Origin of the sequence: Aliihoeflea sp. 40Bstr573, from assembly GCF_024105655.1 — a bacterium.
GTDB lineage: Bacteria > Pseudomonadota > Alphaproteobacteria > Rhizobiales > Rhizobiaceae > Aliihoeflea.
Genome location: NZ_JAAAMH010000007.1, coordinates 115,343 through 173,013 on the forward strand (window position 1 = coordinate 115,343; position 57,671 = coordinate 173,013).

Sequence of the window (57,671 nt, forward strand, 5' to 3'; positions counted from 1 at the left end):
GGGCATGTCCTCGTCGATCAGCGCGATCGGCCCGTGCTTCAGTTCGCCCGCAGCATAGCCTTCGGCGTGGATGTAGGAGATTTCCTTCAGCTTCAGCGCGCCTTCCAGCGCGAGCGGATAGCTCGTGTCGCGGCCGAGGTAGAGAACGTGCCGCACATGGGACAGTTCGCGCGCAACCTTCTCCACCTGATCGACGACCTTGAGCGCCGCATTGATATAGCGGGGGGCTTCGGCAAGCTGACGCACCAGCCGCATCTCTTCGCCGGCATCGATCGTGCCGCGCTGGACGCCGGCGCGAAGGGCGAGCGAGGCGAGGACCGCGAGCTGGCAGGTGAACGCCTTGGTCGAGGCGACGCCGATCTCGGGACCGGCGAGCGTCGGGAAGGTGCCGTCGGATTCGCGCGCGATCGTCGATTCGCGCACATTGACGACCGCGCCGATCTTCATGCCGACCTGCCGGCAATAGCGCAGCGAGGCGAGCGTGTCGGCGGTTTCGCCGGATTGCGAGATGAACAGCGCCGCGTCCTTCGCCGCGAGCGGCATTTCGCGGTAGCGGAACTCGGAGGCGATATCGATGTCGACCGGCAGGTGCGCATGGCGCTCGAACCAGTACTTGCCCACGACGCCGGCGAGATATGCCGTTCCGCAGGCCGAAATGGCGAGGCGGTCGATCGACGAAAAGTCGAACGGCGCGGCCATGTCGCGGATGCGGCCGGTCGAAAAGTCGAGATAGTGGGCGAGCGTGTGGGAGACGACCTCCGGCTGCTCGAAAATCTCCTTCTCCATGAAGTGGCGGTAGTTGCCCTTGTCGACGACATAGGCGGCGTTTGCGGCCTGCCGCTGCTCGCGACTGACGGCGTTGCCCTCGGCATCGAAGACCGCGAAGCTGTCGCGGCGCACCACCGCCCAGTCGCCGTCTTCCAGATAGGTCACGGCACTGGTGAAGGGCGAGAGCGCGATGGCATCGGAGCCGAGGAACATCTCGCCCTTGCCATGGCCGATGGCGAGCGGCGGGCCATTGCGCGCGCCGACGATCAGATCGGCATCGTCGGCGAACATGATGGCAAGCGCGAAAGCGCCTTCCAGCCGCTTGATCGCGGCGTGGGCGGCCTCGACAGGGCTTGCGCCCTTCTTCATCGCGTCGGCGACGAGGTGCGCAACGACTTCGGTGTCGGTCTGCGAGGTGAAGGCATAGCCGTCACGCTTCAGTTCCTCGCGCAGTTCGGCGAAATTCTCGATGATGCCGTTGTGGACGACGGCGACGCCGCTTGAAAAATGGGGATGGGCGTTGGTCTCGTTCGGAACGCCGTGCGTGGCCCAGCGCGTGTGGCCGATGCCGATCGTCCCGTCGAGCGGGCTGTCTTCCAGCCGCCGTTCCAGATTGACGAGCTTGCCCTCCGCCCGCCGGCGATCGAGCCCGGCATCGGAAAGCGTCGCGACGCCCGCGGAATCGTAGCCGCGATATTCGAGGCGTTTGAGCGCGTCGACGATCAAGGGGGCGACGGGGCGGACGCCCACGATTCCAACGATACCGCACATATCAGGACCTCATCGGGAGAGCGCCGCCCCGCGCGACGGCATTCAATTCGGGTGAAGCTGCATTGCGACGTCGAGCGAAAATGTGGGATCGCGCAGCAAGACGTTGCGGCGGCCATAGCACTGCGATTTTTCCGTCGCAAGGCTGGCGCATCAGGCGCGATCCTCCAGGATCATCGCCTCCACGACCGCCTGCCTGTCGGCGAGGAGCGCAACGTCGCCGCGCGTCTCCAGGTTGAGCCGCAGCAACGGCTCCGTGTTCGACGCCCGCAGGTTCAGACGCCAGTCGTCGAATTCCATCGACAGCCCGTCCAGCCAGTCGGTCGAGCGCGCCTTGCCCGCAAATCGGTCGGCGATGCGGTCCTGGACATTGCGGCTGTTCGCGACGGTGAAATTGATCTCGCCCGAACAGGGAAAAGCCGCGATGCGGTCGGCGAGGAGATCGGCCAGCGAAACGTCGCGCGCGGAAAGTTCCGCCACGACGGCAAGCCAGGCCAGCATGCCGGAATCGCAATAGGCGAAATCGCGAAAATAGTGGTGCGCGCTCATCTCGCCGCCATAGACCGCATCCTCCGCACGCATCTTCTGCTTGAAGAAGGCGTGGCCCGTCGGGCACGCCCTGGCGACACCGCCCATCTTGTGCACGATGTCGATCGTATTCCAGCAGACCCGCGGATCATAGATGATCGGCGCGCCGGGGTGGTCGCGCAGCATGGTCGCGGCGATCATTCCGACGAGGTAATAGCCTTCGACGAATTCGCCGCGATGGTCGTAGAGGAAGCAGCGGTCGAAATCGCCGTCCCAGGCTATGCCGAGATCGGCGCCCGTCTCGCGCACGGCGGCGCTGGCGCGGAGGCGCTTTTCCGGCAAGAGCGGGTTCGGGATGCCGTTCGGCAGGCGCGGATCGGGTTCGTGATCGAGGCGCACGAATTCGAAGGGCAGGTGCGGCCCCAGCATGTCGAGGACTGGCCCGGCGCAGCCATTGCCGGCATGGACCACGATCTTCATCGGCCGCAGCGGCTTGCCCGCGATGGAGGAAAGGAGCCGCTCGATATAGGCCTGGCGCGGCAGGATGTCGTGCAGATGCCCGCGCGCGGCGTAATCTTGCACCGCCGGCAGCGGCATTTCGGACAGGACGACCTGTTCCAGCGCATCGAGCGCGTTCTCGCGCGTCGCGGTGCGTGCTCCAGAGAGCACCATCTTCAGTCCGTTATAGTCGGCCGGGTTGTGGCTTGCCGTGACCATCAGCCCCGCATCGGCGCCGCTCGCGGCGGTGTGGAAATAAACTTCCTCGGTGCCGCAAATGCCCAGCGGAAGAACGTCGACGCCGCTGTCAAGAAGCCCCTGCGCCAGCGCCAGCGCGAAGGCCGGGCTTTCCTGGCGCATGTCGTGGCCGACCACGACAGCGCGCGGCGAAAGCTCCCGCCCAACCGCCTTGCCGAAACGGTGCATGAAGGCGACGTCGATCTCCTGCGGGATCCGGCCGCGAACATCGTAAGCCTTGAAAGGCGACCCCACTGGCAGACTCCACGGAAGACTTGATCGGCCAAGTTGCATAATCTGTGTTGACGACATGTAAATCGGACTTTGTCATGAATGCTCCCGGAAAGAACCGGGAAAGACAGCGGGGACGTGGAAATGCTCTTGCCGATTATCATGGCGGGCGGGTCGGGGACGCGGCTCTGGCCGCTCTCGCGCCAGCTCTACCCCAAACAGTTCCACGCACTCGTCGGCACGGAAACAATGCTGCAGGCGACCGTCTCGCGCCTCGACGGCCTCGATGCGCAGACGCCGCTGGTCATCTGCAACGAGGAACAGCGCTTCCTCGCCGCCGAGCAGATGCGCGTCGCGGGCGCGGGCGATGCGACGATCCTGCTCGAGCCGGTCGGCCGCAACACGGCTCCGGCGATCGCTCTCGCCGCGATCCGCGCGTCGGCCGGCGGCCATGATCCAGTGCTGCTCGTCCTTGCCGCCGACCATCACATCCGCCAGTCCGACCAGTTCCGCGACTGCGTTCGCGCTGGCATCAAGCTGGCGATCGAAGGCAAGCTCGTCACCTTCGGAATCGTGCCGGCAAGCGCGGAAACCGGCTACGGCTACATTCGCAAGGGCAGCCCGCATGGAGCCGGCTTCGAGGTCGCGGCCTTCGAGGAAAAGCCGGACGCTGCCACCGCCGGACGCTACATCGCCGAGGGCAGCTATCTGTGGAACAGCGGCATGTTCATGTTCCGCGCCCGCCGCTACCTCGAAGAGTTGAAGAAGTTCCGGCCCGACATCCTGAGCGCCTGCCGGCAGGCGATGGCCACCACCACGCCGGACATGCAGTTCGTGCGCATCGACGCCAAGGCCTTCGAGGAATGCCCGTCCGAATCCATCGACTATGCCGTGATGGAAAAGACGAAGGACGCGGTCGTGCTGCCGCTCGATGCCGAGTGGAACGACATCGGATCGTGGTCCGCGCTTCTGTCGGTGCAGGAGCGGGACGAGGACGGCAACTCATTCTCGGGCGACGTGCTTTCGATGGGCACGCGCAACACGCTGGTGCGCGCCGACGGCAGGCTCGTTGCCCTGGTCGGCATCGAGGACCTCGTGGTCGTCGAAACCAAGGATGCGCTGCTGGTTGCGCACCGGGACAAGGTGCAGGACGTCAAGGGCATCGTCGACCAGTTGCGAGAAGCCGGCCGCACCGAGCATCTCAACCATCGCGACGTCTACCGGCCCTGGGGGCACTACGATTCCATCGATGTGGGCGAGCGCGACCAGGTCAAGCGGATCACGGTCAATCCGGGCGCCAAGCTCTCGGTGCAGATGCACCATCATCGCTCCGAGCACTGGGTCGTCGTGCGCGGCACGGCGCGCGTCCACAAGGGCGAGGAGACGATCATGCTGACGGAGAACGAGTCGGTCTACATCCCGCTCGGCGAGATCCATGCGCTCGAAAATCCGGGCAAGATCCCGCTGGAACTGATCGAGGTGCAGACCGGCTCCTACCTCGGCGAGGACGACATCGTGCGCTTCGAGGATCGCTACGGCAGGTCCTGATCGAGCGGCAGGACGTCGACGGCCTGCGTGGCGGTCTGGCCGCCGGCCGTGCGGATGACACCGCGCACGGGCGGCACGTCGGCATAGTCGCGGCCATAACCGACGACGATGTGGTCGGCTGCGACCACGAGGTCGTTGGTCGGATCGAACTCGACCCAGCCGATTTTCGTCCCGCACCATGCCGATACCCAGGCGTGCATCGCGTCGGCGCCTTCGAGGCGCGGCTGGCCCTTCGGCGGGATCGTCCGCAGATAGCCGCTGACATAGGCGGCCGGAATGCCCAGATGGCGCAGGCCGGCGATCATGATGTGGCTGAAATCCTGGCAGACGCCATGCCGTGCCTCGAAAGCCTCGGCAAGCGGCGTGTCGACGTCGGTCGCCTCGGCGTCGTAGCGCATGTCGGCATGGAGCGCTGCATTGAGGGCGTGCGCCGCATCGAAGATCGTGTGCGCGGCTTTCGTCGTCTTTTGTGCATAGTCGCGGACGCCGGCATGGGGCGGGACCAGGGCCGAGGCATTGAGGAAATGCGCCGGCGAAGGCGCCAGAAGCGTCCTTGCCGCTTCCAGTTCCGACGCCATGTCCGCAAGGATGGCGGAATCGGCAGCGACGTGGACCGGCGCGAAGCGCTCGACCCGCGCCTGCGCCGTGTAGACCAGATCGTCAGGGATGGCGTCGAAGGCGCAGTCGGTGACCGGATTGCCGAAGAAATCCGTGCGCGCCGAGCGCTCGCGCGGCACCGGATCGACGTCGACATGGCCGGCGATCATCCTTTGATGCACGCCGAGCGTCTGCGGCAGGACGCGGATCGCGTGGCGACCGCCGCCGGCAAGGCCCGAATAATCGAAGCGCATCGTCAGCTTGATGTCATAGAGCATGGCGCGTCACCCCAGATAAGCGGCGGCGACGAGATCAGAAACGATCTCGAGTTCGCCATGCACGCGTTCGAGAAACGGCGCATCGACATCCTGCGCCTGCGCCGTCGCGAGCACGGTGTGGAGCCGCAGCGTCGCGCGCGCCAGATCGCCGGCGCGGCCGGCAAGCCCGCCATCGGGAAGCAGCTGCACCTGGTCGTTGATCTCCGAGACCTGGAACAGGATCGAGCGCGGGTTCATCGGGTCGAGCGCCAGAAGCGCCACGACGCTTTCGATACTGGCTTCAAGCGAAAACCGGCGGCGATGGGTGAGGACGCTGTCGCCGATTTCGAGGGCGATGTCGAGCGCACCTTCCGGTGCGTCGTCGGCGATCATGAAGCCGAGCATGGAGGCCGTCGCGATGGCGCGCTCGATCGAGCGGCCGATCCGCATGAAGCGCCAGCCCGTGAAACGGTACATGTTTTCATGCGCCAGACCGGAAAACCCGGTAATCTTGCGCAGAAGAACGCCCATGGTCCGCCCGTTTGCGTCCGAAACCTCTCCCTTCTCGCTCATATTCCGTGTCGTTGCGGCCAGATCCTTCAGCGCTGCCCAGCCATCCACCGAGAAGCGGTCGCGCACTTTCGAGGCGCTAAAGACGGCCGAGCCGATGGTCGTGGACAGCGCCTCGGGGATGCGCTGGGCAAGATCGATGCCGAAATCTTCCAGAAGCTCGCCGAAATGGACGAGCAGCGGCGTTTCCTCGCCGCCCGCCTCGGCTGCGCGGACGCGATAGGCGCGGATGAGCCGCATCGTATCCTCCGCCCGCTCGACATAGCGCCCGAGCCAGAAGAGATTGTCGGCCGCGCGGGCCGGAAGCGCGCCCTGCTGGGCCTTTAGATTGGCCGCGTGCTCGCCGGAAAGGAGGCTGATCGCCTCGACGGGCTTGTCGGCGACAACCCAGACGTCGGCGACCTTGCCGCCGAGCGCGAGGCTCGCCGCCCCGCCCTCGCCGGCCGCAATGCGGGCATAGCCGCCCGGCAGCGCCTGCCAGCCATCGGCCGTTCGCGCCAGGAAGACGCGCAGGCTGAACGGCCTGGCGACCAGCCTTTCGCCGTCGAGCGCCGGCGTCGAGCCGAGCGAGACGATCTCCTGCGCGACGAAGAGTTCGGGATGGGTTTCGGGGGAAGCGTCGATAGAGAAGCCGTGGGCGGGGAGCGGCACGTCGCCCTCATAGGGCAGGCTCGTCGAGAGCGCAGAAGACCGGTGCAGGTTGGTCCGTCCCTCGACGGCGGCGCGCGCCACCGCGTCACCGCACCACCATGTCGCAACATTCGGCAGGGCCAGCGGTTCGCCGTGGAGAATTTCGGAGAGGCGCGGCATGAAGGCGAGGAGCGCGCGCGTTTCGAGGACCCCGACGCCGAGCGCATTGACCATGGCGAGGCTGCCTTGTCGCAGCGCCGAAACAAGGCCAGGCGTGCCGAGCCGTGACCGGTCGTCGAGTTCGAGCGGGTCGGCATAGCTCGCATCGAGACGCCGCCAGAGCACGCCGACGGGCTGCGGGCCGGAGACGGTGCGCACCATCAACTTGCCGTCGCGCACGGTCAGGTCTTCGCCTTCGAGAAGCGACAGACCGAGATAGCGGGCGATGTAGGCGTGCTCGTAATAGGTGTCGCTGTGCGGTCCCGGCGTCAGGATCGCGGCGCGCCCCTCACCGCCCGGCGCAAGCGACTGCAGGCTGGAACGGAAATCGCGGAAGAACCCGGCCAGCCTGTGGACATTGGTGCGGGCGTAGAGTTCGGCGAAGATGCGCGCGGTCGCAACGCGGTTTTCGAGCGCGAAGCCGGCGCCTGACGGCGCCTGCGTGCGGTCGCCGAGCACCCACCAGCTTCCGTCGACCGAGCGCGCGACGTCGAAGGCAACGATGTGCAGCCGGTGGCCCGATGCGGGCGGAACGCCGACCATCGGGCGCAGCCATTCGGGGCTCTGTGCGACGATCGCCGCCGGCAGGTGCCCGTCCGCGACAAGCCGGTTCTCGCCGTAGAGATCGGCCGCGACGGCTTCGAGAAGTTCGGCGCGCTGGGCGAGCCCGGCGACAAGGCCGGACCAATCCTTCTCGTGGATCAGGACTGGCAGATGGCTGAGCGGCCAGACCCGTTCGGCATCGCCCGCGCCGAATTGGCGCAGATAGACGCCGGCATCGCGCAGATATTCGTCGCCCCGCGCGACGCGGCCCTCGATCTCGCCGGGTTGCATCCGCGCAAGCTCGTCGACGAGACCGCGCCAAAGGGGACGCACCGCGCCGCCTTCATCGACGAGTTCGTCATGCGTTCCGGGAAACGCGCGATAGGTTTCCAGAAGCGCGGAACGCCTCTTCGGCAGGGAAGGGCGCGGCGAGAGAGCGCTCATAGGTTCGCCGGTCGCCGCAGGTCGAGGGTCGAGGGAAATTCGGGATGCGGCGTTTCGCGTACCGCCTCGAAGCGGCCGGGCGTATGCCCCCACGGTTCGAACCGCGACAGGCGGCGGGCCTCGGCCTCGTTGTTGTTGACCGGGAAGGTTTCAAAATTGCGTCCGCCCGGATGGGCGACGTGATAGACGCAGCCGCCAAGGGAGCGACCCGTCCAGTTGTCGTAGATGTCGAAGGTCAGCGGCGTGTCGACGGCGAGCACCGGATGGAGCGCCATCGCGGGCTGCCATGCCTTGTAGCGCACGCCGGCGACCGCAACGCCGTTCGCTACCTTTTCCAACGGCAGCCGCCGGCGGTTGCAAGTGACGGCATAGCGCGACGCGTCGGCCGCCTGAAGCTTGACCTGGAGGCGCTCGGTGGAACTGTCCGTATAGCGCACCGTGCCGCCGATCGCGCCGGTTTCGCCGAGCACGTGCCATGGCTCCAGGGCCTGGCGCAGTTCGAGCTTGACCCCCTCGACCTCGATCTCGCCGCAGAACGGGAAGCGGAACTCGGCCTGCGCCTCGAACCATTCGGAACGGAAGGCGAAACCGTGATCCTTCAGATCGGCGAGCACGTCGAGGAAATCGGTCCAGACATGGTTTTGGAGCATGAAGCGGTCGTGGAGCGCCGTGCCCCAGCGCGTGAACGCGCCCTTCACCGGGGCTTGCCACAAGCGGGTGATGATGGCGCGCACCAGCAATTGCTGGGCGAGCGACATGCGCGGATTGGGCGGCATCTCGAAGCCGCGGAATTCGACGAGCCCCAGCCGGCCGGTCGGCCCGTCCGGCGAATAGAGCTTATCGATGCAGATTTCCGCGCGATGCGTGTTGCCGGTCACGTCCGTCAGGAGATTTCTCAACAGGCGATCCGTCAGCCAGGGCAATGGTTGGCCGCCCTCCTGCGGATCGGGGATCTGCGCCATCGCGATCTCCAGTTCGTAAAGCCCGTCGTGGCGGGCCTCGTCGATGCGCGGCGCCTGACTCGTCGGGCCTATGAAGAGGCCGGAGAACAGGTAGGACAGCGAGGGATGGCGCTGCCAAAAGAGAATGAGGCTGCGCAACAGGTCGGGTCGGCGCAGGAACGGACTGTCCATCGGCGTGCGGCCGCCGACGACGACGTGGTTGCCGCCACCGGTCCCGGTATGGCGGCCGTCGATCATGAACTTGTCGGCGCCAAGCCGGCACTGGCGCGCCTCCTCGTAGATCGCTTCGGTCGTCGCCACGCAGTCGCGCCAGGACGAGGCCGGATGGATGTTGACCTCGATGACGCCCGGATCGGGCGCGACGCGGATGACGTTCATGCGCGGGTCGGCCGGGGGGGCATAACCCTCGATATGAACCTTGACGCCGAGCTTTTCCGCCGCGTTCTCCGCTGCAGCCACCAGTTCCAGATAGTCCTCGATACGCTCGACCGGAGGCATGAAGACGCAAAGCCGGCCGTCGCGCGGCTCGACGGAAAGCGCGGTGCGCACGGCCCCGCCCAGTTCGCCCATCTCCTGCGGCACGATCGCCTGTTGCGGCGTCGCCGCAGTGAAGCTCGCCACTTTCTGCTCCGGCTCCGGAGGTGCTGGCAGCGGGCCGCGTTCCTCGGTCGGATCGGCCGGATTCACGTAAGGGTATTGCGCCGGCGGCACATAGGGTAGCGAGCCGAGCGGCAGGCGATAGCCGACCGGGCTGTCGCCGGGCACGAGGAAGAGGTGACCGCGCCGCACGTTCCAGACTTCGGACATCCAGCGCGGAGCGCTCGCCGCCGCCTGCCAGCGCTGCACCGGCAATACGTAGCCCGACGGCTCCGTCAGCCCGCGCGAGAATACGCGCGCGATGCGGTAGCGCTCCTCGGGGTCCTTCAGCTCGGAATTTTCCGGCGTGACGTTCTCGGGAAGCTGGCCTTCCTTCAACAGCCACTCGGCCGGGTCCTCATAGGCGGCCACCACGTTTTCGCCCGGGAGGCCGAGTTCGCCCGCGATGGCCTGCAAGAGGCTCTCTGCCTCCTGCGGCGTCGCCGCGCCACCGCCGGCCTCCGTCGCGATCCGGTCGGCGTCGCGCCAGATGTGTTTGCCGTCCTCGCGCCAGTAGAGCGAGAATGTCCAGCGCGGCAGCGTTTCGCCCGGATACCATTTGCCCTGGCCGTAGTGCAGGAAGCCGCCTGGCGCGAAGCGGTCCCGCAGGCGCCGGATCAACCGGTCGGCGAGCGCGCGCTTGGTCGGTCCGACGGCGTCGGTGTTCCATTCGGCGGATTCGAAGTCGTCGATCGACACGAATGTCGGCTCGCCGCCCATCGTCAGCCTTACGTCGCCAGCCTTGAGCGCCGCGTCGACCCTCTCGCCAAGCCGGTCGAGTTCGGTCCATGCCTCATCGGAAAATGGCTTGGTGATCCGCGGATGCTCGGCAACGCGCGTCACCTTCATGTCGAAGGCGAAATCCACCTCGGCATAGCTCGCCATGCCGGAGATCGGCGCGGCGTTGGAAAAGTGCGGCGTGGCGGCTAGTGGAATGTGGCTTTCGCCGGTCAGGAGGCCGGAGGTCGGATCGAGACCGATCCAGCCCGCACCGGGCAGATAGACCTCAGCCCAGGCGTGCAGGTCTGTGAAGTCGTGGTTCGTGCCCGCCGGCCCGTCGAGTGCGACGAGATCGGGCTTCAACTGGATCAGGTAGCCCGAGACGAAGCGGGCGGCGAAGCCGAGATGCCGCAGGATCTGGACGAGCAGCCAGCTCGTGTCGCGGCACGATCCGGAGGCGCGCTCGAAGGTCTCCTCGGGGGCTTGCACCCCCGGCTCCATGCGAATGACGTAGCCGATCTCACCTGCGAGACGGGCGTTGAGATTGACGACGAAATCGACCGAGCGCGTTGGCTCCCTGGATATCGTATCGAGAAAGGCCTGGAGGCGCGGACCGGCCGGCTCCGGCTTGCGGTAGATGACGAGATCGTCCTGTAGCGCGGCCGGATAGTCGAACGGCCACTGCTCGGCCTCCTCCTCGACGAAGAAATCGAAGGGATTGTAGACCGTCATGTCGGCAACGAGGTCGACCTCTAGCTTCAACTCGCGCACCGGCTCGGGAAAGACGTAGCGTGCCAGCCAGTTGCCATAGGGGTCCTGCTGGTAGTTCACGAAATGGTTGTCGGGCGAGACCTTCAGCGAATGCGAAACCACGCGCGTGCGGCTGTGCGGCGCGGGGCGGAGGCGGATGATCTGCGGGCCGAGCGTGACCGGGCGGTCATAGGAATAGTGCGTCAGGTGGCTGATGGCAGCGAGAATCGACATCGGGCGGATGGAGCTTCCATGTGGGATCGGGTCGCGCGGACGTTTCCACAAATAGGTGCGTTGCACCACAGCTTTGTTGGAAAAGAGTTGCATAGCTCGCTCCTGGCCATCACCTTGCGCACCGACGATGGAGAGAATGATGAAGACGAAGGCAATCGTGACCGGTCACAGCCGCGGTCTCGGCGAGGCGATCGCCGCCGCGCTGCTCGACAAAGATGTCGATGTGCTTGGCCTGGCGCGGCGCGGCTCAGCAGACCTGGCCTCGGCCGCGGGCTCGAAACCGACCGAGATCACGATCGACCTCGGCGACGTCGCCGCGCTCGCCGATCGCACGCTGTCGGATCGGATCGAGGCGTTCTGCGCCGGGGCGGACCGTGTGTTCCTCGTCAACAACGCCGGCACGGTGAAGCCGATTGGTCCGGTGGGAACGGGTGGCGCGGAAGCCATCGCCAAGGCCGTCACGCTCAACGTCACCGGGCCGCTGGTGCTGGCCGATCTCTTCCAGGCCGTCGCGGCGCCCGTGAAGGACCGCCGCATTCTCCACATCTCGTCGGGTGCGGGACGGCGCGGCATGGCCGGATGGAGCGTCTATTGCGCGACCAAGGCCGCACTCGACAACCATGCGCGCGCGGTCAAGGAAGACGCCATCGCGGGCCTGCGCGTATCCAGCCTTGCGCCCGGCGTCATCGACACAGACATGCAGGCCGACATTCGCGGCTCGAGCGTCGAGCAGTTCCCGGCCATCGACCAGTTCAAGGCAATGAAGGCCGACGGCGTTCTCGCCTCGCCTGCCGAGGCTGGCGCGAAGATCGCCGCCTACCTCCTGTCCGACGACTTCGGAAACGATGCGGTAACCGACTTGCGCAGCCTTTGACGACGAGATTTCGGGATCAGGTTTCCCCGACGCTTTCCAGCTCCTGCTCGAGCCGGTCGAATACGCGCTGAACCTCGTCCGGACGGATGCAGTCGCTTTCCATCAGGCGCAGCGACCAGAAGCCTTCGATGGCGAGAAAGGCGATGGCCGAGAGTTCGAAATCGGCCGAGCGCTCGCGCAGCCGCTCCATCACCTGCTTTTGATAGCGGCGTACCGGATTGATGAATTCAGGATTTTCCGCGATTGCCGCCAGCACGCCGGAGGCCGGTTCCGGCTTGTCGATCATCTCCTGGCGCGAGTGACGCAGATAGGCCAGCGCCATGGCATTGCGGCCTTCCGGCCGTGCCTCGATGCTCTGCGCAAGCGCCGCCTCGGCGCGCTCGATATGCATTTCGACGAGCGCTTCGAGCAGCTTGGCCTTGCTCGGGAAGTTGTAGAGCAGGCCGCCCTTGGACAACCCTGCCCTTGCGGCAACGGCGTCGAGCGATATGTTGCCGGGGCCTTGTTCGCGCGCGAGCGCTTCTGCCGCCTCGAGTATGCGTTGCCGCGAGCTTGGTCGTCCCGCTGGAAGCTTCAATTCGTCACGCCGTGCCTTTGCAGTTTAGCAAATGTTGACAATACCGTCCGGACGGTACAGTAATGCGCCGCACAATTGCAAGACCTCCACGCATCATAGCGCATTTCAGCGCCATCCAGCATCGTCACGGGCCCACCGATGATCAAACGTTTCCTCATTGCCATCGTCTTCATCGCGGTCGTCGTCGGCGGCATCGTCGGCTTCAATCTATTCCGCGATCAGGCGATCCAGGATTTCTTTGCCAACCGGCAGGCGCCTGCCTTCCCGGTGGATTTGGTGGTTGCCGAGCCGACCGACTGGCAGCCTGGCATCGAAGCGATCGGCACCGTCTATGCGGCGCGCGGCATCGACCTGGCCGTCGAGGCGACAGGCGTCGTGCGCGAGGTCAATTTCCGCGCTAATGACGAGATCGACCAAGGCGACCTTCTTGTCCAGATCGACGACACGATCGAACGGGCCGAGATCGTCGCCGCCCAGTCGCAGGTGGACGTGAGCACCCAGGCGCTGGAACGCGCCCAGACGCTGTCGGACCGCGGCGTGAGCTCTGCCTCGACCGTGCAGGAGGCAGAGGCGGCTGCCTCGTCGGCCCGCGCGCAGATCGAGCGGCTGCAGGCCGTGCTCAGCCAGAAGGCGCTCGAAGCGCCGTTCTCCGGCACGATCGGCCTGCCGCGCGTCGAGGTCGGCCAGTATGTAGCGGCCGGAACGACGGTTGCGACCCTGCAGGCGCTGGACACGTTGCGCGTCGACTTCACCGTCCCCGAGCAGCAGCTGGGCAACCTGCGGATCGGCCAGACGGTCAACATCGCGACGGAGGCGGGCGGCGCCGTCTCGTCCGGCACGATCACCGGCATCGAGCCGCGCATCGATCCGCAGACGCGGCTCGTCAGCGTGCGCGTCGAGGTCGACAACCAGGAAGGCGCGCTCAACCCGGGCCAGTTCGTGCGCGTGCGCGTCGAGATGCCGATCGAGAACGACGTGATCGCCGTCCCGCAGACAGCTGTGACGACGAGCCTTTACGGCGACTTCGTCTATGTCGTCGGCGAACCCGAGGAAGCGCAGGAGCCTGCCGAGGGCGAGGCCGAACGTTTCGTCGCGCGTCAGGTATTTGTTGAGACCGGACGGCGCAACGGCCAACTCGTCGAGCTGACCGAGGGCGTCAACGCCGGCGACCGGGTCGTCGTGGCGGGCCAGAACCGCCTCTCGAACAACGCGCCGGTCACGCTCAGCCCGTCCGCCGATGAGCCGGCCGACGATGCCGAAACGTCCGTCGAAGCCGCGGAGACCGACCAGTGAGCCTCTCCGAACTCTTCACCCGCCGCCCGGTCCTTTCAACCGTCCTCGGCGCGCTCATCCTGCTCCTGGGTTTCCAGGGGCTCTTCAATCTGTCGATCCGGGAGTATCCCGAGGTCGAAGAGACGGTCATCACCATCAACACCGTCTATCCGGGCGCCAGCGCCGAGCTCATCCAGGGCTTCGTGACGGCACCGATCGCCTCGGCTGTCTCGACGACGGAGGACATCGACTACGTGACCTCGGCGAGCCGCCCCTCGTCGAGCACGGTCACCGTCCAGATGCAGCTCGGCGCCAATCCGGACGTCGCGCTGACTGAAGTCATGTCCAAGGTGCAGCAGGTGCGCGGGCAGTTGCCTTCGGATTCCGAAGACCCCGTCATCGTCAAGGGCACCGGCCAGCAGTTCGCCATCATGTATCTCGCCTTCCAGAACGAGAACATGACCGCCGAGCAGCTTACCGAGTATCTCGAGCGCGTCATCCGGCCGCGCATGTCCACCATCGAAGGCGTCGCCGAGGTCCAGATCCTGGGCGCGGCCAACTACGCGATGCGCGTGTGGATCGATCCGATCCGCCTGGCCAGCCGCGGCGTCACCGCATCGGAAGTTCTCCAGGCGATCAACGCCTCGAACTTCCTGTCCGCCCCCGGCCAGACCAAGAACGAGTATGTCGCCTATTCGATCACACTCGAATCGACGCTGCAGACACCCGAAGCCTTCGGCGCGCTCCCCCTGAAGTCGCAGGGCGACGAGGTCGTGCGGCTGCGCGACGTCGCCAATGTCGAGCTCGCCGCTGAAAGCACGGACACGGTCGTCAACTTCAACGGCAATCCGGGCACCTTCATCGGCATCTTCCCGACGCCGTCGGCCAATCCGCTCGACACGGCAGACGCCGTCATCGCCGAACTGCCGGCGATCCAGTCCTCCTTGCCGGACGGAATGAACGTATCGCTGGTCTACAACGCGACCGACACGATCCGCGCCTCGATCGACGAGGTTTTCGTTACGATCGGCGAAGCGGTCGCGATCGTGGTGGTCGTGATCCTGCTCTTCCTCGGATCGTTCCGGTCGGTGCTGATGCCGGTGGCGACGATTCCGCTTTCACTGATCGGCGTCTGCTTCTTCCTTCTGATGATGGGCTATTCCATCAACCTGCTATCGCTGCTTGCCATGGTGCTCGCCATCGGCCTCGTGGTCGACGATGCCATCATCGTGGTCGAGAACATCCACCGCCACATCGAGGAAGGGCTCACCCCGATGGCGGCCGCCATCAAGGGCATGCAGGAGATTTCGCTGGCGATCGTGGCGATGACGCTGACGCTCGTTGCGGTCTTCATGCCGCTCGGCTTTACCGGCGGCCTGACGGGCGCGCTGTTTCGCGAATTCGCCTTCACGCTGGCCGGCGCGGTCGTCATCTCGGGCATCGTCGCCCTGACGATCACGCCGATGATGTCGGCACGGCTCTTGAAGTCGGGCGGCCACAGCCGTTTCCAGGTCTTCGTCGACCGCACCTTCGACCGGCTGTCGAACTGGTATGGCCGCATGGTCTCGGGCTCGCTCAACTACCGGCCGGTGACGCTGTTCATCTCGGCCGCGCTGGTGGCGGTGACCGCGTTCATGTTCTTCAACACGTCGAGCGAACTTGCGCCCGAAGAGGATTCCGGCGCGCTCTTCTCGCTGATCACCGCGCCGCGCTATGCCACGACGCCCTACACGTCCCGCTATGCCGAGGAAATCGAAACCGCGACCAGCGACCTTGAAGAAGTGCGCTCGCGCTTTTCCATCGTGGGCCTCGGGGGGCAGACCAACTCAGGTTTCGTCGTCTGGGCGCTGGAGGACTGGGGCGATCGTGACCGCAGCCAGGCCGAAATCCAGCAGGACATCCAGGCCCGGATCAGCACGGTCGACGGCGTCGAGGCGCTCGTCTTCGCGCCGCCTTCGCTGCCAGGCGCCGGCGGCGGCCTGCCGATCTCGCTCATCGTTCAGTCGACCGGCGATCCGAGCCAGGTCTACGAGGTGGCCGACCAGATCCGCCGCGAGGCGGAAGCGACCGGCCAGTTCATCGTCGTCCAGAACTCGCTCGCCTTCGACGCGCCGCAGGTGACCGTCACCATCGACCGCGAACGTGCCGCCGCCCTCAACGTACCCGTCAGCGACGTCGGCACGACGCTCGGTACGCTTGTCGGCGGCGGTGCCGTCGCGCAGTTCGACCGCGAGTCGAACAGCTACGACGTGATCACCCAGGTGCCGCAGGAATATCGCGACAATCCCGAAAAGCTGGGCGAATTCTTTATCCGCGCGACGACTGGCGAGATGATACCGCTTTCCTCGGTCGTGACCATCTCGACCAACGCCGCGCCGGCCGCGATCGAGCAGTTCAACCAGTTGAACTCGGCGACCATCTCGGCCCTGCCACTGCCCGGCATCACGACGGGCGCTGGGCTGCAGACGATCACCGAGATCGCGCAGGCCGCCCTGCCGGATTCGTTCTTCATCGAATATTCCGGCCAGTCGCGTCTCGAGGTCCAGCAGGGCAACACGATCCTGATCGCCTTCTCATTGGCTATCGTGGTCATCTATCTGCTGCTCGCCGCGCAATTCGAGAGCTTCCGCGATCCGTTCATCATCCTGATGTCGGTGCCTTTGTCGATTTTCGGCGCGATCCTGCCGCTCAACCTGGGCCTCGGGACGCTGAACATCTACACGCAGGTCGGCCTGATCACGCTGATCGGTATCATCACCAAGCACGGCATCCTCCTGGTCGAGTTCGCCAACCAGAAGCGCGACGAGGGCATGTCGATCCGCGAAGCGATCGTCTATTCCGCGACGGTGCGCCTGCGCCCGATCCTGATGACAACCGCCGCGCTGGCGCTTGCCGTCATTCCGCTGATGATCGCAGCAGGCGCAGGTGCCGCCGCGCGCCAGGCAATGGGCCTCGTGATTTTTTCGGGCCTCTTGATCGGCACGTTCTTCACGCTTTTCGTCGTCCCGATGTTCTATACCTTAATTACCTCGAAGGAGCGGTCGGAGGCGACGCGCAAGCCGACCGTCGACGCTTCGCCGCAACCTGCGGAGTAGACGTTCGCTGCCCATCCAGGAGACGGCCCGTCAGCGGGCCACGTCCTCCTCTCGTTAAAAGCGACGGCTCTGTGTCGCGGCGAAACGAATTGTGTAGCGACAGCCCCCTTACGCTCTTGAAACCAATCGCGTTTGAATCGGTTTAGCGTCAGCCTGATATGCGTCGGGTGTTCGACAGCGCTTAGACGGATTCTTTTAGAGCATGAACATTCAGCCCGATCCGGCCCGCATCCGCGACGCCGCTCCGCTCCTGCCTGCTGCAGTCGACACGCCCATACGCTTCACCCCCGGCAAGGACATAACGCTCCACGCGCTCGGCTATGACCTGGCGGGCGGCCGTTTCGAGCCTGAATTCGACCTGTTCGAACTCGATCTTCGCCAACGCGCCAACGACAATGCGGACACAATCCTGGCGGTCGTGACCTATCTCGGCACGGCCCAGCAGAATGGCGAGCCCATTACGCCTGCCGCGAACTGGCTCCTCGACAACCACTATCTCGTCGAGGACACGATCCTTCAGGTCCGCCGTGACCTGCCTGCCCGGTTCTTCAAGAAGCTGCCGCTTGCCACCCTGCCAGACGGGCGGCGAGTGCCGCGCGCGCTCGTGCTCGCCTGGACCTATGTCGCGCAATGCGACAGCGCGATCTCCGTCGCCGGCTTCGAAACCATGGTCGCAGCGTTCCAGGAGGTCGATCCGCTGTCGATCGGCGAATTGTGGGCGCTGCCGTCACTTCTGCGATTCGTGCTGGTGGAAAATTTACGCCGGCTGGCCGTGCGCGTGAAGCGGGCGCACGAAATGCGCGCCGTCGCCAACAAGGTCGCCGACCAGGCGCTGGCGCAGGGCTCCGTGGAGGAGGAACTGCGCGTTCTGGGCACATATGAGGAGCATGCCCGCGACATGACATTCGCCACGCAGCTTCTCTTTCGCCTGCGCGACGGCACGCAATATGCCGCAAGCGCGCTTGGCTGGCTCGAGACCGAACTGGAACGCTTCGACCTCGACGCCGAAGAAGTGGCACGACGCGAGCACGCCACGCTTTCCTCCGGCAACGTCACCACAGGCAACATCATCAAGGGCCTGAGGCTCGTCGACGACACCGATTGGACGGTGTGGTTCGAGGAGCTCAGCCATGTCGACCAGACACTGCGTGCACATACCGACTTCGCCGAACTCGACTTCCAGTCGCGCGACCAGTATCGCCGTGCGATCGAGGAGCTGGCGGGCGGCACCGAGCTTTCCGAGCGCGAGGTCACGGAACGGGCGATCGCAATGGCGGCGGACCGCGCAATCGCGATCGGCCAGCAGACCTGTCCCGATATCGGCCTTTTCGTCGTCGGCCCGCGGCGTCCCGAATTCGAGCATGCCATCGGTTACGAGCCGAAATGGCCGACACGCCTGCGCCGCTTCTACCGACGCACGGGCTGGATGGGCATCGTCCTGCCTGCCGCGGCGCTCACCGCCCTGCTGCTTGCCGCCGTCGGCTTCACCCTGGAAGGGATCGGGCTATCCACTTTCGCCGTCACGCTGCTTCTCGCGCTGTTCGTGCTGCCGGCCAGCGAAGCGGCGCTCGGCCTGTTCAACACAGTCGCCTCGCTTCTGGTCGAGCCGACACGGCTGATCGGATACGAGTACAAGGAAGGCGTTCCCGACCATGCGCGCACGCTCGTCGCCTTGCCGATCCTCATCGGCTCTCGCGACGATGTGGAAGACGCGCTCCACAATCTCGAGGTCCACTACCTTGCCAACATGCAAGGCGAGCTCGACTTCGCCATCTTGTCGGACTGGCGCGACAGCCCGTCGGAGCAGACCGCTGAGGACATGGAGCTTCTCGACTACGCTCGAAAGCGTGTCGCCGCTCTCAACGAGCGGTATCCGCGCGGCGAGCGGCCCCGCTTCCACTTCCTCCATCGCCGCCGCCTCTACAATGAGGCGGAAGGTGTGTGGATGGGATGGGAGCGCAAGCGCGGCAAGCTGCATGAACTCAACGCGCTCCTGCGCGGCGACCTCGACACGACGTTCATCGCGCCGACCACCCCGCTGCCCTCGAACGTCCAGTATGTGCTGACGCTCGACGCCGACACGCGCATGACGCGCGACGCGGTCGCCAAACTCGTCGGCAAGATGTCCCATCCACTCAACCGGCCGGTCATCGACCCGGCGACGGGGCAAGTCCTGGCCGGCTATGGCATCTTGCAACCGCGCGTGACGCCTTCGCTGACGACCGGCAACGAGGCCTCGTTCTTCCAACGGATCTTTTCCGCCAACAGGGGCATGGACCCCTACGTGTTCGCCGTTTCCGACGTCTACCAGGACCTTTTCGATTCCGGCACCTTCACCGGCAAGGGCCTCTACCACATCGACGCGATGGAAGCCGCGCTCGAGGACCGCATCCCCGAAAACGCCGTCCTCAGCCACGACCTGCTGGAGGGCGCGTGGGCGCGCTGCGCGCTCGTCACCGACGTCGAACTGATCGAAGACTATCCGACGCGCTACTCCGTCGACGCTTCGCGCAACCATCGCTGGATCCGCGGCGACTGGCAGCTCCTGCCGTTCATCCTCGATCCGCGCTCGGCCATTCCCGGGCTTTCCCGCTGGAAGATGATCGACAATCTGCGCCGCTCGCTGACGCCGATCTCCTGGGTTCTGGCTTCAATCGCCGGCTGGGCGTTGCTTCCCTTCGCCTATGCCGCCCAGTGGCAGGCGCTCCTGATCCTCAGCCTCGTGCTTGCCCTGACCTATTCGATCGTCGACGCGCTGATGCCGCGCAATTCGGAGGCGACGCTGCGCAGCCATTTCTCCGCGCTCGCGCGGGAGATCGCATTCGCCACCGCGCAAGTCGTGCTCAAGGTCGTGCTGATCGCGCACCAGGCCTGGGCGTCGGCCGACGCCATCGGGCGTACGCTGATCCGTGTCTTCGTCACCCGCCGCAAGCTCCTCGAATGGCGCACCGCGTCGGACGCGGCACGCGGCGGCGAGACGCTGCAGGCCTATCACGCGATGATGGTCGGCTCGCTGGTGATCGCGCTCATCGGCTTCGCGATCGCCGTGATCGGTGAGCGCACGGGCGTGATCGTCGCAGGCATCTTCCTGTTTTTCTGGGTCGGCGCGCCCGGCTTTGCCTGGCTCATCAGCCGATCGGCAGAGACCGAGGACCAGCTCGTCGTCGATCCGGCCGACGCCGCCAAGCTGCGCACCGCGGCCCGGCGCACCTGGCTCTATTACGAGACCTTCGTGACGGCCGAGCACAATTTCCTGCCACCGGACAATTTCCAGGAAATCCCCTCGCCCGTCGTCGCTCCGCGCACCTCGCCGACCAATATCGGCATCTATCTGCTCTCGATCGTTTCGGCGCGCGACTTCGGCTGGATAAGCCTCGCCGACGCAGTGCGGCAGTTGGAACGAACGATATCGACCATCGAGCGCATGGAGCGCCATCGCGGCCATCTCTACAACTGGTACGATACGCGGACGCTGAAGCCGCTCCTGCCGCTCTACGTCTCCTCGGTCGACAGCGGCAATCTTGCAGGCCACCTCGTCACGGTCGCCGCCACCTGCAACATCTGGGCGCAGGCGCCCGCCGCGCATCTGCAGGGCGACTATACCGGCATCCTCGACTGCGTGACGATCCTGGAGGAAAGTCTCGACGAGCTGCCGGACGACCGTCGTCCGCTGCGTCCCCTCCGGCAGCGGCTGCGCGAGCGTGTCGACGGCATGCGCCGGGCAGTCGAGACGATCCGCAGCGAGCCGGAGACGGCCGCCATCCGCACCATCAACCTTGCCGTCCTCGCCGCCGACATCCGCAAGCTGGCGCGCTCGATCGACGAGGAAATCGGCTCCCATGCCAGCGAGACGCTGGCGCTGTGGGCCAACAAGCTCGAAGCGACCTGCCAGTCGCACATCGCGGATTCGCACATCGAGGACGCGCATGTGACGGCGCTGCGGCACGAACTGATCGCGCTGCGCGACCGGGCGCGCCAGTTCGCCTTCGAGATGGATTTCTCGTTCCTGATGCGCGGCGACCGCAAGCTGCTTTCGATCGGCTACCGGGTCGACCAGCGCCAGCTCGACGAGGCCTGCTACGACCTTCTCGCTTCCGAAGCGCGGCTGACGAGCCTTTTCGCCATCGCCAAGGGCGACCTGCCGACCGACCACTGGATGCGGCTCGGCCGCCCGGTGACGCTCGTCGGCTTCGCCGGAGCGCTGGTGTCATGGTCGGGCTCGATGTTCGAATATCTGATGCCGCCGCTGGTGATGAAGGAGCCGCTCGGCGGCATCTTGAACCAGACCAACAACCTCATCATCGCCCGTCAGATCCGCTATGCGCGCTCGAAGGGCATTCCGTGGGGCATCTCCGAAAGCGCCTACAATGCGCGCGATCGCGAGATGACCTACCAGTACACCAATTTCGGCGTGCCGGGCCTGGGGCTCAAGCGCGGCCTGGCGCAGAACACGGTGATCGCGCCCTATGCGACGATGCTTGCCGCGCAGTTCAAGCCGCGCGAGGCGGTGCTCAACCTTGCCGAACTGGAGGCGATCGGCGGGCGCGGGCGCTACGGCTACTACGATGCTATCGATTTCACGCCGACACGTGTCCCGACCGGCGCGGCCTGCGCCGTCGTGCGCAACTACATGGCTCACCACACAGGCATGTCGATCGTCGCGGTCTCGAACGTCGTCTTCGAAGGCCGCATGCGCGACCGCTTTCATTCCGACGCCGTGATCGAGGCTGCCGAACTCCTGCTGCAGGAAAAGGCGCCGCGCGACGTGCCGGCCACCAAGGCGCGTGCCGAAGCGGGCGACCGGACGACGGCTGAGGAGGTCGAGACGAGTTCGGACATCCGTGTCGTCGCCGATCCCGTTCATGCGCTGCCGGCCACCAGCTTGATGTCGAACGGCTATTACAGCGTCATGCTGACGGCGAAGGGCACCGGCTACAGCCGCTGCGGCGATATCGCGATCACGCGCTGGTCCGGCGATCCCGTGGAGGACCGCTCCGGCACCTTCATCTTCGTCTCCGATCCGGCGACGGGCGCATGGTGGTCGGCCACCGGCGACCCGAAGGCTGCCGAGAACGAGCGCGCGGAAGCGATCTTCAGCGATGACAAGGCGACGTTCATCAAACGTGTCGGCCCGATCACGACCAAGGTCGAGGCCATCGTCACCTCCGAGGCGAACGGCGAGGCCCGCAGGATCACCATTTCCAACAATGGCGAGGCGGACGAGCACCTCGAGATTACCTCCTACGGCGAGCTCGCGCTCGCCACTGAGGCGAGCGACCAGGCGCACCCGGCCTTCTCCAAGATGTTCGTCAAGACGACCATCGCAAACGAGGGAAGCCTGATCCTCGCCCGGCGCAACAAGCGCGCGCCCGCAGAGGCGGACGTCGCGCTTGCGCATTTCGTCACCGCCGGCGCCGGCATTTCGCGCGAGGCCCGCGCCCAGACCGACCGTCGCGAATTCCTCGGACGCGGCCGCTCGATCGTCGATCCCGCCGCCTTCGACCGCAATGCGAGCTTCGAGGGCAAGGACGGTTTCACGCTCGACCCGATCCTTTCGATCCGCTGCAAGGTGCGCGTTCCCGCCGGCAAGGAGGTCTCGCTGACCTTCTGGACCGTCGTGACCGCGACCGAGGACGACGCGCGCGCGGCTGCAACCCGCTTCGACAATCCTGAATCCTTCGAGCGGCAGGCGATGCTCGCCTGGACGCGCTCGCAGGTGCAGACCCGCCATGTCGGCCTGTCGCTCGCAGACGCCGCCGGCGTCCAGAAGCTCGCGCGCTATCTGCTCTATCCCGATCCGGCGCTGCGGGCGCCGTCGGAGACGATCCTCGAGGGTCTGGGCTCGCAATCCTCGCTTTGGCCGACGAGCATATCGGGCGATTTCCCGATCTTCGCCTTGCGTATCGCCGATGTCGCCGACCTCGAAATCGTCTCGTCCGCGCTGCGCATGCAGGAGTATTTGCGCGCGCACGGCCTCGTCGCCGACCTCGTCATCGTCAACGAACAGGCATCGTCCTATGTGCAGGACCTTCAGCAGGCGATCGAGCAGCTTTGCGACAACAGCCGCATGCGCGGGCGCGATCTAGGGCCGCGCCAGCACATCTTCGCCGTGCGCCGCGACCTCATGGACGACCGGACCTACAAGACGCTGCTGGCGGTCGCGCGGGTCGTTCTCCACACGCGCAACGGCACAATCTTCGACCAGATCGATCGCGCCGAAGCCATCGCCCATCAAGAACTCGGTCAGCGCCGTGCGCTTGCGTCCGCGCAAATCTCCAAGCCTGCAACACGGCTTGCGCCGGTCGCAAACGCCGAGGGAAGCGGGCTTGCCATGTGGAACGGCTATGGCGGCTTCGCTGACGAGGGACGCACGTATGTCGTGCGGCTCGACGGACGCCGGCACACTCCGCAGCCATGGATCAACGTGATCGCCAACGAGAATTTCGGCTTCCACATCTCGGCCGAGGGTGCCGCCTTCACCTGGAGCCGCAACAGCCGCGACTTCCAGATCACGCCCTGGACGAACGACCCCGTAACCAACCGGCCGGGCGAAGGCGTCTACATCGTCGACCGCGATACGGGCGAAGCGTTCTCGCCCGCGGCGTCACTCCTGCGCGACCCGTCGCTGATCTACGAGGCGCGGCACGGCCAGGGCGTATCGACTTTTTCCGTCGAGCGCAGCCGGATCGCCACCGAGCTGACGCATCTCGTCGACCCGGCCGACCCGGTCCGCATCTCCCGCCTGAAGCTTGCCAATCGCGGCGATACGCCAAAGCGGCTGCGCGTCTACGCCTATGTCGAATGGGTGATGGGCGTGAACCGCACGCGCACAAGCGCGACCACCTTGCCTGGCCATGATGCTGCCGCCGACATGGTGACGGCCGCCAATCCCTACCATCTCGACTATGGCGATCGCGTCGCATTCCTGGCCGGCGATCAGCCAATCCAGTCGTTCACATGCGACAGGGCGGAGTTTCTCGGCCTGCGCGGATCGACGGAGTGGCCGGCGGCGGTCGTTTCTGGCGCTTCGCTTTCGCGAACGGCTGAGGCGGGACGCGACATTTGCGGCGCGGTCGCCTTCGACGTCGATCTCGGCGCGGGCGCCGAGGAAGTGCTGACGCTCTATCTGGGCGATGCAGGCTCGCTTGCAGAGGCGCGAAACCTCGTCCAGCACCACCGCCAGCAAACCTTCGACGAGCGCCTTGAGCGCAATGACGAGAGCTGGCGGGACTTTGCCGATGCGCTGCAGGTGGAGACACCAGACCCGGCCTTCGATGCACTGGTCAACACCTGGCTTCCCTACCAGGCCTTCGCCTGCCGCATCCGTGCACGGGCCGCCTTCTACCAGGCGAGCGGCGCCTACGGCTTCCGCGACCAGTTGCAGGACACGCTTGCGCTTCTCTTGCACGATGCCTCGCTCGCCCGCGCGCAGATCCTCAACGCGGCCGGACGTCAGTTCCGCGAGGGGGACGTGCAGCACTGGTGGCTGCCGCGCTCGGGCGCAGGCGTGCGCACGATGATCTCGGACGATGTCGTCTGGCTCGCGCATGGCACCCAACGCTATGTCTCGGTGACCGGTGACGCGGCCATTCTCGACGAGAACCTCCCCTTCCTCGAAGGCGAAATGCTGCAGGAGGGCCAGCACGACGCCTTCTTCACCCCGCAGACCTCGAAAGAGACGGCATCGCTCTACGAGCATTGCGCCCGCGCGCTGGACCTTGCGATCCGCCGCACCGGCCCGCACGGCCTGCCGCTGATCCTCGGCGGCGACTGGAACGACGGCATGAACCGCGTGGGCGAGAAGGGACGGGGCGAAAGCGTCTGGCTCGGCTGGTTCCTGGCCGCGACGCTGCGCGACTTCGCGGTGGTTGCCGACGAACGCGGCGACGCAAAGCGCGCCGAGGCATGGCGGCGCCATCTCGACCAGCTCAAGATCGCGATCGAGGACGCCGGCTGGGATGGTGAGTGGTATCGCCGCGGCTATTTCGACGACGGCTCGCCCCTCGGCTCGCGCCAGTCCGACGAATGCCGCATCGATTCCCTTGCCCAGTCCTGGGCCGTCCTTTCCGGGCTTGGACCCGAAGACCGGGCCAACCAGGCGATGACGAGCGCGCAGGAATGGCTGCTCGACGAGGAGCACGGTCTCATCCGGCTTTTCACACCACCCTTCGAAAATACGCCGAAGGAGCCGGGCTACATCAAGGGTTACCCGCCGGGTGTGCGCGAGAATGGCGGACAGTACACACATGCCGCCACATGGTTTGTGCTTGCCCTTGCGTCACTCGGTCGCAGCGACGACGCCTATCGCGCCTTTTCCGTGATCAACCCGGTGAACCATGCCCCGGACCGGCCCAGCGCCGACATCTATCGTGTCGAGCCTTACGTCGTCGCTGCCGATGTCTACTCGGAAGCAGACCGTGCAGGGCGCGGCGGCTGGACTTGGTATACGGGCTCGGCGGGATGGCTCTACCGGGCCGCCGTGGAGGGCATTCTCGGCATCGAGCGGACCGGGGAGGCGATCTCGATCGCGCCGCGCCTTCCTTCCAACTGGCCGGGATTCCACGCGAAAATGCGTTTCGGCGAGGCCGAGTACCGAATTTCGATCAAGCGTGGTCCAACCGATTCGATTGTTCTTGACGGAACGCAGGTGCAGCAAATAAAGCTTGCCGATCAGGGCCATCACGAGGTCGTCGTTACCGTCGCAAACGGTGAATTGGACTAGGCATCACGCGCCGCATTGGCACCGCATTTGCGGCGCACGATTCCAATTGTTCATATATTTCCGATTGTTAAAGCATCACGGAAAGTAACGACCTTTCGTTCTTCTTGTAGCGAAATTCGCAACCTGTTCCCCACATACCCGATTGTTCAAGTCCGCAGCCTGACGTAGCGTCACTTATGTTGCGGCGCACAATGAATGCTGAAAGGCCTGATGCCGTGTCCCTAGTGGAAGTGTACTGGAGAGCCCTGTCCTATCTTGCCGTCGCCCGCGGCAAGGTTGCGGTCATCTGTGGCTCCAACGTCCTCCTCGCGATCGTCGCCATCGCGGAACCGATTCTTTTCGGTCGCATCATCGATACCATCTCCGACAAGGCCGACGTGACGCCTGCGCTGGCGATGTGGGCCGGCCTGGGCATCTTCAACATTGTCGCATTCGTGCTCGTCTCGCGGGGCGCGGATCGCCTGGCGCATGCCGTACGAGGGGACGTCCTCGCGCGCTCCTACGAGAACGTCGTCACCATGCCGCTTGCCTGGCACTCCAAGCGCGGCACGTCCAATTCTCTGCACACGCTGCTGCGCGCCGTCGAGGCCCTGTTCAGCCTGTGGCTCGAATTCATGCGCCAGCACCTGTCGACGGCCGTTGCGCTCGTCCTTCTCGTGCCGACCGCGATCTCGCTCGACCTGCGCATGTCGATGGTGCTGTTCACGCTGGGCACCGCCTATGTGACCATCAGCCGCCTGGTGATGAAGAAAACCAAGGACGGCCAGGCCGAGGTCGAGCAGCACTACCACAAGGTGTTTGCCCATGTGAGCGACTCGGTCGCCAACGTGTCGGTTCTGCAGAGCTATGGCCGCATCCAGCACGAAACGCAGGCGCTGAAGGAGCATATCGGCCGCCTGATCGGCGCCCAGTATCCGGTGCTCGACTGGTGGGCGCTGGCAAGCGCGCTGCAGCGCCTGTCCTCGACCATCTCTATGATGGTCGTGCTGATCATCGGCGCGCTGCTCGTCTCGCGCGGTGAACTGCGCATCGGCGACGTCGTCGCCTTCACCGGCTTCGCCACGCTGCTGATCAGCCGCCTCGACCAGGTGACGGGTTTCGTCAATCAGGTTTTCGAAGCGCGCGCCAAGCTCGAAGCGTTCTACGAAATCGAGGATTCGGTCGAGGAGCGCGCGGAAGCCTATGATGCCAAGGTTCTCGACCGCGTCCAGGGAAACGTCGTCTTCGACAATGTCAATTTCCGCTTCCCCGGCACGAGTGAGGGTGTAAGCGACATTTCGTTCTCCGTCGGCGCCGGCCAGACCGTGGCGATCGTCGGCCCGACAGGCGCCGGCAAGACAACGCTGATCAATCTGCTGCAGCGCGTCTACGATCCGCATTCGGGCGCCATTTACGTCGACGGTATCGACACGCGCACCGTTACGCGCAACTCGCTGCGCCATCAGATGGCGACCGTCTTCCAGGACGCAGGACTCCTGAACCGCTCGATCGAGGACAATATCCGCCTCGGCCGCGAGAACGCGCTCAACGATGACGTGCACCATGCTGCCCGTGCGGCGGCTGCCGAGGAGTTCATCCTCGGCAAGTCGACCGGATACGACACGATCGTGGGCGAACGCGGCGGCCAGCTTTCGGGCGGCGAGCGCCAGCGCATCGCGATTGCCCGTGCCATCCTCAAGGATGCACCGATCCTCGTTCTCGACGAGGCGACGAGCGCGCTCGACGTGGAAACCGAGGAACAGGTCAAGCAGGCGATCGACCGGTTGCGTGAGAACCGCACCACCTTCGTGATCGCGCACCGCCTGTCGACCGTTCGCGACGCCGATCTGGTGATCTTCATGGACCGCGGACGGATCGTCGAGATGGGCGGCTTTGGCGAACTGGCGCAGAGCAATGGCCGGTTCGCCGGTCTTTTGCGCGCCGGCGGGCTTCTCAACGACGAGGAAGTGCGCCGCTCCTTCCGTCTGGCGCCGTCCATCGAAGCGGCCTGACCAGACGCAATCCTCAAGGAATCCAGGGCCGCCTTTATGGCGGCCTTGCTTATTTCAGCGCTTGCTGAAACGAAGTTTCGCGAAACGTGATCCTGAAAAGGGATCGGATTCGGTAGTTAGCCCGTTGATGACTCGCTTCCAGCATTGCCGCAATTTAGCCCGGCAATGCCGTCAGAGCGTTGTCTTCACTTCAGGAGGGGACGCCTGGCTTGCGAAGCGGCATGAACCCGTTTCGCATCGTTGGAATCTGTTTGCATGATGAATGCCAAGACCCCCATTCGAGATACCCGGATCGACGTCATTCGCGCCGTGGCGCTGCTGTCGATCTTCGTGAACCACGTGCCGGGCAATCCGATCGAAGTGATCACGCACAAGAATTTCGGCTTTTCCGATGCGGCAGAAGCCTTCGTGCTGATTTCCGGCGTCTCGGCCGCCCTCGCCTACGGGCTGAAGTTCGAACCCGGAAACCGGCTCGTCACCGCGCTCAAGACATGGCGTCGCGCGGGTGTCCTCTATATCGCCCAGCTCGGAACGACGATGGCGACGCTCGGCATCTTTTCGTTCTTCGCGCTCTACTTCGGCGCGCCGCACCTCATGGCCAAAATCAATATCGAGCCTGTCGTCACCGACACTGCGGCTTCATTGGTCGGCATCGTGACCCTCGGCCACCAGCTTGGCTACAACAACATCTTGTCGATGTACGGCATCGTGCTGCTCCTGCTGCCGCTGTTCCTCTTGATTGGCACGGTCAGCATCGGCTGGATGGTCGCGGCCTCGGGCCTCCTCTGGACGGTGGCTGGCCTGCTGCCGATCGCGCCGCCGCAATTCCCCAATGGCGGCTACTGGTTCCTCAACCCTTTCTCGTGGCAGTTCCTGTTCGTGATCGGCATGGCCGTCATGATGCATGTGAAGCGTGGCGGATCGCTTCCGGTCAATCGCTGGCTCATCGGCGCGGCTGCCTTCTATCTCGTCACGGCGCTGCTTTGGGTTCGCGTGCCGCTGTGGGGCGTCGACATCTCGATGGGGCTGCCGAAGATCTTCACGGGCTTCGACAAGACCTTCCTCTCGCTGCCGCGCGTGCTGCACGTCCTGGCCGCCGGCTATCTGCTCTATGCGATCCCGGCGATCTCGAACGTTTTTCGCACGAGTTTCGACAATCCGCTTGCAGTGCTCGGGCGCCACGCCTTGCCGGTTTTCGTCGTCGGCACGATCCTGTCGATGGCGGCGCAGGCCTGGCGCGGCGTTTTCGCGCCGACGGTGGCGAGCGACGTCCTTATAGTGACGGCCGGCATCGCGCTCCAGTTCGCGCTTGCATACTACATCGAGTGGTATCGCCGCCTGCTGAAAGGCGCCCAGGTCGCGCGCGAGCCGACCCGTGTCGTTCTGCACGGACGCGACCTGGCGGCGGTCCCGGTGCGTACGCAGCCGCCGCGCCGATGACGGCCGGCCTCCTGAAATGAAAAAAGCCCCGGCAATGCTGCCGGGGCTTTTTCTTGGCAATGACGTCTTTGCCTCACAAAGGCTTCTTGATGAGCTTCGACAGCACGCCGACGATGCCTTCCCGGAACAGCATGACGCAGATGACGAAGACGATGCCCTGGACGATCGTGACCCAGGCTCCGAAGGTCGCCAGATAGTTCTGCATCGTCACGATCACGGCGGCTCCGACGATCGGTCCGAACACCGTCCCCATGCCGCCGAGCAGCGTCATCAGCACCACCTCGCCCGACATCGACCAGTGGACGTCGGTCAGCGAGGCAAGCTGGAAGACGAAGGCCTTGGTCGAGCCTGCAAGTCCCGCAAGCGCCGCCGACATGACGAACACGGTCAGCTTGTAGCGGTTGACGCGATAGCCGAGCGAGATCGCACGCGGCTCGTTCTCACGGATCGCCTTCAGCACCTGCCCGAAGGGCGAGTGGATGATGCGGTAGATGATGAGCAGGCCACCGAAGGTGATGCCCAGCACCAGCCAGTAGAGCGACATGTGATTGGAAATGTCGATCACGCCGAGCAACGGATTGCGCGGTACGCCCTGGATGCCGTCTTCACCGCCCGTGAACGGCGCCTGCAAGGCGAAGAAGTACACCATCTGCGCGAAGGCCAGCGTCACCATTGCGAAATAGATGCCCTGACGGCGAATGGCGAGCGATCCGAAGGCCAGGCCAAGGATAGCGGCGGTGGCTGTGCCCGCAAGGATCGCCAGTTCCGGCGACAGCCCCCACACCTTGGCCGCATGGGCCGAGACATAGCTTGCCGCACCAAAATAGGCCGCGTGGCCGAAGGAGAGCAGCCCGCCGAAGCCCAGCAGGAGATTGAACGCGCAGGCAAACAGCGCGAAGCACAGCACCTTCATGACGAAGACGGGGTAGAGCATGAAGGGGGCGACGATGCCGGCCGCAAGCAGCATGACGAAGATCGCCATGTGATGAGCCGGCATGCCCATCGCCTTCGGGCGGCTTCGGGAAGCGGCGGCGCCCGAACTCGTTTCGCTATCGGTCACGGAAACCATCAGACAGTCCTCCCGAACAGGCCGGCGGGCTTGATCATGAGCACGATGGCCATGATGACGAAGATAACGACGGCGGAGCCCTCGGGATAGAAGACGCGGGTCAGGCCCTCTACCAGGCCGAGGCCGAAGCCGGTTATCACCGAGCCGAGGATCGACCCCATGCCGCCGATGACGACAACGGCGAAGACGACGATGATCAGATCGGCGCCCATATTCGGGTTGACCGAGTAGATCGGTGCCGCCAGCACGCCGGCGAAGCCGGCCAGGGCGACGCCGAAGCCGTAGGTCAGCGTGATCATCAAGGGCACGTTGATGCCGAACGCCCCGACCAGCGTCGGGTTCTCGGTGGCGGCGCGCAGATAGGCGCCAAGACGCGTCTTCTCGATCACGAACCATGTGCCAAGGCAGACGGCAAGCGAAGCGATGACGACCCAGCCGCGATAGTTCGGCAGGAACATGAAACCCAGATTCGTTCCGCCGGCGAGTTCCGCCGGGATGCCGTAGGGCAGGCCCGAGATGCCGTATTCGTTGCGCAAGAGGCCTTGAAGGATCAGCGCGAGGCCAAAGGTCAACAGCAGGCCGTAGAGGTGATCGAGGTGATAGAGCCGCGATATCAGAAGCCGCTCGATGATGATGCCTGTCGCGCCGACGATGATCGGCACGAGCAGCAGCGCCCACCAATAGCCGATGCCCAGATAATTGAGCAGCATCCAGGCGACGAAGGCCCCGAGCATATACTGCGCGCCGTGCGTGAAGTTGATGATGTTGAGCAGGCCGAAGATGATTGCAAGGCCCAAGGACAGCATCGCATAGAACGAGCCGTTGATCAGACCCAGCAACAACTGGCCGAAGAGAGCTTGCGGCGGAATGCCTAGGAGCTCGAACATGTGCGCATCCCGTGGTCGAGAAATTTACGGAGACCAAAGGCGGCGCGGCTCACAGGCCGCGCCGCATCGATTGACACAAGCCTACTCGACGAGCGGGCAGCCACCTTCCTCAAGCGGACGGAAGGCTTCCGCCGCAGGCGTCGTCGCAACGGTCTCGAAATAGTCCCACGGTCCTTCCGACTGGTCTGGCGTCTTGACCCGGAAGAGGTAGGAATCGTGGATGTGGCGGCCGTCGGCGCGGACTTCGCCCTTGCCGAACAGCGGATCGTCGGACGGCATTTCCTTCATCTTGGCGACGACATCCTTGGAAGTCTTGTCGCCGACGGCCTCAACGGCCTTGAGGTAGTGAAGGATGCTCGAATAGACGCCGGCCTGGACCATGGACGGCTTCTTGCCGGTCTCTTCCTCGAAGCGGGCCGACCATTCGCGGGTGCCTTCGTTCAAATCCCAGTAGAAGCTTGAGGTGAGCAGCAGGCCCTGCGCGACGTCGAGACCGAGCGCGTGGATGTCGTTGATGAAGACGAGCAGGCCCGCGAGCGACTGTCCGCCCTGGGTGATGCCGAATTCGGATGCCTGCTTGATCGAGTTGATCGTGTCGCCGCCGGCATTGGCAAGGCCGATGACCTTGGCGCCCGAGGACTGTGCCTGGAGCAGGAAGGACGAGAAGTCCGTGCCTGGGAACGGGGTGCGAACGGAGCCGACGATCTCGCCGCCGGCCGCCTCGACGACCGCCGAAGTGTCACGCTCGAGCGCGTGGCCGAAAGCGTAGTCGGCGGTGACGAAGAACCACGTGTCGCCACCGTTCTCGACGACCGCGCGGCCCGTGCCGTTCGCGAGCTGCCAGGTGTCGTAGGTCCAGTGGACCGTATTGGGCGAGCAGGCCGCGCCGGTCAGGTCAGACGTAGCAGCGCCCGAATTCAGGAACACCTTGTCGGATTCGCGCGTGATGTCGTTGATGGCGAGCGCGACCGAGGAGGTCGGCACATCGACGATCACGTCGACATTCTCGGTGTCGTACCACTGGCGCGCAATGGTGGAGCCCACGTCCGGCTTGTTCTGGTGGTCGGCCGAGACGATCTCGACATTGATGTCCTTGGATTCGGCGTCGAAATCCTCGACCGCCATGCGGGCGGCGACGACGGAGCCTTCGCCGGCGATGTCAGCATAGATGCCCGAGCGATCGTTCAGGACGCCGATCTTGATGTCGACGGCATAGGCCGGCGCGGCGAACACCGCGGCGGCGATCGATCCCAGAAGAATCGTCTTCAAGTTCATGTCCTCACTCCTCCACTTGCGACGCTTATGAGCGCCTTTCCTCAGTCAGACGCCCAGATAGGCGTGCAGTTTCTCGATGTTGGCATCGAGTTCGTCGTTCAGGATCTGGTCGACGACCTTGCCCTGTTCGACGACGAAATGGCGGTCCGCCACGGTGGCGGCGAACCGGAAGTTCTGCTCGACCAGAACGATGGTGAAGCCCTCCTGCTTCAGCCGCGCGATGGTCTTGCCGATCTGCTGGATGATGACCGGCGCAAGACCCTCGGTCGGCTCGTCCAGGAGCAGCGTCTTGGCCCCGGTGCGCAGGATGCGCCCGATCGCCAGCATCTGCTGCTCGCCGCCGGAAAGCTTGGTGCCCTGCGAGTTCAGGCGCTCCTTCAGATTCGGGAACAGCTCGAAGATGCGCTCCACCGTCATGCCGCCGGCCTTGACCTGCGGGGGAAGCATCAGGTTCTCCTCGACCGAGAGCGAGGAGAAGATGCCGCGCTCTTCGGGGCAATAGGCGATGCCGGCGCGCGCGATGGTGCGGGCGGGCAGCTTGATCGTCTCCTTGCCCTCGAAAGTCACCGAACCGGTGCGCTTGCCAAGGATGCCCATGATCGCCTTCAGCGTCGTGGTCTTGCCGGCGCCGTTACGGCCCAAGAGCGTGACGACCTCGCCCGGCTTGACGTCGAAGGTGACGCCATGGAGCGCATGGCTTTCGCCATACCAGGCGTTCAGGTCGCGGACGGCCAGAAGCGGCGCGGCCGCCGATTGCGCCGCCGGCTTGGCGGCAAGAGCTGCATCATGCATGGGCGACTCCGATATAGGCTTCGACAACGCGCGGGTCCTTGGAAACGGTCGCATAGTCGCCTTCGGCGAGCACCTTGCCGCGGGCAAGAACCGTGATCGTGTCCGAGAGATCGGCGACGACCGACAGATTGTGCTCGACCATCAGCACGGTGCGATTGGCCGAAATGCGCTTGATCAGTGCGGAAATGCGCTCGACGTCCTCATGGCCCATACCGGCCATCGGCTCGTCGAGAAGCAGCATCTCGGGATCGAGCGCTAGCGTCGTCGCAATCTCCAGCGCGCGCTTGCGGCCGTAGGAGAGTTCGCCGGCGAGCGTGTCCGCGAATTCCGACAGGCCGACATCGGCCAGAAGCTCGAGCGCACGGCCGTCATAGTCGGACAGATGTTTTTCGGAGCGCCAGAAATCGAACGAATCGCCGCGCTTGCGCTGCAGCGCGATGCGCACGTTCTCCATCGCCGTCAGGTTCGGGAAGACCGCCGAAATCTGGAACGAGCGCACCAGACCGAGCCGCGCGATGTCGGCCGGCGACATCGAGGTGATGTCCTCGCCCTTGTAGGTGATCTGTCCGCGCGAGGGCGACAGGAACTTGGTCAGGAGATTGAAGCAAGTGGTCTTGCCGGCCCCGTTGGGACCAATGAGCGCGTGAATCGTGCCCCGCTTCACGCTCAAATCGACGCCTTCCACAGCGAAGAAGCCCTTGAACTCCTTCGTCAGGTCGCGCGCCGACAGAATGATACTGTCAGTCATGCGTATATGTTCCTCCTCGGCGCCGGCGAGAAAGCTGCGTGGTTTAATGCCGGGCTCTCCCATGGCCCACCATCGCAGCGCCCTTGGTCCAGCGCTTGTCGTTGCGCATGAATGCACGCCAGCGCGACAGATGCAAGTTCGTAGAAATACGCTGCCTTGCACCGCACAAAGCCTTGCGAAATCAGTCGTTTCAGTCTTCGCAGGCGCGAACTCTACGACTTAAGTCTAGTACGCTTCTTGTGATGACCTTTGGTCAGATCGCGCTCTGGTTGACGCGGCTCGACACCTCTTCAACCGTCTCGACCCGTTCGGAATACCTGTCCGTGAGGTAGTCTGCACGGCCGCGCAGGAGAAGCGTGAATTTCATGAGCTCCTCCATGACGTCAACGACCCGGTCGTAATAGGAGGATGGACGCATCCGGCCGGCTTGGTCGAACTCGTTGAGCGCCTTGGCGACGGAGGACTGGTTGGGGATCGTGACCATGCGCATCCAGCGGCCGAGGATGCGCAACTGGTTGAGTGCGTTGAAGCTTTGCGATCCGCCGCAGACCTGCATCAGCGCGAGCGTGCGGCCCTGCGTCGGCCGCATTCCGCCCAGCGAGAGCGGCAGTCAGTCAATCTGGGCCTTCATGATGCCAGACATGGCACCGTGACGTTCGGGTGAGCACCAGACTTGCGCTTCGGACCACATCGACAGTTCGCGCAGTTCCCGGACCTTCGGGTGGTCGGCGCTCTCGGCATCAGGCAAGGGAAGTCCGCGCGGGTCGAAGATCTTCACCTCGGCGCCGAACGCTTCGAGAAGGCGCGCCGCTTCGAGCGTCAGAAAGCGCGAATAAGAGAGTTCTCGCAGCGAACCGTAGAGCATCAGCACGCGTGGCTTGTGCGTCAGGCGATCCTGCGCAAAGAGCGCGTCGTGGTCGATCGGGCGGAACGCATCCTGACGCAATGCTGGAAGATCCGTCATGTCAGCGCGCCCTCACAATCTCGCCATCCTCCTTCACGAAATCCTCGGCGATCGGGTTCGGTAAGATTTCGAGCACCTGCTCCGACGGTCGGCAAAGACGGGTCCCTTTCGGCGTCTCGACGATCGGGCGGTTGATGAGGATGGGGTGCGCGAGCATGAGATCGACGAGTTCGTCGTCGCTCCACTTGTCCTCGGCGAGCCCGAGTTCCCCATAAGGTGTGCCCTTCTCGCGCAGGAGCATGCGGGGCGTAATTCCCATCTTCGCGATCAGCTCGACGATGCGATCACGCGACGGCGGGGACTTCAGATATTCGACGACGACAGGCTCCTCACCCGAGGTGCGGATCATCTCCAGCGTGTTGCGCGAAGTGCCGCAGGCCGGGTTGTGGTAGATGGTGACGGTCATTGCATCTCCTTAGGCGAACCAGTGGCGGGTGCGGTTGGCGAAGGCCACCAGTGAGAGCATCACCGGCACCTCGACCAGCACGCCGACCACGGTGGCAAGCGCGGCACCCGAATTCAGGCCGAACAAGCCGATGGCGACCGCCACCGCGAGTTCAAAGAAATTCGACGTCCCGATCAGCGCGCAGGGCGCGGCAACATCGAACGGCACTTTCCAGGCGCGTGCGGCAAAATAGGCGAGAAAGAAGATGCCGTAGGACTGGATCAGGAGCGGCATCGCGATCAGGACGATGACCAGCGGATTGTCGAGGATCACGTTGCCCTGGAAGGCGAAGAGCAGGACGACCGTCGCAATCAGCCCGACGACGGAGATCGGCTTCAACTTCGCCGTGAAAGCCGATACCGCCGCCTCGCCACCCCTGCCATTGGCCCTGCCGATCAGCCAGCTTCGCACCAGCGCGCCGGCGAGAAGGGGAATGACGATGTAAAGAACCACCGACAGGAGCAGCGTCTCCCACGGCACCACGATGTCGGTAACGCCCAGAAGCAGCGCGACGATCGGCGCGAAGGCGAAGACCATGATGATGTCGTTCACCGAGACTTGCACCAGGGTGTAGTTCGGGTCGCCGCGCGTCATCTGGCTCCAGACGAACACCATCGCCGTGCAAGGTGCCGCGCCGAGCAGGATCAGCCCGGCGATATATTGCTGCGCGTCGGCAGGGTCGATCAGCGGCGCAAAGAGATATTCGAAGAACAGAACGGCCAGCGCGGCCATGGTGAAAGGCTTGACCAGCCAGTTGACGACGACCGTCAGCACCAGCCCCTTCGGCTTGTCGCCGACATGGCGCAGGCTGGCGAAATCGACATTGACCATCATCGGGAACACCATCGCCCAGATGAGGATGGCGACCGGCAAATTGACCGAAGCGACTTCGAGAGCAGCAAGAAAGCCGACAAGCTGCGGGGCAATGGCCCCAAGCACGATACCGGCCAGAATCGCGGCGGCGATCCAGGCGGACAGCCATTTTTCGAAAAAGCCGATGCCGGCCGGCGCGCGCTCGTTCAAGATATCATGAGTCATTGGGAAAATTCCGTCCAGGCCTGCGCCTTGCCGCTTTGGCCGATCTCATCCAGCCGGCGTTTCAGGGCCAGCCGGTCGATCGCTTCGATGGGAAGGGCCGTGAAGACCGAAATGCGGTTCGCGAGCATCCTGTAAGCCTCGGCAAAGGCGAGGTGGCGCTCGGCATCCGTGCCATCGGCGCGCGCCGGATCTGGAATGCCCCAATGCGCCGTCATCGGGTGACCGGGCCAGACCGGGCAGGATTCACCGGCCGCGTCGTCGCAGACGGTGAAGATGAAATCCATCTGCGGCGCGCCGGATTCCGCAAACTCGTCCCAGCTCTTCGAACGCGCAAAGCTTGTGTCGATGTTCATGCCGGACAGGAGCTCGAGCGCGAAGGGGTGGACCGCGCCGCGTGGGAAGGAGCCCGCCGAATATGCCTTGAACCGGTTGCCGCCGACCTGGTTCAGGATCGCCTCGGCAAGGATCGAGCGCGCCGAGTTGGCGGTGCAGAGAAAAAGGACGTTGTGGGGTCGCTGCATGTCACACCTTCAGCATTTGCAGGCGATGGCGTCGAGGACGGGACGGCAGAGCTCCGGTTCCCCCTGGCAGCAATCTTCCATCAGATACGCCATCAGGTCGCGAAAGCCCGTCATGTCGGCGAAGTAGCGGATGATGCGGCTTTCGCGCTGCGAACGGACAAGGCCGGCGGAAGCCAGGATGCGCAGGTGAGCCGACATGGTGTTCTGCACGGCGCCCAGCCGCTCGGCGATCTCTCCGGCCGGAAGTCCGGCCTCGCCCTCGCGTACGAGCAGCCGGAACACATCGAGGCGGGTCTCCTGCCCCAGCGCCGCGAGTGCGGCCAAAGATTGCATCTTATCCATTTATCTACCCTTCTCGATATGTCAGTATCTGACCTTTCGGCTGCGGTCAATCGAATGGCGGCTGGACAATGCCGACGCGACAAGCGAGAGATCGGGTGTGGACGACGTCACACGACAACCAGCGCCTGCTTCACGCATGACGCGCGCCTCGCTCGGCTGGCGGACCGCCACCGTCGCGGGCGTCGTGCTGGCAATCGGGCTTTGCCTCTTCCTGATCATTTATGCGTCGAGCGGCTTCCTGTTGCTCTTTGCCGGCACCCTCTTCGCCGTCTTTCTCGACGCCTTCACGACAGGGCTCGGCCGGCTGCTGCCGATCCCACGCGGGTTTCGGCTCGCCATTGCCTGTGCCCTGACGGGCGCAGCGGTCATTGGTTTCGTGACCAGCGTCGGCGTCACGGCCGTTTCGCAGACCCCCGACCTGGTACGCACGCTGGAGCGCGAAATTCGCGGGATCCAGCAGATGCTGCAGGAATACAATATCGTCGATGTCGTAAGTGCCGAGATCACCGACCAGGCCGAAGGAGGCGAAACCGATGAGGAAAGCGCCGCGCGGCCGAGCGGCATCGCGGACTGGCTGCCGGACCCGTCAGGGCTGTTCGGCCAGGTGCGCGCGGCCTTCGCGACGACGTTTGGCGTCATCGGCAATATAGGCGTGATCCTGGTTGTGGGGGTTTTCCTCGCAGCCCAGCCGCAGCTTTACCGTGACGGCGCGGTCAAGCTCGTCTCGATCGAAAGCCGGGCGCGTTTCGGCGAAGTTCTCGACGAGATCGGCGCCACGCTGCGCTTCTGGCTGATCGGCCAGTTCGTCACGATGAGCATCATCGGCCTCGTGGTCTATGCCGCACTTGCGGCCGTCGGAATGCCGGGCGCCATCCTGCTCGCCTTGACCGCCGGCGTCCTCAACTTCATTCCCGTTCTCGGCCCGATCCTCGCCGGCATCCCCATCATCCTCGTCGCCATGTCGCAGGACTGGTGGGTTGTCGGCTACGCGCTCGGCGTCTATTGCGTCGTGCAGTTCCTGGAAGGCAACATCCTGACGCCGCTGATCCAGCGCCAGGCTGTCAGCCTGCCGCCGGCACTGATCATGGCCTCGTTGGTCATCATGGGGCTTTTGTTCGGCCTTGTCGGCATCATGCTGGCCACGCCCTTCGCGGCCGTCCTGATGGTGCTCGTCAAGCGCCTCTACATCGAGGACGTGCTGGGCGACAGGGCCGGCTGAGCGAGGAACCGCTCGCGGCCGATCCAACGGGTGATGAAGAGCACCGCCACGACGGCCAACCCGACCGACAGGCCGATCCAGATCCCGATACCATCGAAGCCGAGCGGGAAAGCCAGCACGACGCCGAGCGACATGCCGATCGCCCAATAACCGATCGCGGCATAGATCATCGGCACGGTCGTGTCGTGCAGGCCGCGCAGCATGCCGCCGCCGACCGCCTGCGCGCCGTCGACGATCTGGAACAGCGCCGCCAGCGCGAGGAAAGTGACGGCCAGCTCGACGACCGGCAGGTTTACCGGATCGTCGAGATCGATGAAGGCCCAGATCAGAGCGCGCGGCGCGAGCAGCATGACGAGCGCCACGAGTGCCATGAAACTGACGCCCAGCACGAACGCCGTCCAGCCGGCGCGGGCGATGCCTTCGCGGTCGTTGGCGCCAAAGGCGCGACCGACGCGCACCGTCGCTGCCTGCCCCAGCCCCATGGGCACCATGAAGGTGATCGAGGCGATCTGGATCGCGATCGCGTGGGCGGCGAGCGCGGTGGCGTCGATGAGCCCCATCAGGAGAGCCGCGGCGTTGAAGACCGAAACCTCCAGCGCCAGCACCCCGGCGATCGGCAGGCCAAGCCGGACGAGTTCGATCAGCCGCGGCCAGTCGGAGCGCCAGAAGCGGCCGAAGATCGAATAGCGCCGGAACTGCCTGTCGGTCGTCACCACCACGACCATGCCGGCGAACATCAGCGTGCTCGACGCCGTGGTCGCGATGCCCGCGCCGACGATGCCCATCGACGGGAAGCCGAGATTGCCGAAGATAAGCGCCCAGTTGGCGACGATGTTGAACGCCACGGCGACGAACATCACCACCATCGCCGAGGCGGGACGCTCGAGCGCGGACGTGAAGGAGCGCAGGACGATGTACCAGTAGAAGGGCAGAAGCGCCCACTGCAGCGCGCGCATGTAGGCGGCGGCCTGCGCGGACAGCGCCGGATCCTGCCCCATGGCGAGCAGGATCGCCTCAGTCTGCCAGAGCAGGAGCCAGATCGGCACGGCTACGATGAGGCCGGCCCACATGCCCTGCCGCACCGTGCGGCGCACGTCGCGCACCGAAGTGGCGCGGCGACCGAGTTCACGGGCGATCATGGGCGAGGTGGCCAGGATCAGGCCGAGGCCGAAGATCATCGGCGCGAAGTAGACGTTTGAACCGAGCGTGCCGGCGGCGAGCGCCTCTGGGCCGACGCGGCCCATCATCATCACGTCGGTCGCCGTCATCGCCGTCTGGGCGAGATTGGTCAGGATCATCGGCCAGGCGAGCAAAAGCATTGCGCGGATTTCACCGCGCCAGGAGGCTCGGGACGCGTGGGCTGGCGCGGATTGAAGCATTGCGGGCCTATAGCGCCACCGGCGCTACAAGCTAGGCCCAGGGCGACGCGAGCCATTGGCTCACGGCGGGCGGCTGGGCTGCAGATCAGCCGGCGACGGCCGCCTGTGGCTTGAACGTCATGGCGACGCCATTGATGCAATGCCGCTTGCCTGTCGGCTGCGGGCCGTCGTCAAAGATGTGGCCGAGATGCCCGCCACAGCGCGCGCAGTGGCACTCGGTACGCGTCGTGAAAAGCGTGTTGTCTTCCTTGGTGCCGATCGCATCGGGCTCGGACTGCCAGAAGCTCGGCCAGCCGGTGCCGGAATCGTATTTCGTCTCCGACGAATAAACGGGAAGATCGCAGCCCGCGCAGTGGAACATGCCAGCGCGCTTCTCGTCGTTCAAGGGGCTAGTGAAGGCGCGCTCCGTCGCCTCCTCGCGCAGCACCTGGTACTGCATGTCGGAGAGGATCGAACGCCATTCGGCCTCGGTCTTCGTCACCTCGAAACTGCCTTCGGCGGCGGCCATCGCGTGGCCGGGCATCAGTCTGTAAAGCAGGCTGCCGCCGAGCGCCGCAAATCCGATCGCGCCGGCGCTGCCGTAGAGAAACTTTCTGCGTGTCATCGGTTCATCTCCGCCTAGTGAAATGCACCATACATGCACCCTGGCTGCACGGCGCAATCAATTCGCCTTGAAAGTCAGCGTGAGGACCGAAAGGGCCCCGCCCTTCTCGCGGGTGCAGACGCGAACACGAAGAGCAGGGCCAAAGTCGGCCGGCGATCCATGCGGGAGCAGGGAGACCGCCGGCCGGTTGCTGAAGACGGTTCTTACATCTTCGGCAGAAGAACCGCGTCGATCACGTGGATCACGCCGTTCGACTGCTCTACGTCGGCGATCGTAACGGTCGCCTTGCCACCGTTCTCGTCCGTGAGAACGATGTTCTCGCCGTCCATCGCGGCCTTCAGCGTGCAGCCGCCGACGGTCGGTACGTCGTGTTCGCCGCCATCATCGGCGATCATGGTGCCGATGGCGTCCGACATCGCGTCGGCCGCGACGACATGGCAGGTCAGAACCTTGGTGAGCTGTTCCTTGTTCTCCGGCTTCAAGAGATTGTCGACCGTGCCTTCCGGCAGCGCCTCAAAAGCTTCATTGGTCGGAGCGAAAACGGTGAACGGGCCTTCGCCCTGCAGCGTCTCGACGAGGCCGGCGGCCTGAACCGCGGCGACGAGTGTGGTGTGATCTGCCGAATTGCTGGCGTTCTCGACGATATTCTTGTCGGCGAACATTTCGGCGCCGCCGACCATCGGGTTGTCCTGGGCGAACGCCGAACCGGCGAGCGCGGACAGGGCAATTGAGCTGGCGAGAATGGTACGCGTGAAACTACGCATGTTCGAAACCTCCTGATTGGCCCTCTGAGGGGGCTACGGAGAAGTCACGAAACCGCGCCACGAGAGTTTCACCTGTGGTGGAAAATATTGTCGCCAGAAAACGAAAATCGGCCGGCAGAGCCGGCCGATTCCGTGTCCAGGGGGCCTGGAGTCCGTTTCGCTACTCTGCCGGATCGGCCGGCGCCGTGGTTGCCGGGGGCTCGGCCATGCCGGCGGGCTGATCGGTACCGGCATCGTCCGTGCAGGCGGCCATGGCGAGAAGCCCCAAAGCAATCAGCGGATATGTCAAGATACGAAACATGTGCTTCACCTCAAAATACTTGGAATTCCCGACCCGCGGTCAAAGTAATCGCCTAGGGCAGAATGTCGACCACTTGAGGATGAATTCAGGTCACCTCTCAAAAAATGACGTGAAGCAACATTGTTATTTCAAATCAGTCAGATGCTGCGCAGATTGCCAAGTGCGACGACCGGCCCGGTGGGCTGGCCCGTCGGCGAGCCGCCTTCGGGTTCGAGCGAGACGGCAAGCACGGCACCGGCCGCGAATTTGCCCTGCAGGTCCTCGGATGGTGTCACCTCGAGATGGTCCGCATCGCCGAGCACGCCGAGCGAGGCAGGCGGCTCATCGCCCTCGATGACCCACAGTTCGAAGTCCTGACCGGCGGCGGCCGCACCATCGAGGCGCGACAGGCTGATCGTCCGGGCCGCTTCGTCGTAGAGCGCCAGATAGCGGACGTCCGTCTCGGGATTTTCGAGCGAGGCGACGAAACGCGGCGACGGCGTCTCCTCCACCGGGGGCTGAAGGTTCCAACCGACGACGAGCGCCAGAGCGACAACCGACGCGACCGCCAGCCCACGCCACAGGCCAAGGCTGTTCCACCATGAGGCACGATCACGCGAGGCAGCGGGCACAGCGGCAGCAAAAAGTCGCCGATCGAGCGCCTGCTTGACGGCGGACGGCGCTTCGACCGGCACGTAGAACTCGCCAAGCGGCGAAAGACGCGCTTCCCACTCCTCGACCAGACGGGCGAACTCGATGTCGGCATCGATCCGGCGCGCGACATCAAGCCGCTCGGACGCCGGCAGCACGCCCAGAACGTACTCGGCGGCGAGCGCTTCGTCGCCTCCAAGTTCCGGTTCGTGATGGTCGCTCGGCGTCATCGTTCGAGACAGTCCTTCAGCTTCATGAGGCTGCGGCGCAGCCAGGTTCTCATCGTGTTCAGCGGCACGCCATGGCGCTCCGCAAGTTCCGCATAGCTCTCGCCAACAAGATAGGCGCCGCGCACGGCGGCCGCCCGGTCAGCGTCCAGTTCCTCAAGGCAAAGATGGATGCGCGCGCCCTCGTCCCCGGCAACCGCAAGCGCCTCCGGCCCCGGTGCAGGGTCGGCGATCTCGGCAGCCTCGTCGAGCCCGGTCTGCTTCATGCGACGCGCCCGGATGCGGTCGATCGCGTGATTGCGCGCCACGGCCACCAGCCATGAAATCGGACTCAAGTCTGAGACGGCGAAGCGGTCGGCCTTGGTCCATATCTTGACGTAGACTTCCTGCAGCGCTTCCTCGGCTTCGGCCCGATCGTTCAATACACGCAGGCAGACGCCGAAAAGTTTCGCGCTCGTTTGCCGATAAAGCAGATCGAAGGCCGCGCGGTCGCGCAGCGAGGTCCGGACGATCAGCTTGGAGATATCGGGTGGCGTCATCTGGCACCAAACTAGCGGGCGGCTTTCGTTTTGCAACGCCTGATCGCATTTCCTTTCGAGCAGCGGCGAAGGCGTTTGCCCGTTCCGGCGAATGAAGCTAAACAGCCCCCGCCCATCATCATGCGAGGATTCCCATGACCCCCGAGCAGCTCGGAACCGCCGAGGAACAGGCCCGCCTTCTCTCCGCCGCCCTGCCCTATATGCAGCGCTACGAGAACAAGACGGTCGTGGTGAAGTATGGCGGCCATGCCATGGGCAATGTCGAGCTCGGTCGCGCCTTCGCGCGCGACATCGCGCTGCTGAAGCAATCCGGCGTCAACCCGATCGTCGTGCATGGCGGCGGACCGCAGATCGGCGCCATGCTCGCCAAGATGGGCATCGAGTCGAAGTTCGAAGGAGGCCTTCGCGTCACCGACCAGAAGACGGTCGAGATCGTCGAGATGGTCCTTGCCGGCTCGATCAACAAGGAGATCGTCGCGCTCATCAACGCCGAAGGCGAATGGGCGATCGGGCTTTGCGGCAAGGACGGCAACATGGTCTTCGCCGAAAAAGCGCGCAAGACCGTGAAGGACCCCGATTCCAATATCGAGCGCGCCATCGATCTGGGCTTCGTCGGCGAGCCGGTCGAGGTAGACCGCACCTTGCTCGACCTTCTCGCGCGCTCCGAAATGATCCCGGTCATCGCGCCCGTCGCGCCGGGTCGCGACGGCCACACCTACAATATCAATGCCGACACGTTCGCAGGCGCCATCGCCGGTGCGCTGGGCGCCTCGCGCCTTCTCTTCCTGACCGACGTTCCAGGCGTCCTCGACAAGGACAGGAACCTCATCGACGAACTGACTGTCGGCGAGGCCCGCGAGCTCATCGCCGACGGTACGATCTCGGGCGGCATGATCCCCAAGGTCGAGACCTGCATCGAGGCGATCGAGCGCGGCGTCGAGGGCGTCGTCATCCTGAACGGCAAGACGCCGCACGCCGTGTTGCTGGAACTGTTCACCGAGCATGGCGCTGGAACGTTGATCGTTCCCTAGCCCACCAGCACCAGTACCACGATGCCCGCCACGATCAGCGCGCAGCCAGCGATCTCGATGCGGTTGATCGCTTCTTTGAAGAAGAAGACCGAAGCGGCGAAGGTGAACAGCATCTCGACCTGCGCCACTGCCTTGACGACGGCGGCCTGCTGCAGCGTCATTGCCATGAACCAGCCGAAAGACGCGGTCGCGCCGACGACGCCCGTGAAGAGCGACGGCTTCCAGGCCCGCCTGATGCGGCCGATCTCGGCGCGGTCCTTCCACAGCATCCACGCTGCCATGATCGCCGTCTGGAAGGTGATGACGACGGCCAGCGTCACCGCCGCCTGCATCATGAAGTTCGGCCCGCCCAGCGAGAGCGACGCGGCGCGATAGGCGACCGCCGAAATGCCGAACGCCGTGCCCGATGCGAGACCGATCAATGCGTTCCGCGCGACGACGGACGTCACCAGATTGCGCCAGGTGATCTGCATGTGCGCGACCGAAATCAGCATCACGCCGAAGACGCTGATTGCAATGGCGGCCAGCGTTCCCGCGGTCACGCGCTCGCCGAAGAAGACCAGCGCGAACAGCGCCGCCTGCGCGGGCTCGGTGCGCGAATAGGCAGTGCCGACCGCGAAATTGCGGAACGAGAACAGGTGGATGAGCAGGAAGGTCGCGGTAATCTGGCCGATCGCGCCCAAAACCACCCACGCGGCAAAGGTCGCGTTTAGCGATGGCAGGTCGAAGCCGGCGAGGCCGTGCAATCCGGCGACGAAGGCGAGCGCGAAGGGCAGCCCGAAGCCGAAGCGCACGAAGGTCGCGCCGGTCGTTCCCATGACGCTCTTCAGATGCTTCTGGCCGGCCGACCGCAGGTTCTGGAGAAACGCGGCCGCAATCGTGATGGGAATCCAGAGTTCCATGTCGCCCCCTGACGCGAGAGCGGCTAGGGCATAACGATCATTCGCGCAAGCGGGGCGTTGCGCTGGGCCCTTCGCTGCGCCACAAGCAGGCCATGACGAATCTTCCCGACCCCGCCCGCTTCGCCCATGTCACGGACTGGGTGTTCGACCTCGACAACACGCTCTATCCGCACCACACGAACCTGTTCGCGCAGATCGACCTGCGGATGACGCGCTACATCTCGGAGCTTCTAACGCTGCCGGCGGACGAGGCGCGGCTGATGCAAAAGGCGCTCTACAAGGAATACGGGACGACGATGAAAGGACTGATGGAGCGCTATTCCATCGACCCGGACGACTTCCTGCAAAAGGTCCACGACATCGACTATTCGCCGGTCGAGTCCTCGCCTGAGCTGGGCGCGGCGATCGCGGCGCTGCCCGGCCGCAAGTTCATTTTCACGAACGGTGATCGCAAGCATGCCGAGAACACGGCGCGCCGGCTCGGCATCCTCGACCATTTCGACGACATTTTCGACATCGTGGCGGCTGGGCTCAATCCCAAGCCCGCCCGCGCAACCTACGATACGTTCGTGGCTCTGCATGACGTGGTCGGGCCGAACGCCGCGATGTTCGAGGATCTGGCGCGTAACCTTCACGTTCCGAAGGCGCTCGGCATGACCACCGTCCTCGTCGTGCCCAACAATTTCGAGCCGACCTTCGCGGAAGTCTGGGAACAGGACCCGGACCATGAAGACGATGTCGACTACGTCACCGACGATCTGACGTCGTTCCTGACGTCGATCCTCGCGAAACGCTAGACGCGGGGGTCGGAGGTCCGGTCCGGCACGGGGTCGACCGCGTCATCGGGATTGGCGCCGGCACTGCGCGAAGGTGGCAGATCGCCGAGTTGTTCGGCGCTCGAGACACCCGGCCGCTTGTCCTTGTCGAATTCGCCGTCCTTGCACTCGGTCTCGTCGGGGAGCGAATCCTGAGGATGCTCGCTCGGCTGCTCGGCAGGCGTCTCGGAATGCCCGAGGTCTTTTTCCTGCTGGTGACGGATAATGTCATCGTCGGTGCTGGTGCGTCCGTTCATGGCAATGCTCCTTTGGAGAAGAAACGCCGCGCGCGCCGCACCTGTTCCGCTCAGTGACGGTGCGCCTTGATCACCGCAGGCTCGCGAACAGGAAACTGCAGCACCACCGAGCCCGCCTTCTCGAAATCCAGCGTCAGCTCGATCTCGTCCTCGGCGACCAGCGCCGCATCGATACCGGTCAGCATGAAGTGCAGCCCGCCCGGCTTGAATTCGACCCTGTCACCCGGCCCGATCTCGATGCCGTCCGCGATCGGCCGCATCTTCGTCACTCCGTCCTCGATCGCCATCTCGTGCATCTCGACGCGCGGTGAAGCCAGAGACGTCGCACCTATCAGCCGATCGGCCGTCTCGCCGCGGTTGAGGATCGAAAGATATGCCGCCGCCACCTTCTGGCCGGGGCGCATGGCGAGCACCCATGCGCCGGAAAGCTGAAGGTCGTCGGCCATCACGGTGTCGAGGTCGACGCAGCCCGCCACGTCGAGGATCTGGCCTTCGAGGCACTGCTCATCGGAAGCGAGGGCCGGGGCAGGCAGAGCCGAGAGCGCGAGACAGGCGACTGCGATCAGGTGCAGCGGGACGAGATTCATGATCCGAAGGTCCTTTCCGACCTATTTTCCTGCGTCGATCTCATAGAAACGCGCAATCACGTCCCAGGCTTCCTGCGCGGTGTCGACAAAGTCGATGATATCCTGGTCACCCGGCGAAATCGTGCCCTGCTCTGCAAGAAAATCGAGATCGACGGCGCGCTCCCAGAACGACTTGCCGAAGCAGATCACCGGAACGCGCTCCATGCGGCCGGTCTGGATCAGCGTCAGCGTCTCGAAGAACTCGTCCATCGTGCCGAAGCCGCCGGGGAAAACCGCGACAGCCTTGGCGCGCATGACGAAGTGCATCTTGCGGATCGCGAAATAGTGGAAGTTGAAGCACAGCTCCGGCGTCACGTAGAGGTTCGGCGCCTGTTCGTGCGGCAGGACGATGTTGAGGCCGATCGAGGGCGCGTCGACGTCGGCCGCGCCGCGATTTCCGGCCTCCATGACGCCAGGACCGCCGCCGGTGACGACGACGAATTCGCGGTAGTCGAAGCTAGCCGAGTGCTGCGAACACAGGCGGGCGAATTCGCGCGCCTCGTCATAATATTTTGCGTTCGCCAGGAGGTTCTTCTTCTGCACCTCGTTCTTGGCCGCCCAGGCCGCGCCGCCCGGCTCGGGAATGCGCGCGCCGCCGAACAGGATGACGGTCGATTCGATGCCTCGCTCTGCCAGAACCATGTCGGGCTTCAACAGTTCGAGCTGCAGGCGCACGGGGCGCAATTCGCGCCGCGTCATGAACTCCTCGTCGTCCCAGGCCAGCCGATAGGTCGGCGCGCGGGTCTGCGGCGTATCCGGCACGCTCTTGGCGCGTTCGCGATCCTCGTCCGAATGCGGCAGAGGCGACCAGTCGTTCTTTTTCGTCCGTTGCATGAAAACCGAATATCCCAATCTTGCGCGAAGCGCTTCGCGCGCGCTCGTTTTGATCAGTCAAACCATGAAATGACGGCGCTTGCACGTGGCTTGCGCCAATACCGCGCTTGGCCTAGTTTCCGCGCCGACTGGAAGCCGCCCGAAGCGTAGCAGAAGCGGCCTTAACATAGCTGCAATGGAGCAAATTGATGACCAAGCCCGATATCGGCGCGCTCGAACAAACCATCGAAAAGGCGTTCGAAGAGCGTGACGGGGTCGGCACGGGCACCAAGGGCGAAATTCGCGATGCGGTCGAGGCCGCGCTCACCCTGCTCGATCGCGGCGAGGCGCGCGTCGCCGTGCGCCAGGCGGACGGGTCGTGGACGGTCAACCAGTGGCTGAAGAAGGCCGTTCTCCTGTCCTTTCGCCTCAACGACATGGAAGTCATCAAGGGCGGGCCGGGCGACTCGGTCTGGTGGGACAAGGTTCCGTCCAAATTCGACGGCTGGAGCGCGATCGACTTCCAGCGCGCCGGCTTCCGCGCCGTACCCAATGCCGTCGTGCGCCGCTCGGCCTTCGTCGCGCCGGGCGCGATCTTGATGCCGTCCTTCGTCAATCTGGGCGCCTATGTCGGCGAGGGCACGATGGTCGACACCTGGGCGACAGTCGGCTCGTGCGCGCAGATCGGCAAGAACGTCCATCTGTCCGGCGGCGTCGGCATCGGCGGTGTGCTCGAACCCATGCAGGCCGGTCCCACCATCATCGAGGACAACTGCTTCATCGGCGCGCGTTCCGAAGTCGTCGAGGGCTGCATCGTGCGCGAGGGTTCGGTGCTCGGGATGGGCGTCTTCATCGGCAAGTCGACAAAGATCGTCGACCGCGAAACCGGCTCGATCACCTATGGCGAAGTGCCGCCCTATTCCGTCGTCGTCGCGGGCGCACTGCCCGGCAAGCCGATGGGCAATGGCGAGCCCGGGCCCAGCCTCTATTGCGCCGTCATCGTCAAGAAGGTCGACGAGAAGACGCGCTCCAAGACCTCCATCAACGACCTCCTGCGGGCCTGATCCGGTGAACCAGTTTCCGATCCTCTGGCTGTTCTTCGGCCTCAAGGGACGCATCAGCCGCGTTGCCTTCCTGCTCGGTGGCCTGATGATGACGGTCGTCACCTTCTTCGTGCTCTACCGCATGTCGGTCGCCGAAGAGGTCGGCCAGGGGTTCGAATTCTGGAACTCTGTCCTCGGCGTCGTCGTCTTCGTGTCGCTCTGGTGCCAGGCAGCGCTCGCCGCCAAGCGGCTGCATGACATCGGCCGGCCGGGGCTCTTCGCGGTCGCGATGTTCGTGCCGCTGATCAACTTCATCGCCTTCATCGCACTTTGCGTCATTCCCGGCGAGCGCGGCCCCAACAAATACGGCGCGGCAACCAACGCGCCCAGCTAGAATGAGATGAGCGTGACCAAGCCGACCGATCCCGTCGAAAACCTCGCCGCCCTCATCCGCTGTCCCTCGGTGACGCCCGCCGAAGGCGGTGCGCTCTCCACTCTCGAAGCCATGCTGACGCCTGTCGGCTTTTCCGTCGAGCGGCCGACCTTTTCCGAAGACGGCACGCCGGACGTCGAGAACCTTTACGCCCGACTATCGGGCAACGGCCCGCATCTGATGTTCGCCGGCCACACCGACGTCGTGCCGCCCGGCGACGAGGCAGCCTGGACGCATCCGCCCTTTTCCGCCGAGATTGCGAACGGCACGATGTATGGCCGCGGTGCGGTCGACATGAAGGGCGGCATCGCCTGCTTCGTTGCCGCCGTGGCGCGCTATGTGGAGAAGCATGGCGCGCTCAAGGGCTCCGTCTCGCTGCTCATCACCGGCGACGAGGAAGGCCCCTCGATCAACGGCACGACCAAGCTGCTCGACTGGGCAGCGGCCAAGGGCGAGGCGTGGGACGCGGCTATCGTCGGCGAACCCACCAATCCCAGTACGCTCGGCGACATGATCAAGATCGGCCGCCGTGGCTCGGTCTCCGCCGATCTCGTCGTCAACGGACGTCAGGGCCATGCGGCCTATCCGCATCTTGCCGATAATCCGGTGCGCGGCATGGTCGCGCTGCTTGACGCGCTCATGCATCCCTCGCTCGACGAGGGTACGGACGATTTCCAGCCAACCAATCTGGAAGTGACAACGGTCGATGTCGGCAATCCGGCAGTCAATGTGATCGCGGCGAAGGCCAAGGCCTCGTTCAACATCCGCTTCAACGACACCTGGACGCCCGAAACGCTTCAGGCGGAGATCCACAACCGGCTCGACCGCGCGGCATCGCGGACGCGGCTGCGGCCAGGCAAGGACGACAGGATCGATTTCGACCTGATCTGGCGCGACCGGCCGAGCCCCGTCTTTCTCACCCGCAACGACAAGCTCACCGACACGCTCTCTGCCTCGGTTCGCGCCGTTACCGGCCTGACGCCGACGCTGTCGTCCTCGGGCGGCACGTCGGATGCGCGCTTCATCAAGGATTTTTGCCCGGTCGTCGAATTCGGGCTCGTGGGCCAAACCATGCACATGGTTGACGAGCGCGTGGCTCTTGCCGACCTCGAAACGCTGACGCAAATCTATCTGCGTTTTCTAGAGGACTGGTTCGGATAGACGTCAGATGCCTTCGGCCGACTACGTTCAGCAATCGCTCTCCGGCGCCGCGCGCCTCATGGCCGGCAAGAAGGACGGGCTGCGGTACCTCGACATTTCGGCCGACGGTTTCTGGACGTCCTTCTTCGCGATCGTGGTCGCGCTGCCAGCAATGACGGTCGGCTGGGTAACGCTCGCCAACGAACTCGCCTTCCAGGGCGACGGCATCGGCAGCCGACTTTCAATCGTGCTCAGGCTCGCCACGATCGACGTCCTCGCCTGGATCGTGCCGCTCGGCGCCTTTGCGCTTCTCGCCAGGCCCGCCGGCATCGCCCACCGCTTCGTCCATTTCGTCGTCGCCAGCAATTGGGCTTCCGCAATCTTCGTTTGGCTGATGCTGCCACCTTCGCTTATCCGGCTTTTCTGGCCGGCGGCGGGCGATGGGCTGACCGCGTTCTCGCTTGGTCTTTTCCTGTTTTCCATGGTCCTGTCCTGGCGGCTGACCAACACCGTTCTGGAAAAGGGCCCGGCCTTCGCAACAGGCGTCTTCACCGCGATGTTCGTGGTGTCGCTCGTCGTCCTCTTCACGCTGCAGGGCGTGTTCGGCTTCGTTCAGTCGTAATCGACGCGCGTGAGGAACAGTCCGTCCGGAGGCGCGACCTGGCCGCATCGCGAACGGTCGGCGGCGTCGAGCGCTGCGCGAACCTCCTCGACCGACCACGCCCCCTCGCCTGCCTTTTTCAGCGTTCCCACCATCGAGCGCACCTGATTGTGCAGGAAGGAGCGCGCCGAGGCGCGGATCTCGACGATGTCGCCGTCGCGCGTCACGTCCAGCCGGTCGAGCGTGCGAACCGGGCTGTTCGCCTGGCACTGGCCAGAACGGAAGGTGGTGAAATCGTGCCGGCCGAGAAGGGTCTGCGCCGCCTTGTGCATCACCCGCGCGTCAAGCGCTTTCGGCACATGCCAGACGCGGCCGAGATCGAGCGCGGCCGGCGCTCTGCGGTTGAGGATGCGAAAGAGATAGTGGCGGGCGGTCGCCGAAAAGCGCGCGTCGAAATCTTCGCCGACGCCTTGCACCGCAAAGACCGCGATCGGATCGCCCGCAAGCCGCAGATGCGCGTTGAGCGCGCCCATGAGCTTGTCGGCCGACCAGTCGCGGGCAAGATCGACATGGGCGACCTGGCCCGTCGCATGGACGCCAGTGTCGGTGCGCCCCGCCCCGCGGATCGACACGCGCTCGGCCGTAAACCGGAAGATCGCGTCCTCGATCCCCTGCTGGACGGTGGGCAAGTCGGCCTGCCGCTGCCATCCGGCATAGGGCCGGCCGTCATATTCGATGTCGAGCCGGAAGCGGGCCATCACGACTGGGAAAAGGCGGCGGCATAGACCAACCGCCCCATGGTCGGCGCCTCCGGCGAGAAGGCGAGCGCCTGCAAATATTCGCCCTGGTAGTCGCTCTCCAACTTCGCTGCGCGCTGGCGTGCATAGCCGAAGCGAGCATAATAGGCTGGATCGCCGAGGACGACCGACAGTTCTTCGCCGGCATTCTTCAACAGGTGATGCGCGTTCTCGATCAGCGCCTTGCCGACGCCGGTGCGCTGCTTGTCGGGCCGCACCGCGACCGGCGCTAGCGCTACGGCATCGGCGCTGCGGTTCTTCGATTCCACGACGAGCCGTGAAAACAGGATGTGGCCGTAGATCTGCTGTTCGTGCGTGGCGACCAGTTCGAGCACATCGTCGCCTGCAGAGCGTATGGCCTCGACCAGCTTCGCTTCGCCGGGATTGCCGAACGCCTCCTCCAGAAGCCAGCGCACGTCTTCCGCGTCGCGCGCCTCGAAAGGCCGTATAACCAGTCCGCGCATCATAGCAGGTCGCCTTTCCGCAAGCCCGCGCCGCGCAGGAAGACTTCGGCCTCCATCGGCTTGCCACCGGCCCGCTGCACCGTAACGAGGCGCACGGCTCCGCTGCCGCATGCGATCGTCAGCCGGTCATCGAGGATCGCGCCGGGCACGCCCGCGCCCTCGCTCAATGTCGAGCGCAGCAGCTTAAGCCGCTCCGGCTTGCCGCCGATATTCGGCTCGCACCAGGCGCCCGGAAACGGCGAGAGCCCTCGAATGCGGTCATGCACCTCTTGCGCCGGCCTCGACCAATCGATCCGTGTCTCGTCCTTGGAGATCTTGGCGGCGTAGGTGACGCCCTCGTCCGCTTGCGCGACAGTGGGCAGGTCGCCCACATCCAGCCTGCCCAGCGCCTCGACCATCAGCCTCGCCCCGACGTCGCACAGCGCGTCGTGCAGTTCGCCCGCTGTCATGTCGGCGCCGATGGGGACACGCTCGGTCAGCGCCACGGGACCAGTGTCGAGCCCCTCGTCCATCCTCATGACCATCATGCCGGTCTCGCGATCTCCCGCCATGATCGCGCGCTGGATGGGCGCGGCGCCGCGCCAGCGCGGCAGAAGCGAGGCGTGGCCGTTAAAGGCCCCAAGCCGCGTTCCCGCCAGGATCGCCTTCGGCAAGAGCAGACCGTAGGCAACCACCACCGCGGCATCGGCCTTCAGCGCCCTGAACGCCGCCTGCTCCGCTTCGCCCTTCAGCGAAACGGGCGTGCGAACCTCGATGCCGAGGCTTTCTGCCAGTTCGTGAACGGGCGATCCCTTCAGTTCCAACCCGCGCCGTCCGGCCGGGCGCGGCGGCTGTGAGTAGACCGCGGCAACCTCGTGCCCCGCCTCGACGATCGCCTTCAACGTCGCCGCGGAAAATTCCGGCGTGCCCATGAAGATGACGCGCAGGGCCACCGTATCAGCCGACGAGGCGCTGCGGCGCCTTCTCGCGGGCGAGCTTCTTGAACTTGCGCACGACCATGTCGCGCTTCAGCTTGGAGATGTGGTCGATGAAGAGAACGCCGTTCAGATGGTCGATTTCGTGCTGGAGGCAGGTCGCCATCAGCCCGTCCGCCACCATTTCCTGCGCCTTGCCGTCGCGGTCGAGATAGGTGACCGTAACCGTCTCCGGGCGCTCCACCTCGGCATAGTAGTCCGGGATCGACAGGCAGCCTTCCTCATAGACCGAGATGCCATCGCCCGAGGAAACGATCTCAGGATTGATGAAGACATGCGGGGCCTTATCCTCGCCTTCCTTGGCCAGGTCGATCACCAGCATACGGATCGGCTCGCCGATCTGGATCGCGGCGAGGCCGATGCCCGGAGCGTCATACATCGTATCGAGCATGTCGTCGGCGAATTTGCGCGTCGCGTCATCGACGCGTTCCAGCGGCTTCGACATCTGGCGCAGGACGGGATCGGGAAGGATGATGAGCGGCTTGATCGTCATGGCCGTCAGGTAATCGGTGAAACCGCGGACGTCAACGCTTCGACATGTGGACGTTCACGTTTTGGTCTTATTGCGACGCCGCGAATCGGCTAGTGTCGCGCGATGAACCCTTCCGAGACGCTCTTCGCCGCTCCCCTCCTCCAGCTTGGGTCGACCACGATCACCCTCGGTCACGCGCTGATCGTGGGTGCAGCCGTCATCGTGACGCTTGTCGCGCTCCTCGTCATCTCCGTCTCGCGCGCGGCGCGGGTACAGGCCGAACTGGCGGACGAAAGTGCGGTGCGGGCGCGCGAGGCCGATGCGCGGCTGGCCGAGATCACGCGCGCGCAGCTCGAGATGCAGGGGCGCATGGGCACGATCGCCGAGGTGTTCGGCGCGCGGCAGGCTGAGTTGAACAAAGCCATCGGCGAGCGGCTGGACGTCATGACCTCGCGGCTCGGCCACTCGATCACCGAGCAGACGAAGTCGACGCACGAGAACCTTGCGAAGCTGCAGGAACGGCTTGCCGTCATCGATACGGCCCAGAACAACATCCAGTCGCTCGCCGGCCAGGTCGTGCAGTTGCAGCACATCCTTTCCAACAAGCAGACGCGCGGCGCATTCGGCCAGGCGCGCATGGAGGCGATCATCGCCGATGGGCTGCCGCACGACGCCTACGAGTTTCAGGCGACGCTATCCAACGGCAGCCGGCCCGACTGCACGATCCGCATGCCCAACGGCGCGCCGGATCTGGTCATCGACGCCAAGTTTCCACTGGAATCGTGGAACGCGATCCGCGCCGCCGCGGAGGCGGAAAACCCCGAGGCGCAGAAATATGCGGCGCAGACATTCCGCCGCGACGTCGAGGTCCACCTGAAGGCGATTGCCGAAAAATATCTCATCAATGGCGAGACGCAGGACACGGCCTTCATGTTCGTGCCGTCGGAGTCGATCTTTGCCGAGATCCACGAGAATTTCGAGGCGCTGGTGCAAAAGGCGCATCGCTCGCGCATCGTCATCGTGTCGCCTTCGCTCCTGATGCTGTCGATCCAGGTCATCCAGGCGGTGCTGAAGGATGCCCGGATGCGCGAGCAGGCCCATCTCATCCAGGGCGAGGTGATCCGCCTCATGGAGGATCTGGGCCGCCTCGACGAGCGCGTGCGCAAGCTGCAGACACATTTCGGCCAGGCGAATCGCGACATCGACCTGATCCTGACCTCGACAGAAAAGCTGACCAAGCGCGGCGAGAAGATCGAGGCGCTGGAGCTCAATGCCCCGCAGATCGAAGAGAAGGCGGAGAAAAAGCCGGCGGAAGCGCGCAACGGCTCGCTGCGCCTGCGCGTCGTCGACGACGAATAGACTGTTCACCTGTCCGCGACTGGCAATCGGCCGGCCTAGGCCATACCTCTTCTTCAAATTCGAAGGGATATGAACGATGGAAATCGGCCTTTATACGTTCGGCGACGTCGGCACCGATCCGGTGACCGGGGACGTCGTTAGCCCAGCGCAGCGCCTCAACAATCTCATCGAGGAAGTCGAACTCGCCGACCAGGTCGGGCTTGACCTCTTCGGGCTCGGTGAGCATCACCGGCCGGACTATGCCGTCTCGGCCCCTGCCGTGGCGCTCGCAGCCGCCGCGCCGCGCACCAAGAACATCAAGCTGTCGAGCGCGGTTTCCGTGCTCTCATCTGACGATCCGATCCGGGTCTTCCAGCAGTTCTCCACGCTCGACAACATCTCGAACGGGCGTGCCGAGATCATGGCCGGACGCGGCTCCTTCGTCGAATCCTTCCCGCTTTTCGGCTACGATCTCGGCGACTACGACACGCTGTTCGCCGAAAAGCTCGAAATGCTGATCAAGCTCAACGAGGGCGAAATCTTCTCGTGGGAAGGCGGCCAGCACACGCCGCGCGTCAGCGAGCGCGGCGTCTATCCGCGTCCGGTGAATGGGAAATTACCGATCTGGCTCGCAGTCGGCGGCACGCCGCAATCGGTGGGGCGGGCGGCCATGCTCGGTCTGCCGCTCGCGCTTGCCATCATCGGCGGCGAGCCGGCCCGCTTCGCGCCCTTCTTCAAGCTCTACTGTGAGGCGGCGGAGAAGTTCGGCCGCGACCCGGCGACGCTGAAGACCTCCATCAACGTCCACGGCTTCGTCGGCCAGACCCGCAAGGAAGCGATCGACACCTTCTATCCGGCACAGGCCGAGGTGATGAACCGGATCGGGCGCGAACGTGGCTGGCCTCCGACGAGCCGCCAGCAGTTCGAGGCCGCCGCCGGCCCGCGCGGCGCGCAGTTCGTCGGCGACGCGTCGGAACTGACCGACAAGATTCTCGCGCACTACGAGATTTTCGGCTTCGACCGCTTCGTCATCCAGATGGCGATCGGCGTGATGGATCACGCAAAGCTGCTAAAGGCGATCGAGATTCTTGGAACGCGCGTGGCGCCGGAAGTCAGGAAGGCCGTTGGCGAGCGCAGGATCGCTGCAGCCTAGCCCTCCTCGTTGGCAAGGTCGTTCCAGGCGTTCTGCTGTGCCAGCATCGAACGTAGATAGGCGATATTGGCTTCGGCCTGCTCGGGAGACAATTCGCGGCTGGCGATCGCCTCGGCGTCGGCGAAGCGCCCCTGCAGCCCGACCACCAACGCCAGGTTCTGGCGCACGCGGCTGTCGGCGCCGGGCTGGGTGACGGCGTTCTGGAGCTGCGCCTCGGCCTGCTTCAGATTGCCCTCCAGAAGGTAGGACATGCCGAGATTGGAAAGCACGCTCGGATCGTTTGGCTGCATTTCCAGCGCGCGGGCATAAAGCCGGCGCGCCTCGCCGGGCTGGCCGAGCTGGTCGAGGATGGCGCCTTCGGCCGACATCAGCTTCCAGTCCGGATATTCGGGCGTCTGCGCGCGGCGCACAGCATCGAGCGCGGGCTGTAGATCGCCCGCGGCGGCCAGCGCCTTGCCGTAGGCGGCGAGCACCTGGCGCTCCTTGGGATGATCGATCGCCGCCTTGCGCATCACGGCCAGCGCTTGGTCGTTGCGCCCGTCCATCTGCAGCACCGAGGCGTATTGCATGGCGACGTTCATGTCGGAGGGATTGCTCGTATAGGCGGTGCCAAGCTGATCGGCCGTGGCGCGCAGTTCCGGCGCCGTCATCTGCGTCACCGCGCCGGTCGTCGTGCGGTCGACCGAAGCGGTCGTCATGCGCTTGTTGCCGGCGCAGCCGGCCAGCGCGAGCGCTGCCGCCAGCACCAGGATCGCCGCCGTGGTCCTTGCTCCGGCTTTCCGATTGATCGACATTCTGCCCGACCTCCACATCGACGCGACATCGGTGCCGAAGCACCCGTTAATGTCCCGAGCAATATTCCGTTAACCCTAACGGAGCGTTAAAAGGGACCCTCAACTGCTTCGCGCCCGCCTTCCAGGAGACACCATGCCGATCGAAATCACCGAAACGCCGCTCGCCGATGCGAAGCCCATCCATGTCGTCGCCAAGGGCGCGCTGGACGACGCAGCGATCGACGCGCGCGCGCGCGCCTGGGCCAAGGCCAGCGGCTTTTCCGGCCAGTCGGGCAAGGTTCTCGCCTTCCCAGACGCCGACGGCGAACCTGCGGGCGCACTGGTCGGCATCGGCAGCGAGGACGGCCCAACAGCGGCGCTCGCGCTCGGGCGCCTTGCGCGCGACCTTCCATCGGGCGAATGGGCCTTCGCGCCGGGCGCGTTCGATGCTCACCTTGCAACGCTCGCTTTGGTGCTCGGCGGATATCGGTTCGAGCGCTACTGGAAGGACAGCCCGCGCGACATCCGCTTGCAGCTTACCGCCGGCGTCGACCTTGCCCGCGTCACCCGCGAGGCCGAGGGCGTCATCCTCGCCCGCGACCTCATCAACACGCCGACCAACGACATGGGCCCGGCCGATCTCGAAGAAGCAGCGCGCAGGCTCGCCAAGGGGCACAGTGCGAACATTTCCGTCATCGAGGGCGACGCGCTCGTGAAGCAAAACTTCCCGATGATCCATGCCGTCGGCCGGGCCTCCAGCGAAGCGCCGCGTCTGATCGACTTCACCTGGGGCGCCAAGGACGCGCCCAAGGTGACGCTCGTCGGCAAGGGCGTCTGCTTTGACACAGGCGGTCTCGACATCAAGCCGGCAAGCGGCATGCTGCTGATGAAGAAGGACATGGGCGGCGCGGCGAACGTGCTCGGCCTTGCCTCGATGATCATGAGCGCGGCGCTGAACGTGCGCCTGCGCGTCCTCATTCCCGCCGTCGAGAACGCCATTTCCGGCAACGCCTTCCGGCCGGGCGACGTCCTGATCAGCCGCAAGGGCCTGACCGTCGAGATCGGAAACACGGATGCGGAAGGCCGCCTGATCCTCGCCGATGCGCTGGCGCTCGCCGACGAGGAGAACCCTGAACTTCTGATCGACATGGCGACGCTGACAGGTGCTGCCCGCGTAGCTCTCG

At 64.8% G+C, this 57,671-nt stretch carries 47 protein-coding genes and 1 pseudogene (2 of these 48 running past the window's edge); 17 read left to right on the forward strand and 31 right to left on the reverse strand.

What is annotated here, in order from left to right; genetic code table 11:
* Both glmS and GTK01_RS10950 read right to left on the reverse strand, forming a co-directional pair.
* Window positions 1-1,539, reverse strand: the 5' portion of a protein-coding gene (gene glmS, locus GTK01_RS10945; protein WP_252925923.1) for a glutamine--fructose-6-phosphate transaminase (isomerizing). Its footprint begins 285 nt before the window's first position; the window shows 1,539 of its 1,824 coding nt (coding positions 1-1,539); its start codon is at window positions 1,537-1,539; its stop codon lies beyond the left edge, outside the window.
* A 150-nt stretch (window positions 1,540-1,689) separates the two neighbouring features.
* The gene (locus tag GTK01_RS10950; protein ID WP_371924318.1) at window positions 1,690-3,054 is read right to left on the reverse strand and encodes a phosphomannomutase; all 1,365 of its coding nucleotides are present in this window, start codon (window positions 3,052-3,054) and stop codon (window positions 1,690-1,692) included.
* Between the two features lie 120 nt (window positions 3,055-3,174).
* Between GTK01_RS10950 and GTK01_RS10955 the strand changes: the two genes are divergently transcribed.
* Complete coding sequence (locus GTK01_RS10955; RefSeq protein WP_252925924.1) at window positions 3,175-4,578, forward strand: mannose-1-phosphate guanylyltransferase/mannose-6-phosphate isomerase; 1,404 nt, start codon at window positions 3,175-3,177, stop codon at window positions 4,576-4,578.
* Here GTK01_RS10955 and GTK01_RS10960 read toward each other — a convergent pair.
* The 3 genes from GTK01_RS10960 to GTK01_RS10970 are packed head-to-tail and all read right to left on the reverse strand — an operon-like array spanning window position 4,563 to window position 11,140.
* Window positions 4,563-5,453 (reverse strand): transglutaminase family protein, encoded by an 891-nt coding sequence (locus GTK01_RS10960; RefSeq protein WP_252925925.1) that lies wholly within the window; start codon window positions 5,451-5,453, stop codon window positions 4,563-4,565. The genes GTK01_RS10955 and GTK01_RS10960 overlap by 16 nt on opposite strands.
* 6 nt (window positions 5,454-5,459) lie before the next feature.
* On the reverse strand, window positions 5,460-7,838 hold the full coding sequence (locus tag GTK01_RS10965; RefSeq protein ID WP_252925926.1) for a circularly permuted type 2 ATP-grasp protein: 2,379 nt from the start codon (window positions 7,836-7,838) through the stop codon (window positions 5,460-5,462).
* Window positions 7,835-11,140: a DUF2126 domain-containing protein gene (locus GTK01_RS10970; RefSeq protein ID WP_252926012.1), complete on the reverse strand. Its 3,306-nt coding sequence runs from the start codon at window positions 11,138-11,140 to the stop codon at window positions 7,835-7,837. The genes GTK01_RS10965 and GTK01_RS10970 overlap by 4 nt, the downstream gene beginning before the upstream one ends.
* 139 nt (window positions 11,141-11,279) lie before the next feature.
* Between GTK01_RS10970 and GTK01_RS10975 the strand changes: the two genes are divergently transcribed.
* Window positions 11,280-12,014: an SDR family oxidoreductase gene (locus GTK01_RS10975; RefSeq protein ID WP_252925927.1), complete on the forward strand. Its 735-nt coding sequence runs from the start codon at window positions 11,280-11,282 to the stop codon at window positions 12,012-12,014.
* 16 nt (window positions 12,015-12,030) lie between these two features.
* On the opposite strand, the gene GTK01_RS10980 is transcribed toward GTK01_RS10975, so the two are convergent.
* Window positions 12,031-12,591, reverse strand: coding sequence for a TetR/AcrR family transcriptional regulator (locus tag GTK01_RS10980; protein ID WP_252925928.1), 561 nt, complete (start codon window positions 12,589-12,591; stop codon window positions 12,031-12,033).
* Window positions 12,592-12,729: 138 nt separating this feature from the next.
* On the opposite strand from GTK01_RS10980, the gene GTK01_RS10985 reads away from it, so the two are divergent.
* The 5 genes from GTK01_RS10985 to GTK01_RS11005 all read left to right on the forward strand — a co-directional run bounded on the left by GTK01_RS10985 (window position 12,730) and on the right by GTK01_RS11005 (window position 29,111).
* Entirely contained in the window at window positions 12,730-13,884 is a 1,155-nt protein-coding gene (locus tag GTK01_RS10985) for an efflux RND transporter periplasmic adaptor subunit (RefSeq protein WP_252925929.1), read from the forward strand.
* Window positions 13,881-16,958, forward strand: a complete 3,078-nt coding sequence (locus GTK01_RS10990) for an efflux RND transporter permease subunit (protein ID WP_252925930.1) — start codon at window positions 13,881-13,883, stop codon at window positions 16,956-16,958. Before GTK01_RS10985 ends, GTK01_RS10990 begins: the two co-directional genes overlap by 4 nt.
* A 202-nt stretch (window positions 16,959-17,160) precedes the next feature.
* Window positions 17,161-25,680, forward strand: a complete 8,520-nt coding sequence (locus tag GTK01_RS10995; RefSeq protein ID WP_252925931.1) for a GH36-type glycosyl hydrolase domain-containing protein — start codon at window positions 17,161-17,163, stop codon at window positions 25,678-25,680.
* A gap of 215 nt (window positions 25,681-25,895) precedes the next feature.
* On the forward strand, window positions 25,896-27,671 hold the full coding sequence (locus GTK01_RS11000) for a glucan ABC transporter ATP-binding protein/ permease (RefSeq protein WP_252925932.1): 1,776 nt from the start codon (window positions 25,896-25,898) through the stop codon (window positions 27,669-27,671).
* A gap of 255 nt (window positions 27,672-27,926) precedes the next feature.
* The gene (locus tag GTK01_RS11005) at window positions 27,927-29,111 is read left to right on the forward strand and encodes an OpgC family protein (RefSeq protein WP_252925933.1); all 1,185 of its coding nucleotides are present in this window, start codon (window positions 27,927-27,929) and stop codon (window positions 29,109-29,111) included.
* A 73-nt stretch (window positions 29,112-29,184) separates the two neighbouring features.
* Here GTK01_RS11005 and GTK01_RS11010 read toward each other — a convergent pair whose 3' ends face one another.
* From GTK01_RS11010 to GTK01_RS11055, 10 genes and pseudogenes are all read right to left on the reverse strand, one after another.
* Entirely contained in the window at window positions 29,185-30,180 is a 996-nt protein-coding gene (locus tag GTK01_RS11010; protein ID WP_371924319.1) for a branched-chain amino acid ABC transporter permease, read from the reverse strand.
* A complete protein-coding gene (locus GTK01_RS11015) occupies window positions 30,180-31,067 on the reverse strand; it encodes a branched-chain amino acid ABC transporter permease (protein WP_252925934.1) in 888 nt (295 codons plus the stop codon). The genes GTK01_RS11010 and GTK01_RS11015 overlap by 1 nt, the downstream gene beginning before the upstream one ends.
* 81 nt (window positions 31,068-31,148) lie before the next feature.
* Window positions 31,149-32,342 (reverse strand): ABC transporter substrate-binding protein, encoded by a 1,194-nt coding sequence (locus GTK01_RS11020; protein WP_252925935.1) that lies wholly within the window; start codon window positions 32,340-32,342, stop codon window positions 31,149-31,151.
* Window positions 32,343-32,387: 45 nt separating this feature from the next.
* On the reverse strand, window positions 32,388-33,134 hold the full coding sequence (locus GTK01_RS11025) for an ABC transporter ATP-binding protein (protein WP_252925936.1): 747 nt from the start codon (window positions 33,132-33,134) through the stop codon (window positions 32,388-32,390).
* Window positions 33,127-33,882 carry an ABC transporter ATP-binding protein gene (locus GTK01_RS11030; protein ID WP_252925937.1) on the reverse strand — a complete coding sequence of 252 codons (756 nt, stop codon included), beginning with the start codon at window positions 33,880-33,882 and terminating at the stop codon, window positions 33,127-33,129. Before GTK01_RS11030 ends, GTK01_RS11025 begins: the two co-directional genes overlap by 8 nt.
* 253 nt (window positions 33,883-34,135) lie before the next feature.
* A pseudogene (gene arsH, locus GTK01_RS11035) lies at window positions 34,136-34,846 on the reverse strand (arsenical resistance protein ArsH).
* 1 nt (window position 34,847) lies between these two features.
* Entirely contained in the window at window positions 34,848-35,252 is a 405-nt protein-coding gene (gene arsC, locus GTK01_RS11040; protein WP_252925938.1) for an arsenate reductase (glutaredoxin), read from the reverse strand.
* A gap of 9 nt (window positions 35,253-35,261) precedes the next feature.
* Window positions 35,262-36,329, reverse strand: a complete 1,068-nt coding sequence (gene arsB, locus GTK01_RS11045; protein WP_252925939.1) for an ACR3 family arsenite efflux transporter — start codon at window positions 36,327-36,329, stop codon at window positions 35,262-35,264.
* Complete coding sequence (locus tag GTK01_RS11050; protein WP_252925940.1) at window positions 36,326-36,850, reverse strand: arsenate reductase ArsC; 525 nt, start codon at window positions 36,848-36,850, stop codon at window positions 36,326-36,328. The genes arsB and GTK01_RS11050 overlap by 4 nt, the downstream gene beginning before the upstream one ends.
* A 9-nt stretch (window positions 36,851-36,859) precedes the next feature.
* Window positions 36,860-37,192: a helix-turn-helix transcriptional regulator gene (locus GTK01_RS11055; protein WP_252925941.1), complete on the reverse strand. Its 333-nt coding sequence runs from the start codon at window positions 37,190-37,192 to the stop codon at window positions 36,860-36,862.
* A 97-nt stretch (window positions 37,193-37,289) separates the two neighbouring features.
* Between GTK01_RS11055 and GTK01_RS11060 the strand changes: the two genes are divergently transcribed.
* The gene (locus GTK01_RS11060; RefSeq protein ID WP_252925942.1) at window positions 37,290-38,411 is read left to right on the forward strand and encodes an AI-2E family transporter; all 1,122 of its coding nucleotides are present in this window, start codon (window positions 37,290-37,292) and stop codon (window positions 38,409-38,411) included.
* Here the strand turns inward: GTK01_RS11060 and GTK01_RS11065 are convergent.
* The 6 genes from GTK01_RS11065 to GTK01_RS11090 all read right to left on the reverse strand — a co-directional run bounded on the left by GTK01_RS11065 (window position 38,375) and on the right by GTK01_RS11090 (window position 42,855).
* Window positions 38,375-39,730, reverse strand: a complete 1,356-nt coding sequence (locus GTK01_RS11065) for an MATE family efflux transporter (protein ID WP_252925943.1) — start codon at window positions 39,728-39,730, stop codon at window positions 38,375-38,377. The genes GTK01_RS11060 and GTK01_RS11065 overlap by 37 nt on opposite strands.
* A 145-nt stretch (window positions 39,731-39,875) precedes the next feature.
* Window positions 39,876-40,394: a peptide-methionine (R)-S-oxide reductase MsrB gene (gene msrB, locus GTK01_RS11070; protein ID WP_252925944.1), complete on the reverse strand. Its 519-nt coding sequence runs from the start codon at window positions 40,392-40,394 to the stop codon at window positions 39,876-39,878.
* Window positions 40,395-40,597: 203 nt separating this feature from the next.
* On the reverse strand, window positions 40,598-41,158 hold the full coding sequence (locus GTK01_RS11075; RefSeq protein WP_252925945.1) for a fasciclin domain-containing protein: 561 nt from the start codon (window positions 41,156-41,158) through the stop codon (window positions 40,598-40,600).
* A gap of 160 nt (window positions 41,159-41,318) precedes the next feature.
* Window positions 41,319-41,459 carry a hypothetical protein gene (locus GTK01_RS11080; protein ID WP_252925946.1) on the reverse strand — a complete coding sequence of 47 codons (141 nt, stop codon included), beginning with the start codon at window positions 41,457-41,459 and terminating at the stop codon, window positions 41,319-41,321.
* 137 nt (window positions 41,460-41,596) lie between these two features.
* Complete coding sequence (locus GTK01_RS11085) at window positions 41,597-42,319, reverse strand: anti-sigma factor domain-containing protein (protein WP_252925947.1); 723 nt, start codon at window positions 42,317-42,319, stop codon at window positions 41,597-41,599.
* Entirely contained in the window at window positions 42,316-42,855 is a 540-nt protein-coding gene (locus GTK01_RS11090) for a sigma-70 family RNA polymerase sigma factor (protein WP_252925948.1), read from the reverse strand. Before GTK01_RS11090 ends, GTK01_RS11085 begins: the two co-directional genes overlap by 4 nt.
* Before the next feature lie 134 nt (window positions 42,856-42,989).
* On the opposite strand from GTK01_RS11090, the gene argB reads away from it, so the two are divergent.
* Entirely contained in the window at window positions 42,990-43,886 is an 897-nt protein-coding gene (gene argB / locus GTK01_RS11095; protein ID WP_252925949.1) for an acetylglutamate kinase, read from the forward strand.
* Here argB and GTK01_RS11100 read toward each other — a convergent pair.
* Window positions 43,883-44,788, reverse strand: coding sequence for a DMT family transporter (locus tag GTK01_RS11100; protein ID WP_252925950.1), 906 nt, complete (start codon window positions 44,786-44,788; stop codon window positions 43,883-43,885). The two genes, argB and GTK01_RS11100, sit on opposite strands and share 4 nt — an antisense overlap.
* A gap of 92 nt (window positions 44,789-44,880) precedes the next feature.
* Here GTK01_RS11100 and GTK01_RS11105 point away from each other — a divergent pair, with 92 nt between their 5' ends.
* Entirely contained in the window at window positions 44,881-45,585 is a 705-nt protein-coding gene (locus GTK01_RS11105; RefSeq protein WP_252925951.1) for a pyrimidine 5'-nucleotidase, read from the forward strand.
* Here GTK01_RS11105 and GTK01_RS11110 read toward each other — a convergent pair.
* Genes GTK01_RS11110 through GTK01_RS11120 form a run of 3 tightly spaced genes read right to left on the reverse strand, consistent with a single transcriptional unit; the run spans window position 45,582 to window position 47,320 of the window.
* A complete protein-coding gene (locus GTK01_RS11110; protein ID WP_252925952.1) occupies window positions 45,582-45,860 on the reverse strand; it encodes a hypothetical protein in 279 nt (92 codons plus the stop codon). The two genes, GTK01_RS11105 and GTK01_RS11110, sit on opposite strands and share 4 nt — an antisense overlap.
* 50 nt (window positions 45,861-45,910) lie before the next feature.
* Window positions 45,911-46,447 (reverse strand): copper chaperone PCu(A)C, encoded by a 537-nt coding sequence (locus tag GTK01_RS11115; RefSeq protein ID WP_252925953.1) that lies wholly within the window; start codon window positions 46,445-46,447, stop codon window positions 45,911-45,913.
* A gap of 21 nt (window positions 46,448-46,468) precedes the next feature.
* Window positions 46,469-47,320 carry an LOG family protein gene (locus GTK01_RS11120; RefSeq protein ID WP_252925954.1) on the reverse strand — a complete coding sequence of 284 codons (852 nt, stop codon included), beginning with the start codon at window positions 47,318-47,320 and terminating at the stop codon, window positions 46,469-46,471.
* A gap of 188 nt (window positions 47,321-47,508) precedes the next feature.
* Here GTK01_RS11120 and dapD point away from each other — a divergent pair, with 188 nt between their 5' ends.
* From dapD to GTK01_RS11140, 4 genes are read left to right on the forward strand one after another with little or no spacing between them, the layout of a single operon-like run.
* Window positions 47,509-48,363, forward strand: coding sequence for a 2,3,4,5-tetrahydropyridine-2,6-dicarboxylate N-succinyltransferase (gene dapD / locus GTK01_RS11125; protein ID WP_252925955.1), 855 nt, complete (start codon window positions 47,509-47,511; stop codon window positions 48,361-48,363).
* 4 nt (window positions 48,364-48,367) lie between these two features.
* Window positions 48,368-48,736, forward strand: a complete 369-nt coding sequence (locus GTK01_RS11130; protein WP_024586668.1) for a DUF805 domain-containing protein — start codon at window positions 48,368-48,370, stop codon at window positions 48,734-48,736.
* Window positions 48,737-48,748: 12 nt separating this feature from the next.
* Window positions 48,749-49,936 (forward strand): succinyl-diaminopimelate desuccinylase, encoded by a 1,188-nt coding sequence (dapE, locus tag GTK01_RS11135; RefSeq protein ID WP_252925956.1) that lies wholly within the window; start codon window positions 48,749-48,751, stop codon window positions 49,934-49,936.
* A gap of 7 nt (window positions 49,937-49,943) precedes the next feature.
* Complete coding sequence (locus tag GTK01_RS11140; protein WP_252925957.1) at window positions 49,944-50,537, forward strand: transporter; 594 nt, start codon at window positions 49,944-49,946, stop codon at window positions 50,535-50,537.
* On the opposite strand, the gene truA is transcribed toward GTK01_RS11140, so the two are convergent.
* From truA to def, 4 genes are read right to left on the reverse strand one after another with little or no spacing between them, the layout of a single operon-like run.
* Window positions 50,528-51,274 carry a tRNA pseudouridine(38-40) synthase TruA gene (truA, locus tag GTK01_RS11145; RefSeq protein ID WP_252925958.1) on the reverse strand — a complete coding sequence of 249 codons (747 nt, stop codon included), beginning with the start codon at window positions 51,272-51,274 and terminating at the stop codon, window positions 50,528-50,530. The two genes, GTK01_RS11140 and truA, sit on opposite strands and share 10 nt — an antisense overlap.
* Window positions 51,274-51,777 (reverse strand): GNAT family N-acetyltransferase, encoded by a 504-nt coding sequence (locus GTK01_RS11150; RefSeq protein ID WP_252925959.1) that lies wholly within the window; start codon window positions 51,775-51,777, stop codon window positions 51,274-51,276. The genes truA and GTK01_RS11150 overlap by 1 nt, the downstream gene beginning before the upstream one ends.
* Window positions 51,777-52,709: a methionyl-tRNA formyltransferase gene (gene fmt / locus GTK01_RS11155; protein ID WP_252925960.1), complete on the reverse strand. Its 933-nt coding sequence runs from the start codon at window positions 52,707-52,709 to the stop codon at window positions 51,777-51,779. The genes GTK01_RS11150 and fmt overlap by 1 nt, the downstream gene beginning before the upstream one ends.
* A 4-nt stretch (window positions 52,710-52,713) precedes the next feature.
* Window positions 52,714-53,244, reverse strand: coding sequence for a peptide deformylase (gene def / locus GTK01_RS11160; RefSeq protein WP_252925961.1), 531 nt, complete (start codon window positions 53,242-53,244; stop codon window positions 52,714-52,716).
* Window positions 53,245-53,346: 102 nt separating this feature from the next.
* Between def and GTK01_RS11165 the strand changes: the two genes are divergently transcribed.
* Together GTK01_RS11165 and GTK01_RS11170 are read left to right on the forward strand one after the other, a co-directional pair.
* Entirely contained in the window at window positions 53,347-54,582 is a 1,236-nt protein-coding gene (locus tag GTK01_RS11165) for a DNA recombination protein RmuC (protein WP_252925962.1), read from the forward strand.
* A 76-nt stretch (window positions 54,583-54,658) separates the two neighbouring features.
* Complete coding sequence (locus GTK01_RS11170) at window positions 54,659-55,714, forward strand: Atu2307/SP_0267 family LLM class monooxygenase (RefSeq protein WP_252925963.1); 1,056 nt, start codon at window positions 54,659-54,661, stop codon at window positions 55,712-55,714.
* On the opposite strand, the gene GTK01_RS11175 is transcribed toward GTK01_RS11170, so the two are convergent.
* On the reverse strand, window positions 55,711-56,508 hold the full coding sequence (locus GTK01_RS11175; RefSeq protein ID WP_252925964.1) for a tetratricopeptide repeat protein: 798 nt from the start codon (window positions 56,506-56,508) through the stop codon (window positions 55,711-55,713). The two genes, GTK01_RS11170 and GTK01_RS11175, sit on opposite strands and share 4 nt — an antisense overlap.
* A 133-nt stretch (window positions 56,509-56,641) precedes the next feature.
* Here GTK01_RS11175 and GTK01_RS11180 point away from each other — a divergent pair, with 133 nt between their 5' ends.
* A protein-coding gene (locus GTK01_RS11180) for a M17 family metallopeptidase (RefSeq protein WP_252925965.1) crosses the window boundary here: on the forward strand, window positions 56,642-57,671 show its 5' portion. The gene runs 347 nt beyond the window's last position; 1,030 of the gene's 1,377 nt are visible here — the first part of the coding sequence; it begins with the start codon at window positions 56,642-56,644; the stop codon falls past the right edge of the window.

What these genes read in the sequence shown, in the direction of transcription:
- GTK01_RS10955 (WP_252925924.1), top strand. Translation starts at nt 3,175, where the DNA reads ATGCTCTTGCCGATTATCATGGCGGGCGGGTCGGGGACGCGGCTCTGG.
- GTK01_RS10960 (WP_252925925.1), bottom strand. Translation starts at nt 5,453, where the DNA reads ATGCTCTATGACATCAAGCTGACGATGCGCTTCGATTATTCGGGCCTT.
- GTK01_RS10965 (WP_252925926.1), bottom strand. Translation starts at nt 7,838, where the DNA reads ATGAGCGCTCTCTCGCCGCGCCCTTCCCTGCCGAAGAGGCGTTCCGCG.
- GTK01_RS10970 (WP_252926012.1), bottom strand. Translation starts at nt 11,140, where the DNA reads ATGTCGATTCTCGCTGCCATCAGCCACCTGACGCACTATTCCTATGAC.
- GTK01_RS10975 (WP_252925927.1), top strand. Translation starts at nt 11,280, where the DNA reads ATGAAGACGAAGGCAATCGTGACCGGTCACAGCCGCGGTCTCGGCGAG.
- GTK01_RS10985 (WP_252925929.1), top strand. Translation starts at nt 12,730, where the DNA reads ATGATCAAACGTTTCCTCATTGCCATCGTCTTCATCGCGGTCGTCGTC.
- GTK01_RS10995 (WP_252925931.1), top strand. Translation starts at nt 17,161, where the DNA reads ATGAACATTCAGCCCGATCCGGCCCGCATCCGCGACGCCGCTCCGCTC.
- GTK01_RS11005 (WP_252925933.1), top strand. Translation starts at nt 27,927, where the DNA reads ATGATGAATGCCAAGACCCCCATTCGAGATACCCGGATCGACGTCATT.
- GTK01_RS11010 (WP_371924319.1), bottom strand. Translation starts at nt 30,180, where the DNA reads ATGGTTTCCGTGACCGATAGCGAAACGAGTTCGGGCGCCGCCGCTTCC.
- GTK01_RS11015 (WP_252925934.1), bottom strand. Translation starts at nt 31,067, where the DNA reads ATGTTCGAGCTCCTAGGCATTCCGCCGCAAGCTCTCTTCGGCCAGTTG.
- GTK01_RS11020 (WP_252925935.1), bottom strand. Translation starts at nt 32,342, where the DNA reads ATGAACTTGAAGACGATTCTTCTGGGATCGATCGCCGCCGCGGTGTTC.
- GTK01_RS11025 (WP_252925936.1), bottom strand. Translation starts at nt 33,134, where the DNA reads ATGCATGATGCAGCTCTTGCCGCCAAGCCGGCGGCGCAATCGGCGGCC.
- GTK01_RS11030 (WP_252925937.1), bottom strand. Translation starts at nt 33,882, where the DNA reads ATGACTGACAGTATCATTCTGTCGGCGCGCGACCTGACGAAGGAGTTC.
- arsC (WP_252925938.1), bottom strand. Translation starts at nt 35,252, where the DNA reads ATGACCGTCACCATCTACCACAACCCGGCCTGCGGCACTTCGCGCAAC.
- arsB (WP_252925939.1), bottom strand. Translation starts at nt 36,329, where the DNA reads ATGACTCATGATATCTTGAACGAGCGCGCGCCGGCCGGCATCGGCTTT.
- GTK01_RS11050 (WP_252925940.1), bottom strand. Translation starts at nt 36,850, where the DNA reads ATGCAGCGACCCCACAACGTCCTTTTTCTCTGCACCGCCAACTCGGCG.
- GTK01_RS11055 (WP_252925941.1), bottom strand. Translation starts at nt 37,192, where the DNA reads ATGGATAAGATGCAATCTTTGGCCGCACTCGCGGCGCTGGGGCAGGAG.
- GTK01_RS11065 (WP_252925943.1), bottom strand. Translation starts at nt 39,730, where the DNA reads ATGCTTTTGCTCGCCTGGCCGATGATCCTGACCAATCTCGCCCAGACG.
- msrB (WP_252925944.1), bottom strand. Translation starts at nt 40,394, where the DNA reads ATGACACGCAGAAAGTTTCTCTACGGCAGCGCCGGCGCGATCGGATTT.
- GTK01_RS11075 (WP_252925945.1), bottom strand. Translation starts at nt 41,158, where the DNA reads ATGCGTAGTTTCACGCGTACCATTCTCGCCAGCTCAATTGCCCTGTCC.
- GTK01_RS11080 (WP_252925946.1), bottom strand. Translation starts at nt 41,459, where the DNA reads ATGTTTCGTATCTTGACATATCCGCTGATTGCTTTGGGGCTTCTCGCC.
- GTK01_RS11085 (WP_252925947.1), bottom strand. Translation starts at nt 42,319, where the DNA reads ATGACGCCGAGCGACCATCACGAACCGGAACTTGGAGGCGACGAAGCG.
- GTK01_RS11090 (WP_252925948.1), bottom strand. Translation starts at nt 42,855, where the DNA reads ATGACGCCACCCGATATCTCCAAGCTGATCGTCCGGACCTCGCTGCGC.
- argB (WP_252925949.1), top strand. Translation starts at nt 42,990, where the DNA reads ATGACCCCCGAGCAGCTCGGAACCGCCGAGGAACAGGCCCGCCTTCTC.
- GTK01_RS11100 (WP_252925950.1), bottom strand. Translation starts at nt 44,788, where the DNA reads ATGGAACTCTGGATTCCCATCACGATTGCGGCCGCGTTTCTCCAGAAC.
- GTK01_RS11105 (WP_252925951.1), top strand. Translation starts at nt 44,881, where the DNA reads ATGACGAATCTTCCCGACCCCGCCCGCTTCGCCCATGTCACGGACTGG.
- GTK01_RS11110 (WP_252925952.1), bottom strand. Translation starts at nt 45,860, where the DNA reads ATGAACGGACGCACCAGCACCGACGATGACATTATCCGTCACCAGCAG.
- GTK01_RS11115 (WP_252925953.1), bottom strand. Translation starts at nt 46,447, where the DNA reads ATGAATCTCGTCCCGCTGCACCTGATCGCAGTCGCCTGTCTCGCGCTC.
- GTK01_RS11120 (WP_252925954.1), bottom strand. Translation starts at nt 47,320, where the DNA reads ATGCAACGGACGAAAAAGAACGACTGGTCGCCTCTGCCGCATTCGGAC.
- dapD (WP_252925955.1), top strand. Translation starts at nt 47,509, where the DNA reads ATGACCAAGCCCGATATCGGCGCGCTCGAACAAACCATCGAAAAGGCG.
- GTK01_RS11140 (WP_252925957.1), top strand. Translation starts at nt 49,944, where the DNA reads ATGCCTTCGGCCGACTACGTTCAGCAATCGCTCTCCGGCGCCGCGCGC.
- truA (WP_252925958.1), bottom strand. Translation starts at nt 51,274, where the DNA reads ATGGCCCGCTTCCGGCTCGACATCGAATATGACGGCCGGCCCTATGCC.
- GTK01_RS11150 (WP_252925959.1), bottom strand. Translation starts at nt 51,777, where the DNA reads ATGCGCGGACTGGTTATACGGCCTTTCGAGGCGCGCGACGCGGAAGAC.
- def (WP_252925961.1), bottom strand. Translation starts at nt 53,244, where the DNA reads ATGACGATCAAGCCGCTCATCATCCTTCCCGATCCCGTCCTGCGCCAG.
- GTK01_RS11165 (WP_252925962.1), top strand. Translation starts at nt 53,347, where the DNA reads ATGAACCCTTCCGAGACGCTCTTCGCCGCTCCCCTCCTCCAGCTTGGG.
- GTK01_RS11170 (WP_252925963.1), top strand. Translation starts at nt 54,659, where the DNA reads ATGGAAATCGGCCTTTATACGTTCGGCGACGTCGGCACCGATCCGGTG.
- GTK01_RS11175 (WP_252925964.1), bottom strand. Translation starts at nt 56,508, where the DNA reads ATGTCGATCAATCGGAAAGCCGGAGCAAGGACCACGGCGGCGATCCTG.